50 protein-coding genes and 3 pseudogenes (2 of these 53 cut by a window edge) are annotated in these 57,671 nt (G+C 44.3%); 21 read left to right on the forward strand and 32 right to left on the reverse strand.

What is annotated here, in order from left to right:
- Together KAI36_RS19255 and KAI36_RS19260 are read left to right on the forward strand one after the other, a co-directional pair.
- Nucleotides 1-299, forward strand: the 3' portion of a protein-coding gene (locus tag KAI36_RS19255; protein WP_053325908.1) for a hypothetical protein. The gene continues 211 nt to the left of window position 1, outside the view; 299 of the gene's 510 nt are visible here — the last part of the coding sequence; the start codon falls outside the window, past its left edge; its stop codon occupies nucleotides 297-299.
- A gap of 613 nt (nucleotides 300-912) precedes the next feature.
- Complete coding sequence (locus tag KAI36_RS19260) at nucleotides 913-1,272, forward strand: putative zinc-binding protein (protein WP_028542223.1); 360 nt, start codon at nucleotides 913-915, stop codon at nucleotides 1,270-1,272.
- Between the two features lie 320 nt (nucleotides 1,273-1,592).
- Here KAI36_RS19260 and KAI36_RS27620 read toward each other — a convergent pair whose 3' ends face one another.
- On the reverse strand, nucleotides 1,593-1,823 hold the full coding sequence (locus tag KAI36_RS27620) for a restriction endonuclease (protein ID WP_220028173.1): 231 nt from the start codon (nucleotides 1,821-1,823) through the stop codon (nucleotides 1,593-1,595).
- 69 nt (nucleotides 1,824-1,892) lie between these two features.
- Between KAI36_RS27620 and KAI36_RS19270 the strand changes: the two genes are divergently transcribed.
- Both KAI36_RS19270 and KAI36_RS19275 read left to right on the forward strand, forming a co-directional pair.
- Nucleotides 1,893-3,320, forward strand: coding sequence for a pyridoxal phosphate-dependent decarboxylase family protein (locus KAI36_RS19270; RefSeq protein ID WP_220025759.1), 1,428 nt, complete (start codon nucleotides 1,893-1,895; stop codon nucleotides 3,318-3,320).
- Nucleotides 3,321-3,585: 265 nt separating this feature from the next.
- Nucleotides 3,586-4,458 carry a copper amine oxidase N-terminal domain-containing protein gene (locus KAI36_RS19275; protein ID WP_220025760.1) on the forward strand — a complete coding sequence of 291 codons (873 nt, stop codon included), beginning with the start codon at nucleotides 3,586-3,588 and terminating at the stop codon, nucleotides 4,456-4,458.
- A 322-nt stretch (nucleotides 4,459-4,780) separates the two neighbouring features.
- Here the strand turns inward: KAI36_RS19275 and KAI36_RS19280 are convergent, their stop codons facing one another.
- From KAI36_RS19280 to KAI36_RS19295, 4 genes are all read right to left on the reverse strand, one after another.
- Nucleotides 4,781-4,936 carry a stalk domain-containing protein gene (locus tag KAI36_RS19280; RefSeq protein ID WP_071558401.1) on the reverse strand — a complete coding sequence of 52 codons (156 nt, stop codon included), beginning with the start codon at nucleotides 4,934-4,936 and terminating at the stop codon, nucleotides 4,781-4,783.
- Between the two features lie 88 nt (nucleotides 4,937-5,024).
- Nucleotides 5,025-5,549: a VOC family protein gene (locus KAI36_RS19285; RefSeq protein ID WP_220025761.1), complete on the reverse strand. Its 525-nt coding sequence runs from the start codon at nucleotides 5,547-5,549 to the stop codon at nucleotides 5,025-5,027.
- A gap of 51 nt (nucleotides 5,550-5,600) precedes the next feature.
- Nucleotides 5,601-6,227, reverse strand: a complete 627-nt coding sequence (locus KAI36_RS19290) for a type 1 glutamine amidotransferase family protein (RefSeq protein WP_025721411.1) — start codon at nucleotides 6,225-6,227, stop codon at nucleotides 5,601-5,603.
- A gap of 113 nt (nucleotides 6,228-6,340) precedes the next feature.
- Nucleotides 6,341-7,303 (reverse strand): helix-turn-helix transcriptional regulator, encoded by a 963-nt coding sequence (locus tag KAI36_RS19295; RefSeq protein WP_025721413.1) that lies wholly within the window; start codon nucleotides 7,301-7,303, stop codon nucleotides 6,341-6,343.
- Between the two features lie 278 nt (nucleotides 7,304-7,581).
- Here KAI36_RS19295 and KAI36_RS19300 point away from each other — a divergent pair, with 278 nt between their 5' ends.
- From KAI36_RS19300 to KAI36_RS19340, 9 genes and pseudogenes are all read left to right on the forward strand, one after another.
- A complete protein-coding gene (locus tag KAI36_RS19300; protein ID WP_220025762.1) occupies nucleotides 7,582-9,084 on the forward strand; it encodes a hypothetical protein in 1,503 nt (500 codons plus the stop codon).
- A gap of 14 nt (nucleotides 9,085-9,098) precedes the next feature.
- Complete coding sequence (locus KAI36_RS19305; RefSeq protein ID WP_025723242.1) at nucleotides 9,099-10,202, forward strand: pentapeptide repeat-containing protein; 1,104 nt, start codon at nucleotides 9,099-9,101, stop codon at nucleotides 10,200-10,202.
- A gap of 12 nt (nucleotides 10,203-10,214) precedes the next feature.
- Nucleotides 10,215-10,727, forward strand: coding sequence for an imm11 family protein (locus tag KAI36_RS19310; RefSeq protein ID WP_025723243.1), 513 nt, complete (start codon nucleotides 10,215-10,217; stop codon nucleotides 10,725-10,727).
- 12 nt (nucleotides 10,728-10,739) lie between these two features.
- Nucleotides 10,740-11,369: a hypothetical protein gene (locus tag KAI36_RS19315; protein ID WP_025723244.1), complete on the forward strand. Its 630-nt coding sequence runs from the start codon at nucleotides 10,740-10,742 to the stop codon at nucleotides 11,367-11,369.
- Between the two features lie 31 nt (nucleotides 11,370-11,400).
- The gene (locus KAI36_RS19320) at nucleotides 11,401-11,856 is read left to right on the forward strand and encodes a DUF4280 domain-containing protein (protein ID WP_023989777.1); all 456 of its coding nucleotides are present in this window, start codon (nucleotides 11,401-11,403) and stop codon (nucleotides 11,854-11,856) included.
- Nucleotides 11,857-11,880: 24 nt separating this feature from the next.
- Nucleotides 11,881-14,784 carry a CdiA C-terminal domain-containing protein gene (locus KAI36_RS19325; protein WP_025723245.1) on the forward strand — a complete coding sequence of 968 codons (2,904 nt, stop codon included), beginning with the start codon at nucleotides 11,881-11,883 and terminating at the stop codon, nucleotides 14,782-14,784.
- Nucleotides 14,753-15,259 (forward strand): hypothetical protein, encoded by a 507-nt coding sequence (locus tag KAI36_RS19330; RefSeq protein WP_196233356.1) that lies wholly within the window; start codon nucleotides 14,753-14,755, stop codon nucleotides 15,257-15,259. Before KAI36_RS19325 ends, KAI36_RS19330 begins: the two co-directional genes overlap by 32 nt.
- 870 nt (nucleotides 15,260-16,129) lie before the next feature.
- Nucleotides 16,130-16,634: pseudogene (locus KAI36_RS19335) on the forward strand (SMI1/KNR4 family protein).
- A 286-nt stretch (nucleotides 16,635-16,920) separates the two neighbouring features.
- The gene (locus KAI36_RS19340; protein WP_025723247.1) at nucleotides 16,921-17,454 is read left to right on the forward strand and encodes an SMI1/KNR4 family protein; all 534 of its coding nucleotides are present in this window, start codon (nucleotides 16,921-16,923) and stop codon (nucleotides 17,452-17,454) included.
- Nucleotides 17,455-17,986: 532 nt separating this feature from the next.
- On the opposite strand, the gene KAI36_RS19345 is transcribed toward KAI36_RS19340, so the two are convergent.
- The 14 genes and pseudogenes from KAI36_RS19345 to KAI36_RS19410 all read right to left on the reverse strand — a co-directional run bounded on the left by KAI36_RS19345 (nucleotide 17,987) and on the right by KAI36_RS19410 (nucleotide 33,406).
- Nucleotides 17,987-18,868, reverse strand: a complete 882-nt coding sequence (locus tag KAI36_RS19345; protein WP_025723248.1) for a carbohydrate ABC transporter permease — start codon at nucleotides 18,866-18,868, stop codon at nucleotides 17,987-17,989.
- 55 nt (nucleotides 18,869-18,923) lie between these two features.
- Entirely contained in the window at nucleotides 18,924-19,805 is an 882-nt protein-coding gene (locus KAI36_RS19350) for a carbohydrate ABC transporter permease (RefSeq protein ID WP_025723249.1), read from the reverse strand.
- Nucleotides 19,806-19,831: 26 nt separating this feature from the next.
- On the reverse strand, nucleotides 19,832-21,175 hold the full coding sequence (locus tag KAI36_RS19355; RefSeq protein WP_220025763.1) for an extracellular solute-binding protein: 1,344 nt from the start codon (nucleotides 21,173-21,175) through the stop codon (nucleotides 19,832-19,834).
- 135 nt (nucleotides 21,176-21,310) lie between these two features.
- On the reverse strand, nucleotides 21,311-22,111 hold the full coding sequence (locus KAI36_RS19360) for a response regulator (protein WP_025723251.1): 801 nt from the start codon (nucleotides 22,109-22,111) through the stop codon (nucleotides 21,311-21,313).
- Between the two features lie 2 nt (nucleotides 22,112-22,113).
- On the reverse strand, nucleotides 22,114-23,874 hold the full coding sequence (locus KAI36_RS19365) for a cache domain-containing sensor histidine kinase (protein ID WP_220025764.1): 1,761 nt from the start codon (nucleotides 23,872-23,874) through the stop codon (nucleotides 22,114-22,116).
- 695 nt (nucleotides 23,875-24,569) lie between these two features.
- Nucleotides 24,570-25,271, reverse strand: a complete 702-nt coding sequence (locus tag KAI36_RS19370) for an SDR family NAD(P)-dependent oxidoreductase (protein WP_220025765.1) — start codon at nucleotides 25,269-25,271, stop codon at nucleotides 24,570-24,572.
- A 67-nt stretch (nucleotides 25,272-25,338) separates the two neighbouring features.
- The gene (locus KAI36_RS19375) at nucleotides 25,339-25,821 is read right to left on the reverse strand and encodes a MarR family winged helix-turn-helix transcriptional regulator (protein ID WP_220025766.1); all 483 of its coding nucleotides are present in this window, start codon (nucleotides 25,819-25,821) and stop codon (nucleotides 25,339-25,341) included.
- A 185-nt stretch (nucleotides 25,822-26,006) separates the two neighbouring features.
- Entirely contained in the window at nucleotides 26,007-27,065 is a 1,059-nt protein-coding gene (locus KAI36_RS19380) for an alkene reductase (RefSeq protein ID WP_220025767.1), read from the reverse strand.
- A gap of 387 nt (nucleotides 27,066-27,452) precedes the next feature.
- Nucleotides 27,453-27,981 (reverse strand): annotated as a pseudogene (locus KAI36_RS19385) (MFS transporter); the annotation flags it as partial.
- 438 nt (nucleotides 27,982-28,419) lie between these two features.
- The gene (locus KAI36_RS19390; RefSeq protein WP_220025768.1) at nucleotides 28,420-29,412 is read right to left on the reverse strand and encodes a Gfo/Idh/MocA family protein; all 993 of its coding nucleotides are present in this window, start codon (nucleotides 29,410-29,412) and stop codon (nucleotides 28,420-28,422) included.
- Nucleotides 29,413-29,624: 212 nt separating this feature from the next.
- Complete coding sequence (locus KAI36_RS19395) at nucleotides 29,625-30,068, reverse strand: HEAT repeat domain-containing protein (protein WP_013311410.1); 444 nt, start codon at nucleotides 30,066-30,068, stop codon at nucleotides 29,625-29,627.
- 325 nt (nucleotides 30,069-30,393) lie between these two features.
- The gene (locus KAI36_RS19400) at nucleotides 30,394-30,735 is read right to left on the reverse strand and encodes a cupin domain-containing protein (protein ID WP_023989787.1); all 342 of its coding nucleotides are present in this window, start codon (nucleotides 30,733-30,735) and stop codon (nucleotides 30,394-30,396) included.
- 75 nt (nucleotides 30,736-30,810) lie between these two features.
- Nucleotides 30,811-32,061, reverse strand: a complete 1,251-nt coding sequence (locus tag KAI36_RS19405; RefSeq protein ID WP_220025769.1) for a PTS ascorbate transporter subunit IIC — start codon at nucleotides 32,059-32,061, stop codon at nucleotides 30,811-30,813.
- A 322-nt stretch (nucleotides 32,062-32,383) separates the two neighbouring features.
- Nucleotides 32,384-33,406 (reverse strand): substrate-binding domain-containing protein, encoded by a 1,023-nt coding sequence (locus KAI36_RS19410; protein ID WP_220025770.1) that lies wholly within the window; start codon nucleotides 33,404-33,406, stop codon nucleotides 32,384-32,386.
- A gap of 344 nt (nucleotides 33,407-33,750) precedes the next feature.
- Between KAI36_RS19410 and KAI36_RS19415 the strand changes: the two genes are divergently transcribed.
- Complete coding sequence (locus KAI36_RS19415) at nucleotides 33,751-34,944, forward strand: glycoside hydrolase family 5 protein (protein WP_220025771.1); 1,194 nt, start codon at nucleotides 33,751-33,753, stop codon at nucleotides 34,942-34,944.
- Nucleotides 34,945-35,224: 280 nt separating this feature from the next.
- Complete coding sequence (locus KAI36_RS19420; protein WP_025723257.1) at nucleotides 35,225-35,554, forward strand: hypothetical protein; 330 nt, start codon at nucleotides 35,225-35,227, stop codon at nucleotides 35,552-35,554.
- A gap of 149 nt (nucleotides 35,555-35,703) precedes the next feature.
- Here the strand turns inward: KAI36_RS19420 and KAI36_RS19425 are convergent, their stop codons facing one another.
- Both KAI36_RS19425 and KAI36_RS19430 read right to left on the reverse strand, forming a co-directional pair.
- The gene (locus tag KAI36_RS19425; RefSeq protein WP_025723258.1) at nucleotides 35,704-36,285 is read right to left on the reverse strand and encodes an NAD(P)H-dependent oxidoreductase; all 582 of its coding nucleotides are present in this window, start codon (nucleotides 36,283-36,285) and stop codon (nucleotides 35,704-35,706) included.
- A 74-nt stretch (nucleotides 36,286-36,359) separates the two neighbouring features.
- Nucleotides 36,360-36,944: a TetR/AcrR family transcriptional regulator gene (locus KAI36_RS19430; protein ID WP_025723259.1), complete on the reverse strand. Its 585-nt coding sequence runs from the start codon at nucleotides 36,942-36,944 to the stop codon at nucleotides 36,360-36,362.
- 306 nt (nucleotides 36,945-37,250) lie between these two features.
- Between KAI36_RS19430 and KAI36_RS19435 the strand changes: the two are divergent.
- Nucleotides 37,251-37,657 (forward strand): annotated as a pseudogene (locus KAI36_RS19435) (oxidoreductase).
- Here the strand turns inward: KAI36_RS19435 and KAI36_RS27545 are convergent.
- Nucleotides 37,559-38,182 (reverse strand): DUF4183 domain-containing protein, encoded by a 624-nt coding sequence (locus KAI36_RS27545; RefSeq protein ID WP_220025772.1) that lies wholly within the window; start codon nucleotides 38,180-38,182, stop codon nucleotides 37,559-37,561. The pseudogene KAI36_RS19435 and the gene KAI36_RS27545 sit on opposite strands and share 99 nt — an antisense overlap.
- A gap of 448 nt (nucleotides 38,183-38,630) precedes the next feature.
- Here KAI36_RS27545 and KAI36_RS19445 point away from each other — a divergent pair, with 448 nt between their 5' ends.
- A complete protein-coding gene (locus KAI36_RS19445) occupies nucleotides 38,631-39,044 on the forward strand; it encodes a DUF4183 domain-containing protein (protein WP_220025773.1) in 414 nt (137 codons plus the stop codon).
- 159 nt (nucleotides 39,045-39,203) lie between these two features.
- On the opposite strand, the gene KAI36_RS19450 is transcribed toward KAI36_RS19445, so the two are convergent.
- On the reverse strand, nucleotides 39,204-39,941 hold the full coding sequence (locus KAI36_RS19450) for a cyclase family protein (protein ID WP_023989797.1): 738 nt from the start codon (nucleotides 39,939-39,941) through the stop codon (nucleotides 39,204-39,206).
- 478 nt (nucleotides 39,942-40,419) lie between these two features.
- On the opposite strand from KAI36_RS19450, the gene KAI36_RS19455 reads away from it, so the two are divergent.
- Nucleotides 40,420-41,703, forward strand: a complete 1,284-nt coding sequence (locus tag KAI36_RS19455; protein ID WP_071642335.1) for a pectate lyase family protein — start codon at nucleotides 40,420-40,422, stop codon at nucleotides 41,701-41,703.
- A 148-nt stretch (nucleotides 41,704-41,851) separates the two neighbouring features.
- Here KAI36_RS19455 and KAI36_RS19460 read toward each other — a convergent pair whose 3' ends face one another.
- From KAI36_RS19460 to KAI36_RS19480, 5 genes are all read right to left on the reverse strand, one after another.
- The gene (locus KAI36_RS19460; protein WP_013311421.1) at nucleotides 41,852-42,919 is read right to left on the reverse strand and encodes an ABC transporter ATP-binding protein; all 1,068 of its coding nucleotides are present in this window, start codon (nucleotides 42,917-42,919) and stop codon (nucleotides 41,852-41,854) included.
- Nucleotides 42,920-43,133: 214 nt separating this feature from the next.
- Nucleotides 43,134-44,513: a HAMP domain-containing sensor histidine kinase gene (locus KAI36_RS19465; protein ID WP_076293890.1), complete on the reverse strand. Its 1,380-nt coding sequence runs from the start codon at nucleotides 44,511-44,513 to the stop codon at nucleotides 43,134-43,136.
- A gap of 2 nt (nucleotides 44,514-44,515) precedes the next feature.
- Nucleotides 44,516-45,226 carry a response regulator transcription factor gene (locus KAI36_RS19470; RefSeq protein ID WP_023989808.1) on the reverse strand — a complete coding sequence of 237 codons (711 nt, stop codon included), beginning with the start codon at nucleotides 45,224-45,226 and terminating at the stop codon, nucleotides 44,516-44,518.
- A gap of 168 nt (nucleotides 45,227-45,394) precedes the next feature.
- Nucleotides 45,395-45,901 (reverse strand): hypothetical protein, encoded by a 507-nt coding sequence (locus tag KAI36_RS19475; protein WP_220025774.1) that lies wholly within the window; start codon nucleotides 45,899-45,901, stop codon nucleotides 45,395-45,397.
- Between the two features lie 157 nt (nucleotides 45,902-46,058).
- A complete protein-coding gene (locus KAI36_RS19480; RefSeq protein WP_220025775.1) occupies nucleotides 46,059-52,289 on the reverse strand; it encodes a WIAG-tail domain in 6,231 nt (2,076 codons plus the stop codon).
- A gap of 189 nt (nucleotides 52,290-52,478) precedes the next feature.
- On the opposite strand from KAI36_RS19480, the gene fabV reads away from it, so the two are divergent.
- Together fabV and KAI36_RS19490 are read left to right on the forward strand one after the other, a co-directional pair.
- On the forward strand, nucleotides 52,479-53,666 hold the full coding sequence (fabV, locus tag KAI36_RS19485) for an enoyl-ACP reductase FabV (protein ID WP_025720785.1): 1,188 nt from the start codon (nucleotides 52,479-52,481) through the stop codon (nucleotides 53,664-53,666).
- Between the two features lie 298 nt (nucleotides 53,667-53,964).
- Complete coding sequence (locus tag KAI36_RS19490; RefSeq protein ID WP_023989813.1) at nucleotides 53,965-54,117, forward strand: DUF1540 domain-containing protein; 153 nt, start codon at nucleotides 53,965-53,967, stop codon at nucleotides 54,115-54,117.
- Nucleotides 54,118-54,265: 148 nt separating this feature from the next.
- On the opposite strand, the gene KAI36_RS19495 is transcribed toward KAI36_RS19490, so the two are convergent.
- Both KAI36_RS19495 and KAI36_RS19500 read right to left on the reverse strand, forming a co-directional pair.
- Complete coding sequence (locus KAI36_RS19495; protein WP_220025776.1) at nucleotides 54,266-54,511, reverse strand: hypothetical protein; 246 nt, start codon at nucleotides 54,509-54,511, stop codon at nucleotides 54,266-54,268.
- Between the two features lie 93 nt (nucleotides 54,512-54,604).
- A complete protein-coding gene (locus KAI36_RS19500; protein WP_025720792.1) occupies nucleotides 54,605-54,976 on the reverse strand; it encodes a DUF4190 domain-containing protein in 372 nt (123 codons plus the stop codon).
- Nucleotides 54,977-55,199: 223 nt separating this feature from the next.
- Here KAI36_RS19500 and KAI36_RS19505 point away from each other — a divergent pair, with 223 nt between their 5' ends.
- Nucleotides 55,200-55,787, forward strand: a complete 588-nt coding sequence (locus KAI36_RS19505; protein WP_220025777.1) for a hypothetical protein — start codon at nucleotides 55,200-55,202, stop codon at nucleotides 55,785-55,787.
- 12 nt (nucleotides 55,788-55,799) lie between these two features.
- On the opposite strand, the gene lpdD is transcribed toward KAI36_RS19505, so the two are convergent.
- Nucleotides 55,800-56,147: a prenylated flavin chaperone LpdD gene (lpdD, locus tag KAI36_RS19510; protein ID WP_023989817.1), complete on the reverse strand. Its 348-nt coding sequence runs from the start codon at nucleotides 56,145-56,147 to the stop codon at nucleotides 55,800-55,802.
- A 182-nt stretch (nucleotides 56,148-56,329) separates the two neighbouring features.
- A protein-coding gene (locus KAI36_RS19515; RefSeq protein WP_220025778.1) for a S8 family serine peptidase crosses the window boundary here: on the reverse strand, nucleotides 56,330-57,671 show its 3' portion. It continues 4,157 nt past the right edge of the window; 1,342 of the gene's 5,499 nt are visible here — the last part of the coding sequence; the start codon falls outside the window, past its right edge — the gene reads right to left on this strand; the stop codon is at nucleotides 56,330-56,332.

Raw genomic sequence — 57,671 nt, forward strand, 5'->3', positions numbered from 1 at the left:
GTCATTATGCTTCATACGGATATGGACTTTACTTAAAAGAAGGTGAGGGTGGGCTTTTTACTAGTTCTTCTTTTCATCATCCATTTGTTTACATGCTTAATAAGAACTTAAGAACATTTTTTTTGTTTCAATTAATTAGGCAGGAATTGTCATCGGAAATGAGACAACGAGAGATATATACTTCATACAAATATGCAATTGAACTACGAAAGCTTTATGAACAGATTGACCCAGCTGCATTGAAGGATGTTGAAGGATATTGGTCACATTTGATAGAAGACTATGAAACTGGATTATAAAACCATATAAATAGACCCATGGAAACTATTCAAAAGAGTCTGTAAAAATTTTCATACCGTATGTAAAATTAAACGCCATAATACGTGCTAGCCGCGTGTTGTGGTTTCTTTTTATCCGCTGCAATAAGTTAAACAATACAAAAGTATAAGTTGCGGCTGCTCAAAAAGCCCCCCCAGTGCCGCATGAACCCATCATCCATCCATGAACACATCTAACCCATGTAATATCCGTATAAAGATTTCGACATTTTGATTGTACGTCAGACATTTTTAAATTAAATTATTTATTGATTTTTTACGGTAAAGCTTTAGAGAAATTAGAAAGTTCAACTAAACAGACAATTAAAGATATTTTAATGGTGATTAGGGATGACGATCAGATTTATATTTAGATAAAGCTAATTCTCTATTAGAAAAATTAAGTTAAAAAGAGGGATCTGGCTGAATACACACACAGTTAGCCCTATAATAGATTTTGCAAAATGTTGTCGTGATCACGATCACGGTTTAGACTGTAAATTTAAGTTAAAATACAAACAATTTTAAATTTATTTCAGCTGAAACCAAAGATACTGTGATCGATCACAAAGAAAAAACAAGGAAGTGTACAAAGATGAAAAGAACTGATTTACCTCTTGTCTATTCTTGTTCTGGATGTTCCTCCGCAGCACAAACCGCTAACATGATCGCTATACAAATGGATCGAGAAAAAGTCGCTGAAATGTCCTGCATAGCTGGTGTTGGTGGTGATGTCAAACCACTTGTCAGAACAGCAAAATCGGGACGTGACATCATTGCAATTGACGGCTGTCCCTTGTCCTGTTGCAAGAATTGCTTAGCAAGACATGAGGTTCAACCCAAATACCATTTCCTACTGTCTGACTTCGACGTACCCAAGATAATAGGAGAAGATCCTAACCCCGATCATTATAGGAATGCTTACACACAAATCTTAGAACAAATTGGACAATAATTCTTAGTCAAAATTAAGGTGTGTATCGAAAGATGGCTCACCCATTTTTTTATTCCTTTGAGGTGTTGGTACAATATACAGTAAAAGTATAGTTGGCTCTTATTAACAATATAAGTAAATTAGTTTTTACTGGTGGCTCCTATCGCATCTTTAAGGGGCACCAGTATTTTTTTACTCCCAGTTTAATCCAGAGTCATTTTTTAAATTTTTAAGTAGCTCATTTGCAACATCTGGCAAAGCGTTTTCGAACACTTTTCTTACAAGTACTATACATTTATTCTCTTTTTTTAATTATTTTCAGATAACTAAGGTTCCCCCTCCTATATTACAAGCTCCCCCGCTCCTTGCTGCCTTGTAAAATTACTCGTCGTTACCATCCAAGCAACACAGCAACTATGTACCTGCTTACCAGCCTTGAGTTGGAGTAGTATACCATTCTCAACATCACGTTTCCAGCATTTGCACTGAACGGCGATTTTATAGCTCTCTTTGCCTTTGAGAATTACTTTGCGTAATAGCGAAGAGCCTAAAAGTAAACGTAATGATGAAATTGGTGAATATCACAATATGACAACAGATGTTATATTATACTTGATCGAAGTTGAGCAAAGGAGATGCTTATGATGAATCAAGAACCAAATCAGCAATTAGGTGAGATTATTGAACAGTTCATACATTCATATATTGCAGAAAATAACAATATTCGATCCCGAAAAGTAATCAACACTGCAGATGGGGATACAATAGCTCATTTAAGGGGAATTGGTTTTCCGAAAAAAGGAAGACCGATACAAGAGGTCGTCGATGAAATGAGGAAAAACGTCTATCCTCACCAAACCTTCATGCAACACCCTCGCTTTTTCGCATTGGTTCCTGGTCCAATGTCTCTTTACTCGTGGTTAGGAGATATCATGACCAGCGCTTATAATACCCATGCCGGAAGCTGGATGCTGAGTTCGAGCGCAAGCCTTTTAGAGGGGGAAGTGATCCGGTGGATGTGTGACCAAGCAGGGTATCCCAATACTGCTGGAGGCTTATTTCTGTCGGGCGGATCGCTGTCGAATTTGACCGCTTTAGCGGCTGCACGCAATGCAAGGTTATCCGAGCAGGAATATGCCATTGGAACTGGTTATGTTTCAGATCAAACTCATTCATCGGTCGCCAAAGGGTTACGCATCCTCGGATTCCGTGGTGATCAAATCAGAAAGATTCCAAGTGATAAAAATTTTCGTATGGATGTTTCAGCCTTAGAAAAAAAAGTAATGGATGATCAGGCGGCTGGCATGAAGCCTTTTGCGATCATTGCCACGGCAGGCACAACCAATACGGGAAGCATTGACCCGTTGAACGAAATTGCTGACCTATGTGAAAAACATAACATTTGGTTACACGTGGATGGAGCTTACGGTGCATCGATTTTGGCTTCTTCGAAATATAAGCCCCTTTTGAGCGGGATATCGCGTTCAGATAGCATCACCTGGGATGCACATAAATGGTTAATGCAGACATACTCCTGTAGCGTAGTTTTAGCCAAAGAAAATCAACAGCTTAGAAACTGCTTCAGCACACATCCAGAATATTTGAAAGATGCCGAGACTAATGAAGAATATATTAATTATTGGGATCTGGGCCCTGAATTAACGCGGCCTGCTCGAAGTTTGAAACTATGGGTGACACTACAGGCTTTAGGAACTAATGCTGTCGGTGAAGCCATAGAGCATGGAGTTCAACTCGCAGAATGGGCTGAAGATGAAATCAAAAAACATAATCATTGGGAAATTGTATCCCCCGCACAGTTAGCGATTGTTAATTTTCGATATGCGCCAACTGGATTATCTGAGCAAGAATTAGATTCACTCAATAAAAGGATCTCCCAAGAAATGATGACAAACGGATACGCCTCTGTGCTTACGACACAACTTAATGGAAAAACTGCTCTCCGAATCTGTGCAATTCACCCAGACACTACGGAACATGAGATAAGGAATACAATTCAGCTTTTATCGAATATAGCACGCTCATTGAATGAGACAAAAGCCTTTTTGTGATGAAAAATCTTGAAATGAAATGCTACGCTTTCTGTAAATGAATAAAAATGCTCAACATCACACAAATAAGAGGGGCTCGCCGCCCCTCTTTACTGTTTCCTAAACATCTTCCAAATTATTTGCCATTGTGCAATGCAGTAACAATGAACAGCACTCAATCCTATAACGTATGTACTCCACATGTGTCAAAGAAGGACAAACTATCACTGCTCCAAAGCAAACATGCGACCTAACACAACCTATCTCAATTCACGGAGGGTGAAAAATGAAACGAAAATATTTTTATAGAACGGCTGTATTATCCCTTGCAGTTCTTGTGAGTTCTATATTTGGAACCTCTTCTTATAACGCTAATGCAGCACCGATTAATCACTCTATTCATGTCAATGGAACCTCTTTGCTCAAAGTGAATGATTATGACGTTTTGTACTGCACGCCGATTGGTCCCTACGTTAATGAAGAAAAACGTCTCATGGTTCCGCTTCGTTCCGTTGCCGAGCTTCTTGGCGCAAAAGTTGATTATAACGGTAAACTTCAGGAAGCAAAAATCAGGTGGAGGTCAAATGAAATTGTGTTTCAAAAGGGAGCGAAAACATATAAACTGAACGGTACTCCAGCACAGATGGACACTCAGCCCGAAGTGATTCAGGATGCCTTTGTCATTCCGCTTGGGGTATTAGTGAGAAGTATGAATATCCCGTTTGAGTACATGAACAACAAAGTAATTTTAAAAGATCTTGCTTTTGACCAAAGCAAGATTTTTCAAAAAGTAATAGAACTGGATCGAGGAAGATCCATTGTTGACAATCCTTCTGCACTGGATATTCAAAATTTCAATCTTGTGGAAGAGAAAAACTCAGCAAGCGAAACCAGAGGGAGTATCACAGTGAGTGGGTTAAATCGGACAGGCTCCACGATTAAAAAAGGGAAAGAAGATTTGCACATCATTGGCTTCTTTAATCAAACGGTGGAAATGGATGCAGATTTCGCGTCTGTAGATATCCCGGATCGAAAACGTCCAAAAGTTAATCAGGAAGGTCGCGTGTCTCAAAGTCTGTCGTATCTTAAAATAAATGACCCTTTGCAGTATATACTAGCTGCCGGAAGAACATTACAAACGAAGAATGAACGAAAATAGTAATATTCCATTGGACTGAGGCCTTTTAGTTTTGCCTGCAACCTCATTATTTTAAATAATAGATGTATAGGTTTCAATATCCTTCTTCAGTTCCTCAAAGGTCCACCCTATGCCTTAAATTTTTCATACTTACATTAGGTCTACAATTAAAAGTGATTAAAAGCAAAAACCCGCTCAGTGAGCGGGTTTCAGTATAGAGACGTGGAGAGTTGAACCCCTGTTCAAAACTTTCTCTGCTATTCATTAAAACATTGCTCCTCAAGCCTTATGTACCAGACTTAAGGAGCAATTAGTTTGTTACCCATTCCCAAGCAATCAAGTATTATTTCTTAATGTCAACATGTAATGTTCCATTGATCTTAGTTGTATTTACTGTAGCCCCCAGAACTTCTGAAACAAATCTAAGAGGAACCATAACCCGATTTGGATATGGCGGCATAATGGGAGCACTCGGCATCATCTTTTCTTCATCGTTCATGTATGCAACTTTGTGCCACCAGAATTTCTATTACATCATTTTAGCAGATAGTCACTTTAACACTTTTCATCAAAAAAAGTTATTGCATTTATTTTCCACTAAAGCTTTTAGCCCATTCGGCAACCCTACGACTACTTTCTTCTTCTGACAAATCCTCGATTCTGGTCATAATAGACCATCTTACTCCGCAAGGATCCAATATACTTCCGAATCGATCACCTGAAACAAAGTTTGTAACTGGTTCCCTTACTTTCGCTCCTCTTGCTACCGCATTTTCAATGACCTGATCAGCATTCATGACGTAAATTCCGAAAGAATAACACGCATTCTCTTCATCTGGCGGCAAGACCAATTGATATGCCGGATTCGCTGCTCCCAGCTGCAAAAAACCATTTCCAAAATCTAATTCAGCATGAACAATTATTTTATTGCCATTCTCATCAGGATATTCAGTAATATCCTTAACCCTTGCATTGAAAACCGTTGTATAGAACTCTATTGCTTCCGAAGGATTCTTCACGGTAATAAAAGGGGTAATAGATGTAAAGCCGTTGGGCATCCCCTTCTTTGTATATTTACCTGACACTCCCATATATTCTCTGCTTTCAGTCATTTTGACTCCTCCTTTAAATGATCGTAACAGTTCAATTTAATGCGCATACCTTCATTGGATTGAATTCATCAACTCATAGTAATATTTGGATGCTCGAGTTTTGTTTAGACTATACCAGGCTTCTAATGTTTTAGAAGAAAATACACCCAGAGCTTTCAAAACGTGTACGGAAAATTCCAACGGAGCTGTTCCAGATGCAGTGATCAGTTTTCCATCCGTTACAGCAGACTCCGTTTTGTAATACTTTTCGCCCGTGTAGGTGGGACAGATCATTTTGAGATATTCCAGATCATTGCTTGTATGCCAACGTGAATTCAGCAATCCTATCTGGGCAAGTCCCATGGTAGCACCACAAATCGCCGCAACCCATATACCTTCCTCTAAACACCTCTCAGCGATTTTTAAGATGGGTTGGTGAATGGTTTCTGTCCATGTATCTCCACCGGGTAAAATCAATATATCTGTGCTTTCAATGCTGCACTCATCCAGTGTGATGTCAGGCAGGATTTTCAATCCGCCCATTGTAGTTACAGGAATCTTTTCCATTCCCACGGTAACTATTTTTGATGGGACCAGCCCCTTTTTATAATATCTCCCCGAGTTCAGTTCGGCAGTTAAATAACCTATCTCCCAATCTGCCATGGTGTCAAACACATAAAGATATACTGTATTATTCATTTGCAAATTCTCCTTATTTTATAATTCATCGAGTGATACCAATCATCCTCCGGTAATCAATGATTATCATCATTATAAAAAAGCTTCACTGACATCTGCTGTCAGTGAAGCTTTTAACGTTGATAATATTCCATTAACTCCGACGCAACAGCAACAAGTTTTCCCTTCAAACTCTGTGGTTCGATTACTTGAATGGATTTCCCGTAGGGTAGGAGTAAATAAGGGACATATGTATGAAGTGATTTTTCCTCAAGCAAAAAGATGGCTTGATTGGATGTCCGCTCTTTCAGGTGATGTCCCAAAAACCAATGCAGACATAAGTCATCCAATGCCTCGGACCTGCCTCCGATAGTTAAAGAAATTAAACCGTCCTTACCCACTAAATCAGGTAACAGATTTTGCATAAAAAATTCTCGAGCCGAAAAAGCTTCGGAACGCTTAAATATGATTGGAGTACGCTTGATTTGTAGAATCCGATCTGCCCGAAAGCTACGGATCTCATTTCTTAGGTGACAAAATGCAACAGTATACCATTTATTGTTCCAGTAGACCATTCCATAGGGGTCTATCACCCTATTCTTGGGTTGTTCTTCATGGCTTGTGCGATAATCCATTTCTACAGAGAATTCGTTGGCTACAGCTTGCTCCAATACCGCCAATATCGGCTTAAGAGAAGGGTCTCCCATGCGGTTAATCACTTCAAATCCGGCTAAATGACGGCTAAGTATACTTTCCTGCTCTTGATTCGAATACATTTTCAATTTTGATGTCGCATTGTCTAATGCCTCACTCAAAGGGTATCCAGCCTCTTTTGCAAAAATAGCAGCATGTAGGAGTGCCTTTTTTTCTTCCATATCAAATAGTAGAGGCGCTCTAATAAAATTATTCAGCAAGCTATACCCGCCATTATGACCTGTGTCGGATATTATAGGCACTCCACTGGCACATAGTGCATCAATATACCGATAAACTGTCCTTATATTTATTTCTAACTTTTCGGATATTTGTTTTGCAGTCATTTTTACGCCCGAATTCAGCATCCATAGAATCGCCAGCATATTATCGTTTTTTGGCATAACATGAACCCTCATCTTTCATTTAAGCTCAATCTTATATATATCTTTTTATACTCCCTCTTACCACCTATTATATACTTTTTTCCACCTTATACTTCCCTCTCATATCTTCTAATTCCAGATTTACACATAGTAAATACCACTTCCAATGGTTCATTCTGTAAACTAAATCTCTCTTTTAACCGATAAATACATATGCTGGATTTATCAATAACCACATTACTAGCTGGGAATCTCATAATAACATTTACCAAAAACAACTATAGAAGGAGACACCTATGGAAAACATCGTGACGTACGGTCATATCGAAATCATGCCTTATGAGTTCGTCCGCCTTCATGAACTTAAAATCTTAAAAACAGTCAATGACCATGCCCGAATGATCTGTACAGGTATCATTTCGGAGAAAAAGCGAGAGCTGTACGTACGTGCTTCGGATGAAGAAACCCAGGTCAAAGCTTTTGTTACGGACAAAAATGGCAATCGACAGCCCCTTTTTCGAGGCATTGCCTTGGATGTGGAGGAAAAAGTCGTTCACGGGGTCCATTACCTGACCGTCGAAGCCATATCTCATACCTACGAGTTAGATATTAAGCGGCATCAACGCTCTTTCCAGAATCCTAAGCTTACCTATACGGGTCTGATCGAAAGTATTGTATCTGATTATTCCAAAGCCGAAGCCATGGATGTTGTATCCCATAAGAAGCCCATCGGTACCTTTATCATGCAATATGATGAAACCGATTGGCAATTTCTGAAACGGATGGCTTCGCACTTCTACTCTCCACTCATTCCTGCGGTGGGCTATGGAGTGCCAAAGTTTTATTTTGGCCTGCCTATGGGACTCAGCAAAGGAGAAATTAAATCTACGAATTATAAAGTAACCAAACGAGTAGCTGATTTCCAGACCGCCTCAGAGAATCATATCCCCGGCGTACGTGATGCTGATTTTATCCAATATGAAGTCGAGACGGAGAAATTGCTGGAGCCTGGCTACGAAGTGACCTTTCAAGGCCATAAACTGATCGTAGCTGAGGTGCTAACGGAGATGAAGGATGGGGTGCTGACCCATACCGCCAAGCTGTCACCACGAAGCGGCTTACGTCCGATTAAAGACTACAATCGCTCCATTATCGGCGCTTCCATTCATGGCAAGGTACTGAGCGTTCGTCGGGACAAAGTACGCGCCCAGCTTGACATGGACGATCAGCAAGATCCGAACACGGATTACTGGTTTCCCTACTCTACCATCTATGCATCTGCGGATAACACGGGCTGGTATTGTATGCCTGAAGACGGGGACAGCATCCGTATCTATTTCCCCAGTTATAAGGAAGAAGAGGGTTACGCGATCAGCTCAGTCAAAAGAGAACCACAACCTTCCGGGGGAAAACCTACTGCTACTTCTGGACATGCCACAGCTTCTGCTTCGTCTGCTGGATCAAAGTCTTCTTCGGCACTGTCTGCGGCAGCTCCTGCGCCAGATCGAATGGCTGACCCTGCCATTAAGACGCTGCGAACCAAATACGGCAAAGAAATCATGCTCGCTCCGGATCAAATCGTTATTTCTGGCAATGGCATGTCCATTGTCATTAACGATAAAACAGGCATTGATATTGTAAGCGGAAAAAATGTGAGTATTAGTGCGGCTTCGGATATTGTTATGAGTTCTGGTAACATCCAGCTTTCTGCCGGAAAAATTGAGTTGTCTGGTAAAGGCAATACCATTACGCTGGATGACAAAACGACCTTCTCCGGTACGGAAATCAAGATGAACTAACGGGAGGTTAGTAGATGGATAAACAAGCAGCGTTACAGCATTTTAAGGAACATCATTTTACACCCTTACTGGACATTCAGTTGGACATGCTGGAAGCCATGTTTCATCGCTACCAAGCTCAACTAATCTTCGATTTCAAAGAATCGTTTAGGGATTTGTGTATACACATTTTGAGCATGCAGCAACAAGGTCAAAAAGATCCCATTGGATATATCCACTACTCGTTCTTGCGTACTCAGATGCTGGAGCAATCCTACCTCTATATGATCGAGGCTTATTCTGCTGAATGGTACGAAGATGATTCCGATTGCAAATTAACCTATGACGCTTCATGGGCCTATGCACCGATGAGTACCATGTTGGAAACCTTGGAACAGGAACGAAAAATATATATGGGGACGATTACTTCTGTGGACGTTGAACGAATGATGCTGGAATCCGCTCCTTTTTTCCACCAGTTTGTGAACTCCCTCCTGCGCTTAGGGATCGCAGAAGTGGTTCAAATGCCTGAGTATCTCGCCATTCATAAAGCTGATCGTGTAGCTATACGAACGGGCGAGTACAAGGATATCAGCGAGAATCTATATGTCGAAGATCAGGAAGCACTTCTTGCAGATCATGTGAGAGAGCAATTGATACATTCCAGTGAAGAAGAACCCTATGTTTACGAAAACCTAAAGAGGCTCTCTCTTCCCCTCCTTCACCTAATGCAAAAGGATTTGCGCTATAACGATTTTAGCCACAGTGACTTACGGGAAAGCCAGTTTCACAGCTGCATATTGATCGGAAGCATCTGGCAACGAGCGAATCTGGCAGGAAGCAGCTTTCAGGGATGCCTCCTGACCGACACGGATTTTAGATATAGCGATTTGAGAGGTGCTAACTTCAGCAGTGCCAGCGGACAGCCGCATCGGGAACATGGAGTTCGTGTGCCGGGGCTATGTGGACTTCGTTTTGAACACGCCAACCTGGATGGGGCCGATTTTACAGATGTACATTCGTTTGAACATGTGTGTTTTGAGGGGGCTACAATGCAAGGAACCCTTGTCCCGCGAAAGTACCAACAGCATTGGAAACTAAGCGAAGCACAGCGTCAATCTATTGTATGGACGGAATAAGGAGGAATGTGTATGCGCCATTATTATGTGCTGGTCGATGATCATCGTATTTCCCGAAACATTAAACCGATGAATTTAGACCTTTTTAAAACGCCATTTGTTGGCATGCCTCCGGCTCAGGTTTTAGATGTTCATGCGACAGAAGATGCCGAGTACACGGACTGGCTACCGTTTTCACCCTCACAACCGCTATTTTCCGATCCTATGAAACGGATTCTAGAACTATACAATACACAAGCTCGTTTTAAGCAGTTGTATATCGTGAACCGGGAACCCAGCCGTCAGGAGCTATATTGGATTCCATCTGTTCCCTCCGTGGATGGTATTTCGGAACAGACTGAATTTTATCCGCATGATCAAACCCTGAAACGCCTTGTGCTGGATAGTCAAAAGGTGAATGGACACCATTTTTTCAGACTCTCCAACGTGAGGGAACCTTATTTCATCGTTAGCTTGGAGGCTGCTGAAAGTTTGCTTCGGCGGAGTTTGAGTGGTTTTCGGCTACAGAAGCTAGAACTCGTATAAGGAGGTTCAATCTTGACGGAGCATTGGGATGAATTTTTTTTGAAACTGCATCATCAACAAACGTTGAAAGAGCACCTAAGTACAGCGGAAAACGATGAAAGCTGGATGATGATATCTATTGAAGCAGCGATGGAGGGAATTTTGAAAGGCTCACTAACCCTACCGAATGAACAGGAAATTCGATTTCAAACCCTTTCTGTCTTTGAAAATCAACACACCATTTCCCTGCCTGACTCTCTTATTCCAGAAGTTCGGGCTGGACAGACAGTAGATCCGTCGAAAAGCTTCGTTGTTCAGGACAAACTGGGTGGAATCCTGTTAGGTCTGCACCAAAGCAGGCAAGAACTGGACCCCACGCAAATAGAAATCTATCAACAGCAGATGATTGAGCAAACGAGTCGCGCACAACCAAGTATGAAGCTCGTGGATGAAAAGGCTCTTTCTATTCATGATACCGTCATTGGTTGTTATGAAGCTATTTTTCTAGTTTCCCCCTCTCCCTATTATCAGATTGTCTTTGTGCGTTCCTGGCATGGCAAGGCTGTGATCGGAAGTTGCCAATTTAAGCTGGAGGATGCTCCCCTCTGGGTTCCCTTAACCTATGCCATGCTGCACACCGCAACATGGTCGGAGCTTTCTTGATTCTATACCTTTTATTCAAGGAGGTACTTGTATGTTTTTACCTTTACTTATTAAAGCTCTGGCTCAAGGTGCACTCAGCGGAGAACATTCTTATGTGGTGAGAGGAGCCAAGTTACAGTGCAGTCAAGGCACAGACCCTGGTGTGCTCAATATGATGTACAGCCACGGTGTTTTCATTAAAGATAAACCCGTTCTGAACGTGGACGATGCTATTTGTGGAGCCAATATTAGCAAAATTAATGCTTTTGGACTGTGTAAATTGAAGCAAGGCCTTCCTTGTGAACCTGAGATTGCGTTTGGGTCCAAGTGGACAGGAGGGAAGGAAGACGTATTGATTGAGGGGGCACCTGCCCTACTCAACAATTCTACCTTAATGTGTAGCTGTCAAGGTGTACAAGAGGCGATATCCTCCTTTTTTGGTGCAGACAGCACGGGATCGGGTGGTGGAGGCATTATCTCCATTACAGATGACGGACAAGATGGCTGATTTTAACAGGCAAGGAGATTAAGGATGAACATCGTAGCGAAAGACCGCTTTACCTATCAGCACTTACATGTCACTTGGCCCTATGGCAAGCTGCGTCTTAATAACGTTCATATGAGTCACGAGCTGGGAGAACATGCTAGACTGGTGATCACGGGTAGTCTAGAAGCCGATCAAGCACACACAATCATTACCAAAGCAAGCAGCGACGACAAAGTCGAACTTTGGTATTCCATTGCTAAAGACCAGAAGCATCCCTTATTTATGGGACAACTATACTGCTTAGATGTGGAGCACAGACATCAGGAGATCGTGGTAACTCTCGACGTCATTTCTCATAGTTTCAAACTGGATACGCAGCTCAAAAACCGCTCCTTTCAACACATCAATCAAAAGTATGCGGAGATTGTAGATGCGGTGCTGGCCGATTACAAAGGCTCGGATAAGATTGATGAAGCGTTTGCGAAAAAAGCAACAGGTCAATTCATCATGCAATATCAGGAGACAGATTGGACTTTTTTAAAACGGCTGGCTTCGCATGTGGGAGCCCTTCTCGTCCCTAATATCGTTTCACACCATGCGCAAATTTGGATCGGTATTCCGCAAGCCAGACAGCATATTCATTTGAAAGAGGTTCCATTTACGCTACAACGCAAGATTGCTCCCTATCTGGATCAGGAGGCAAACGGCTGGAGATCTGCCCAGATTGCAGACTACACTCGGTATACCTTTGAGTGGGATCAAATGCTGCAACTGGGAGATGAAGTCGAGCGCAATCACGAAACGTACGTCATCACCAAACGTGAAGGCCAATTGATTCGTGGCTTGATGACCTGGTCGTATGAATGCGCCCTGTTGGCGGGCTTGAAGGTCCCCAAAATATATAATCGGACCATCATTGGCGCGGCTATTGAAGGGAAAATACTAGATGTCAGCCGGAATCAGGTTCGATTGCATCTGGATATAGACGATCAGCAGAATCCCAAGGATGCCCAATGGTTCCCCTATTCTGCTGAAGGTAATCAGGTTTGGTATCTGATGCCGGAAAAAGGTGCGCAGGTGAAGCTGTATTTTCCAAGTGCTGACGAAGACGATGCGATGGTCATACAATCGGTTCGAACGAAACCATCCAGCGTTGCTGTCCCTTCATCTCACGCAGCTCAAGGTGCCGTGGTCGAATCGCCTGCAGTACGCCACCAGCGTAAAACAGCCGATCCCGGGGTCAAATCCTTTGCGAATCCGCAGGGAAAAGAAATTTCCTTAGGGAACTCCGAACTGTCGATGAGTGCTCAGGAAGGATCACTATACATCTCCATGAATACCCATAACGGCGTCAGCCTGAACAGCACCCAACGTGTACAAATTCAAGCCACCGGCAGTCTTAGTCTTTCGGCAGGTAGCATCCTGCTGCAAGGAACCAACGGCTTACACTTAAATACGACAACCGATACACTGGATCTGGAGCAGGAAGTTAACAGCGTGAGTTCAGAAATCCAGCTTAAAGCTTCCCTCCATCAATACTACCCAGAACCGATTTTGTCTGACTTTGAGAAGCAAGTCGCTGAAAACGGAATCCAAAGTGTGCTCGGAGCACGCGTTAAGGAAAACGTAGGCGCCACGCTCAAGGGAGAATGGGATGCGGGTATAGAGTTTTTAAGCGGGGTATGGGACTCAGTTGTCGATATAGCAGATATGGGGACCATGGTAATGACTCCTTTCGTTATGCCGGGAAATTACACTGGTAAAGGTTTTCTGGAGCGCAATGAGACGCTCGAGGGTATTAAGGGCGGTGCGAAGTTTGGCTGGAACTATATTGCCGATTCATTCCAAGGGAAAAAAACAAAGAAAGATGTGGTTCACGACCTTGAAACCGTGTGGGACGGCATAAAAAGCATACCCGATCCGATTGAGCGAAAATTGAATAATTTCTTCCCTAATCCATTGACCGATACCAAACAGGAAAGTTACGATGCAGGATATGACAGTATTAAGGCCGTTGAACGTGGAGCCGACATTTATACAATTGTCAAAGGTGGAGCAAAATTAATTAGGAATCTAGGAAAGCTGGGCAAAGAAGAAGCCTCCTTATCTAAGGGACTCAAGGAAGCTGAAGAAAAGAAAGCCAGTAAAGGAGGAACACCGGGGTTATTCGGAGATTCAGCAAAGGCCGACTCTGCTCTAGCCAAGATTGGAGATGGAAAATTCAAAACGAATGCCATCCGTTTTCCAACCAATTTTGAATCCTTAGGGAGTTACTTGCAAAGTGTAGCTAGAAAGATGAATATTCGTATAACTAGAAGATCACCCATTTTCGAAACTGCTGGAGGTCATTATCGGTTTCATGATCCTGGTCCCGACGTTCCACATCCTAAAGGTTCCGGTGCAAAGATTTCGCCTGAGAGACAAAAACAGATTGATGCGTTAGAATCAGGAGAGTATACGGGTAAGAGTACTAAGGGGACGGGTGAAGTTCCAAAGTTTAAACTTACTGAACCTTCTTTACCAAAGGGTAGCAAACCTAAAGGGAATTATGGAGAAGGAGATTCCCATGGAATAAAGAAGCAAAATGAAACAGCCGATGTTTTGGCCGATAATGGCTATGACATTGAGATGTTAGATGAAATTGATGGTGGAAATGGTCATGGCATTGCAGAAGGGTCGAATCCAGATTTTCTAATCGAAGGAAATGTATTTGATTGTTATGCACCAAAACCAGATGGAAAGGTACAAAGTATAATTAAAGAAATAGCAGGAAAGACGAAGAAACAGTCTGGAAGAATTGTTTTGAACATAGACAACTTTCCAAATGAAAAAGTTACCGAAATTATCGAAACAATTTTAAGAAAAGCAAATCCGAATGGAGATTTAAAAAGACTAGAAGAATTAATTCTAGTGAAGAATGGAAAGATTACAAGAGTGTTTGGAGGTTAGAAGTGAGATGGACTGTACGTTATTCTTAGTCTCAAATTTGGATAAAGAAACACTTAAAAGCACAATTTATGAAATAGTATGCGATACAGTTGAAGATAAAGTAACTAACTACGAAGATTTTTCTCGTCTTAGCTGTAAATACTTCACACTTGATATTGAAACAGAAGATATTATTAGTATTGATTTTTTAAGAGAAGAATATGGAATGAAAATTAATACAGAAATTGGGATTCAATTATTTGGGAAATTATTCGAGGAAGGATTAGAAGTGTTATTTAAAATTTTCGGTAATATTTTAATGGTTTTTAATCCTGACATGGTGTTTGTGGAAAATGGTACAGATCAAATATTCAGAAAAGAAAATGCTACTGTAATCATAAATACAAAGCTAGATCAATACCAGAAAAAGTATCTATCAAACAAGATAATTACTTCACTGCGATTCCCATATATTTTCCAACAGTTATCAAACTGAAAGCAGGCTATAGAATGCTTGTTGGATATGAATCCACTCGAATCATGAATATTTTAAAGGTGGTGGGGCTACCAAATGACGAATGAATCCATCATTCAACCAATAACACATATAAGCCATGTAATACCCGTATAAAGATTTCTCCATTTCGGTTGTACGCACATCAAATGCTTTAATTTTATAACCTAAATAATGCTATTCCGTTACATCTAACAGGTTGATTATGGTCAGATACCACCATAATTGACCTGTTTTTTGTTATTCTTATTACTTAAATAGAATTTTTTACAACATTTAAATTTCAGGTCCAAAAATTTCTTAATGAAAAATATATTTCTAAAGATAATTCAACATCTCACTACACAAAACAATGACTTGCCATTCCTCCCCATCAGAGTTAACATACACACACTTCAACCACGGGAGGGAAATATGCTATGTCAAATTGGCCAGATTGGTTTCTGGAAGCATTACGCCACTATTTTATCGACAACATGATTTAAATGTAGCAGAATGTCTACAAGCTTCACCAATTTCTAACATGTCTATGATTAAAAGCAAAAACCCACTCAATGAGCGGGCTCTCAATGTGAAGACGTGGGGAATCGCCCCTGCTCCAAACTTTTTCTGCTATTCTTTAACTATTTATTGTTCCTCAGGCCCTACATGCCAAGACTTGAAAAGTAATTGGTTTGTTACCTATTCCCAAACTATCAAACCAGGGTGTGGATTACGAAATTCTGGGACTCCCAATATTAAAGGGAAATGATGTGAAATTTAAAATGAAGTTGGATACGGAAATGTTTAAATTATCGGATGAGAAACAATTTAAAGCCTAGGCGGAAATACATTGTGGGGAGATGGTATTAGATGAGCAATGTAAAACGGAGATCACCAGATGAACTTGTCACACGTGAAGAAGTTGAACAAGTGGAAACGGATTTGGGAGTTAAATTTCCTTTAGATTATATAGAATGTGTATTAGAAAATAATGGAGCGCATGTTAATCCTGAATTGTTTGATGTAGAAGGAAAAGAAAAAGTGTTTGGGACTTTAATAACTTATGATAAAGACGATGATGAATTTATTCTAAATGTGTTTAATGATTATAATGATACACTTCCAGAGAAAGTAATACCTTTTGCTTTTGACCCCGCAGGAAATTTAATCTGTTTGATTACAAAGGTCATGAAGAGAATCCAGTGATTTTTTTTGGGGAGCATGAAGGAGCAGCGGAAAAGGTTGTATTGGTAAATAACGAAGGTATGAGTCAAGATCAGGCAGAGGAGACAGCTAGAAAAAGTATTTTTTTGCAGATTCATTTATAGAATTTCTGTATAAATTTTATGAAAGAAAAGATTTAGCAGAAAATTGAGCCTATTGATTAGCTTTTTCAACCTTTTTAATTCAAGGGAGCTTTCCAAATTTGGAAAGCTCCATTTTTTACTCTCATTTTCAAGATTGTAATTCTAAAAATCGTCTAGTAAATTAAAAGATAACAGATTCTAAAAATCGTTTAAATAAAGATTTTTTATCCAGCAGCACCTTCGTTGGACAAGTCCAAGTGCAGTTGAAGGCTATACGTAGCATCACCGTTCTACTATTCCTATCGAACACGCTGTAGCTTTTCTACTCCTAATAATTTAGAAAGGAAAATTACAATGAGTTTCCGGGTAAATTGGTCAGATAATATAAAGTTGGATAAGAAAAAAGTGAAAATTCTCGAGAGCAGATGGAATATCCGTTTTCCCAAAGAGTACGTAGAAATTGTGCTGAATCATGATGGATCGGTACCCTATATAATAGATCAAAATGGTGAAGAGATAGCGGGCGTTGTAGAAGTACCTGGGAAATTAACATGGTCTATACAACTATTATCTCTAATAGAAAAAGAAGTTCTTGGAGAAGTAATTTCTCCAATTGAGCTGGCGTATGATACTTTGAGCGAGGCGTTACCAAAAAATATATTTCCCTTTGCTATTAATGGATCTGGAGATAAATTTTTATTTGATTTTCGGAAAGATAAAAATGAACCCCAAATTTTGTTTCAAAACCATGAAGATTTAATTTTAGAAAGTGAAATAACCGAAGAGGAATTAGAAGAAAAATCACTTGAAGACTGGCAAGACGAAACATTAGATTTTGTATGTGAATCATTCGCAGCTTTTCTTAAATTAATTTCTCCTAGAGACTAAAAGGATTACTCTTTAAAGCTACTGCCCTAAACATAGCTATAAATAAATGAACTTAATTATATAGATTCGGGAGTGAATTATATAGAGAAATCATTACTAAATATATATTAAATTCATTTACTCTTTTATTTAAGATGGGTCACTCTAAAATTTTGAAAGTCCATTCCAATTTGAATCATAAGAGGAATGGACTTTTTTTCAATTTAAAGAAGAAATAAAAAAATAGCAGTCCCACCAATCTCCCTGCACCAAAAACAATAACTTTCCATCCCCCTATCAGAGTTACGAACCACATCATAACCTCCGATGGATTCACGCAATTGGTCGGTTTCATAATTTATCAACACGTTTGCTCACCATTTATTTTCTGAAAAAACTTAAACTTATAGATTTTCTACTTTCATTTATGTATTTCCCATCGACTCAAACTAGACTCGCATAAAAAAGCACCTCCTAGCATTCATCGGACAAACCAAAAGGTTTGTTCCAATGTCTACACTAGGGGGTGCTCTTCTAACCAGGGGAATTTGTTTTACCCCTTAACCGACCCGGCCGCGATCCCTTCCACAATCCGGTCACTCATGATGAGGAACACGAGCAAAATGGGCAAAATGCTGATCATCAACGTAGCTCCGATCGCTCCCCAGTCGGTCGTATATTGTCCAATAAAGTTTTGAACGCCTACAGTCAGTGTTTTGTTTTCGTCCGAGCTGATGAACGTGTTGACGAAAATAAACTCATTCCAGTTATAGATCATGTTAATAATAGATGTCGTTGCCATGACGGGGGTTGTCATGGGCAGTATGATCCGAAAGAACATCCGGTTGACGGAGCAGCCGTCCATAACGGCCGCTTCTTCCACTTCACGGGGCAAGGCGTAATAGAAGCCCAGCAAGATCATCATCGTTGTCGGCAGATTAAAAGCAACATACGACAGGATGATAGAGAGTGAAGTGTCTGTTAAATGCAGTTTTAGAAACATACTGAACAACGGAATTAAGGTGGCATGTACTGGAATCATCATTCCAACCATAAAGAGCCCGAGAACTAACTTGCTTCCTTTCCACCGCATACGTGTAATGGCAAACGTTACAAAGCTGGCTAGCAGCACCGTCAGCGCCACGGATATGACCGTAATCCACACACTATTGAAAAAGTACCTCCCTATATTGCCGCTGGTCCACACATTCATATAGTTCTCCCAATGCGGCTGGGACGGGAGTGCAAACGGCGGAAGGTTAAACACTTCCTGATTATTTTTAAGTGAGAACAGCATCAGCCACACCAGCGGTAAAAGCTGCGTCACCGCCAAGATGATTAAAATGATATACAAAGCGGCATAACCGACCCGAGTTAACATTTTGCCGCGGGTAGCGACTCCAAGCGGATAGTTGGCGGCTGCCTGGGTTTTCATATCCGTTCCTCCCTCTTCCTGTCCATTGTTACCCTCATCTATTAGCAAGACTGCATTATGAATACTGGATGGTGTCACTAGTAGCCGTAACCTTGCGGATCAGCCACGTAGCGATCAGACAGATGAGCAGCAGGGCAAAGGCTGTGGCGCTGCCGTATCCAAAATCAAAGCTGCGGAATGCCTGGTGGTACATGTAAGAGGCCATCACTTCACTGGCTCCATTCGGTCCACCATCCGTCATGACGTAGATGAGGTCAAAATATTTGAGCGAGCCGACAATGGACAATATGATCGTAACGTTAATCACCTCGCGCAGCAGGGGCAATTTGATACGAGTCGCAATCTGCCAGGGGCTGGCCCCGTCAATCCGGGCAGCCTCCATCAAGGTTTCGGGAATGTTTTTCAGCCCTGCATAGTAGATCAGGATATAAAAACCTGCATATTGCCAAATAATCGGAATAAACAAGGCAATCAACACCAGAGACGGATTAGCTAACCATTCAGGCGGGTTGTGAACTCCGACCGACACCAGTAAGGAATTGAGCACTCCGTTCGTTGGATGATATATTTTGAGCCACAGCTGTGCGATTGCTACAGAAGACAGCAGCATGGGAATCAGATAAATTTTCCGCAGCAGATTCGCTCCCTTGATTTTCCCTGACAAAATCATCGCAATGACCAGATAACCGATCAGACTAATGCCTGAAAACAAGGCCAGCAGCAGCGAATGCCATGCACTTTGCCAGAACGCTTTGTCTGTAAACAGATGTTGATAATTGTCCAGCCCCACAAAAGTCATAGAGCCAATTCCATTCCACTGATTCAAGCCGTAATAGCCAGTCAGTACGATGGGTACATATATAATAGCGAATAGCAATAGTAGAGAAGGCAATACATATAGAGCAATAACGAGCTTATTCGACATGACCTTTTCCACGGTCGGACCTCCTTAGGTGGTCAATTTCAATTCCCTTTCTCGATGGCAGCCTTATGCTGGTCGGCAAATTGTTGCGGTGTCACCGCTTTGCCGAACAACGCCTGAATCATGTTCAAATGCACCTGTGCTGCATTCGGCTTCATCTGTACATCAGCGAACAATGTAATGCTGCTGGCCTGGTTCAGCCCGTTCAGCAAATCAACATACAGCTGGGGCAGTTTTTCTTTAGAGGTGTCCACTTTCGTCGCTGGAATAACGCCTGCCTGTGTGACCGATTGTTCTCCCCATTTGACTACAAAGTATTCAACGAACGCTTTGGCCTCTTCTTTCACCTTGGAATTCTCCGAAACAAACAAACCTACTCCCGGACCTCCTACCCAACTGTTCTCGTTGCCCTTGCCGCCTGCAACCATCGGGAATTTAAAGAAGCCAATTTGATCTTTAAATTCTTGTGGGATTGCGGGATTGGTCGTAAAATTCGGCAATTCCCAAGTAGCCATCAAATACATAGCTGCCTTATTGTTCATAAACTCGGATTTTCCCTCATCATTGGACAAGCCATTAAATCCTTTGTTAAAGGCATTCATATCCACAAGTGTCTGGACTTCAGAGGCTGCTTTAATTAAACCAGGGTCATCGAACGATCCTGAGCCGTCAATCGCTTTTTTCAGCGTGTCATTACCTGCTATGCGCTCTGCCAGATACATGTACCAGAGTGAGCCGGTCCAGCGATCTTTATTGCCCAGTGCAATCGGTGCAACTCCATGATCCGTAAGAGTTTTCACAACCTGCTTAAATTCGTCAAATGTCGTAGGTACCTTCAAATTGTATTTTTGGAATATAGCTTTGTTGTAATAAATAGGTGTTATGTTCAATTCAATCGGAAGCGCATACGTTTTGCCATTCAGCGCATAAGCTTCGGTCGTTCCCGGTACGAATTTGTCCTTCAGCTTGGAACCATTCAACAGGTCATCCATCGGCGTAAATAATCCACCTTTAACGTAAGGCTCCATAAAGCCCGCTGCCCAGGTAATGCCGACATCCGGTAATTCATTGGAAGCCGACAGCACTTTGAGTTTGTTTTTATATTGTTCATTTTCCAGCACTTCCTGCTGAATGACGACATTCGGATGATCCTTTTGGTATTGATCTATAATCTGAGTCACAAGCTTGCTCTGCTGTGCCGAGCTTCCCTCTGGCCACAGGTGCATCATTTTAAGTGTAACCTTTCCCCCTTCTCCACTGGAACCGCCCTGACCATCCTTACCAGCACCGCAACCGGATAGCACCAGCATAAATGACAGCAGCAGGGTCAACCCAGCAAACCATTTCTGATGTGAGCGCTTACGTAAACCATACTCGTTGGACATCGTTAGACCTCCGTTTGTTGTAATTATATTTTTTGTAACCGTTATCATTTGTAAGTTTAGCACTCCATTCCTGCTTCCAACAGGGTACACTCATTGGGTATAATTCCACTTTTATTGGGTTTGATCTGCCTACTGTCAGTCAATATTCTCTGGTCCTGTACGCATCTGCTGCCTGTAGCGGCTAGGACTTATCCCCTCGGTCGCTTTGAATACTTTAATAAAATATTTATCTGTTCGGTAGCCTGATCGCTCGCCGATTTGGGCAATCGTCAACTGGGTATGCAGCAGCAGCTCCTTAGCCCGCTGGATCCGCAGCCGATGCAGATATTCGCTGAAGGACAAACCACTTTGCTCCTTGAACAAAACACTAAAATAGCTGGCATTCAGGTGTGAATGTGCGGCAGTCTGCGCCATCGTAATGGATTCGTGAAGATGCTCCGCCATATAAGTGAAGGCACGTCGTACCGGATCACTAAGAGTAGCCGCCTGGAGATCAAGCTCTAGCAGAACAGGGTCAGCCAGCTTGTCCAGCTTTTCGTACCGCTGCCGCTCCTCTTCCAGCCGAAGCGCTTCATTGACCGCATTCAGTAGCTCCTGCTTATCAATCGGTTTGAGCAAATAATTGACGGCTCCCAGACGAAGAGCCTGCTGGACATAATCAAACTCCGCATAACCCGAGATGACAATGATCGCTGGTCGTCGTGAATCCCGTTCCAGAGAGCGGATTAAATCCAGCCCACTGAATTCCGGCAACCGGACATCCGTAATCAACAGATGAACTGTCTCCGCTCGCAGTATATTTAATGCTTCCAAACCATTATCGAATGTTACAATCCGGTATTTCCCGGCGGCCCATTGCTCCAATGTCTGGTGTATCCCCTGACGTGTTCGCTGTTCATCGTCTACAATGACAATGGTTTTGGATGAAACACTCATTCCTACCGCCCTCCATATTCATCAGGAATTTCAAAAGCGACCACAGTTCCTTCCTGCTCAGCACTATGTATCAGCACACCATCCGTTGGATAAGATGCGCTGTCATAATAGAGAGCAAGCCTGCGCTGCACATTCACTAGTCCCATACCGGTTCCCTTGCTCTGGCAGGCTGCTCCCCCCATCAACGCTGTACGCACAGCTGCAAGTTCTTCCAGTGTCATTCCAGGTCCGTTATCTATGACCGCGATCTTGGTCCAACCCGATCTGGTCGAAGGAGTGACACTGATTTCAACACGGCCGTTGCCGATGCGATTTTCGACACCATGCAAAATGGCATTCTCTAGAATAGGCTGGATCAACAGTTTAGGAAGCGGAATTCTGGCTGCCTCCGAAGGCATATGAATTTGCCAGCTCAGACGTTCGCCCAGACGCATCTCCATCAGTTCCAGATAACGACGGATTTGCGCCATTTCTTCCCCGAGTGTCACCCAAGAGTCATGGTGAGCCGGTTCGATAACATAACGAAACAGCCGCGACATGGACACCATCAGCCCGGCAAGCTCCTCTTCTCCCTTCTCCTGTAGCGACCAGTTGAAAGCATCCAGCGTATTAAAAAGAAAATGCGGATTGATCTGCGCCTGCAGAGCTTTAAGCTCGGTCTGGCTTTGTAAAACCTCCTTCTCGCAAATAACACGGATCAATTCATTAATATCGACAATCATTGTGTTGTACTCTGCGTTCAATTCTCGCAGCTCGACCGCTGCTGCCGGTTCTGGATTCAGGGCCAATGCCCCTTCCCGTGAACGACGCATCGCCTGAATCAAGTGACCTATCGGTCTTGTAATCAACGTAGACAACATAAAGGACATGAACAGGAATAGCACGGCACCAAGAGACGCGGAAATGATAAGTGTAGTCCGTAAAACCGTAATTCCGTCTGTGACGACACTAACCGGAATCAGGATCAGCAGCGACCAGCCCGTCCGCTCCGACTGCTGAACTGCCTTCACATATTCCCGTTCCCCAATATGAACCGTCTGTGTCTTGCTATGCAGTACACCTGACAAATCCGTCTGGTTCATTGGTTCACCCGACAGCAGCTGACCTTGACGATCTACAAGCAGCATGGTTTCATCCGCTTCCTCATTGACCGCTGACGCACCATTCAGTCCAAAATAGCTTCGCTCCATACGGGTAATCAAGTACCCTCCGCGCGAGAACCAGCGATCCACCAGGCTCACCTGCCGAATTGCCAGCAGTGACCGGGGATCTTCGGGATCAATGCCGATCCAGACCAGTCTTCCTTTCATCTGATTCGCTTCCCGGATGTCTGCCTGTCCGATACGTTCCTCCAGACTGCCCTCTCTAATCGGAAACAACATCTTCCCTTCGGCGGTATACAGCTCCAGCGAGCCGACACTCGGCATATATGCCTGATAGCTATGCATCACTTGCAGTAGTGATTGACGCTGTCCGAAATTTACCTTGCCCCCGTTACGCTCCTCCAGCAAAATATGCTGAACAGACGGGTGATTCGCGACCTGCTCCGTCAAGCTGTCCATCTGGCCGATTAATGCATCCAGCCTACCGCTTGCTTGTACGGCGGTCTGACCAATATGTCGCTCGGCACTGTCTTTTAACAGGTGAGACACATTGAGATAAATGAACGCCCCCGCCACACTCATCATAATGAGCATCACCAGTATAAATCCGATAAAAATCTGATTACGCAACGTGTTTAATGGTTGGAACCTTGAACGCATATGCCTTCTCCCCCTGACCATCGCAGAAAATAGGTGATGATAACGCTTTCTTTTCCTATTCTATCGCATCGTTCTTCTTTGTTGGCATATTTTTCAACAGAGATTTATTCATTATCAAGACTATAATTAGAAGAGGACTTTAACGTATTTCACGTTACTATTGCCCTTCATTACTTTCATCACATGCGAATTATGTATATCCGGGTAAAGTAAGTATTTAACGTATGGATCGTATAGGAGGAGTGCAAATGAATCAAGTGATTAAAATACCGTATGAAGGAGGATATCGTTAGATTGTAGTGGATGAACATCAACAAATGATTAAACCGATTATGAAGTATATTAAGTATCTAGATCAGATGGGACGGGCAGCCAATACGTTAAAATCGTATGTTTATCAATTAAAGGTATATTGGGACTTTCTACTTTAATACGGTGGCTTCCCCACTCCGGTGTGTCCAAAGCTTTTTTATATGGACATGCAAGCTTGGGACAATTATTGCAATATGACGCTGTCACAAAAAAAATTACGATTCGACAGTTACTCGCCAAAGTCATATGGGACAACTTACCCGATATTCTCTGTATCCAAAATGTATTACGAAAAAACAAGAATAGCCCTCTCTCTAGTAGAGAAAGGGCTATAATAGAAGTGGAAGTAAATCAGAAGTTATGCGTAAATCCTTTTATTTAAATTAGTATGTTGCTAGAGTGCCGTCGTAATTAATCACCTGTCCATTGTGATTTTCATCATCCAAAACAAAGTTGACAATTAATTCCGCAGCTTGAGCAGGTGTTTTTACAAAATCTCCTGTTATACGCCCATTCAAATCCGTCGAAACCGCTCCTGGCATCACTGCAAAAATCTCCACAGGTATACTTTCCTTCTCAAAACTCATTCCCCAAGACTTTGTCATGACATTTAAAGGAGCCTTAGCTGTTTGGTAGGCAAATGTATTAAAGAAAGGTATCGGTTCAATGGGTATACTGATGTTTTCAATCGTGCCTTTATTGGCAATCAATAGGGGTAGTAAGCCTTTTGAAAGTGCAAAAGGACCAATAAAGTTAACTTGATGAGTTGCCTGTAGATCTTCAACCGCAAACTCCCATCCAGGTTTATGCATGTCGCCTGGAATACCGGCATTGTTTACCAAGAGCGTCAACTCCGGGTAATTCTGCTTAATCGTTGTCACTGCATTATCAATACTCTCTAAGTCAGCAACGTCCAACAGTACCAAATGTGCATCACCAAATTCTCGGAGCGCAGTTACTGCCGTTTCTCCTCGCTCCTGATTGCGTGCTCCCACTAAAACACGATACCCCACTTCTAACAACTGTTTCGCAATCTCAAATCCAATACCTTTATTTGCACCAGTTACTAACGCAGTCTTTGTCATCTTTTATTCTCCTTTTTTTCTACATACTTCTGATAATGAGCAAGCTTTAGTTCGACGCACGACGGCATTACATTTTACTTTCCATATTAGCTGAAATCTTTTGCGATAAAGAGATTAACAGCTCTTTTTCTTGTTCCGTAAGCCCTTTTGATGTTATTTTTTCCATTTCTGTCCAAACGGAAATGGACTTGGCTACAAACTCGCGGCCAGCTTCTGTTAGCTTCACAAGTGTAACACGCCCATCTTTTGGTGAGCGTGAACGAGTGACTAATCCCGCATTCTCTAAGCGTCGAACAGATTTGGCTACTGTTGAATGATCCAGTCGCATGGTGAAGCCTAGACTTTGTTGCGACTGCTCATCTTTCTCCCATAACTGCATAAGCATAATTTCCTGACCAGCGTACAAGCCTACGTCCCGTAGTAAATGCGCAGCCAAACCCCGGTGCGATCTAGCTAGTGAAAAAACAGCAAAATTTATTGGAAAACGTTGAATTGCTTGCATGTCTTCTTTAAACAATCCTTCGCTTAAATCATTTTTAATTCCATCCATGTTTAACTTAACCTCCTACAGTTACTTTGCGTTCAAAGGTAGTGGATAACCCCATGATTGTAAAGATGCAGTTGCTTCACATGGTCTGCCTTTAGCTTGCTTTGACGATTGAAAAAATTCACGCTACACCATAGCAATTCGCTTATGAAATGCCGAAGGTAATATACTTCCATTTATATCTGAATTCAATTCATTGTAGGGTAATCTGTATAGCCGTGTTGGTCACCACCATAAAAGGTAGACGGATCTGCTTCGTTCAGCGGAGCACCTGCTTTCAAACGTTCTACAAAGTCAGGATTGGCAAGCGCCCAAGTACCTACCGATACAATATCTGCAAGTCCTGCATTAACATCTCGATCGATTTCCTCTAGAGGGCGGCTCGGACGATTAACTACAAGCACAGTCGGCCAAGCTGAGCGAATTTCACGAAGCGTTTCTTCATTACCGCCATGCAAGACATGAAGATAAGCGAGGTTAAGTTTGGCAAGTTCTGAAATCAAGTATTTATATACCTCAGGCCCTTTATCACCCTCAACCAGGTCTCCCATTGGAATATCAGGAGAGATACGTAAGCCTGTACGCTCAGCTCCAATTTCTTCTGCCACGGCTGTTGCTACTTCAATGGCAAAACGTGCGCGATCTTCAATCGAGCCTCCATACTGGTCTGTTCGTACATTTGCATTTTCTGAAATAAATTGATGAATTAAATATCCGTTTGCCCCATGAATCTCTACACCATCTGCTCCAGCCTGAATAGCAGCAGCAGCTGCCTTGCGGAAATCTTCAACAGTCGCTTTAACATCTTCAAGGCTTAACTCACGCGGAACGGGAATATCCTGCATTCCGGTTGCAGTAAACATCTGCGCTTTCGGTGCAATGGCAGACGGAGCAACCGGCTGGCGATGATGCGGTGTGTTTTCTGGATGCGACATACGCCCCGCATGCATCAATTGAATAAATAAATATCCGCCAGCTTGGTGAACTTGGTCAGCTACCTTTTTCCAGCCTGCTATATGTGCATCGCTATAGATACCTGGTGTATACAAATAACCTTGGCCATCTTCTGAAGGTTGCGCACCTTCGCTGATAAGAAGGCCTAGTGAAGCGCGTTGTTTATAATATAGTGGACTAAGTTCTCCTGGTGTCCCGTCATGAAATGCACGAGATCTAGTCATAGGAGCTAAAGCCATACGATGTTGCAAGTTTAAGTTTCCGACTTTTATTGTATTCCATAACTTTTTCATTTTCAAACCTTCTTTACTTTATATAGTTGACGACCACATAAATATAGCAAAGTATTATGTGGTCGTCAACACATTTTGCATAAGTTCCAATAATGATTAGAAATTTAGTACAGTTACTTGATGAAAACAGGTACTCTTTTAAAATCGAGGTGTGAATTAAAACATCTAAGTAGAATCATGATGATATATTTATAGTGAATAATAGAAGTAAAACCAAAAATCTAGTGTCTTTCTATCAGATTTATACTGCTCCGGTTGATTCATAGCATTATAGCTATAGGTACTTCTCATATAACCGCAGCCTACTATCATTGCCTGACAACAACAAGGATCTTTTACACCTACAAGTAAATTCCCAGAGTTTTATTTTATTACTTTTGGACGTTTCTAAAACAAAATTGGAATGAGTAACAAAGCAATAACACCGCCACTATAAGATAACGTGGCATAGCTTGAATTAGCTACAACTATTCCCGAAAGAGCACCATCAGATTCTCTAGCTAAAGCAATCATTACATCAACAGTACCTTGCACTTTAGCGCGATTATTTGTTGTTGTAGAATCTACAATCAAAGCTTTAACCTAAAAAAGCCAAAATTCCGTCCTAGGTCAAGCAATGAAAGAGCAACAAGTAACATCACCATAGAATCAGCAGGTGCAGTAGCAGCTATAACCACTGAAAGCAAAAAAATTATGGTAGCCGCTATTGCCATTACGATCCGCCCTACCTTATCCACTAATATCCCGGTAATTAAAGATGGTAAATACATAGCACCAATATGAAATCCTATAACTAGCCCCACTTCTGCTAAGCCATGACCATGATGTCCCATATGTATTGGAGTCATTGTCATAATAGAAACCATTACGATTTGGGTTAGAATTATATTAGCGCACCAAGTGTAATTCCTCTTTTTACGTTCATGCGTTAGCTCTTCTGATGTAGCATTCATTGTTTGCTTCCTAACATTAATTAGAAAGCGCTTATATTAATAATCAATCGATATCATGATCATGAAAAAATATTTAACTAGAATAATAGATTTTCACATTGACCTTACAAAATATATGCTTGCACAAGCGTACTTTTTAATTTTTACTAACGTTTTTATCTATGTCTATATATAATTAAAGATATTCTTCTTTTTCTCAAAGGAATATCTAAAATTGAGTCTTGATAATCGAATAAAATGGGCAGGAATGCTATGAAACAGAAAGGTCGTAGGGTAAACGAAAAAAATGACTCCCGACAAATGCAGGAGCCATCTACTGACCAGTTATACCGAAGCTTCTTTCAAATCACCCAAACTAAGGTACCGTCCAGGCTCCAAAGCTTGTATATGAAATGGGTATCCTATTGGAGCGTAGCCAAAATACGGTCGCACAGCTCCATCGTTTTCACGTTATCCCATCCACTTGAATCAGGCGTCCGTCCTTCTTGGCAGCAGTTCATGAAATGTGCGATTTCACCAACAAAACCGCGCAAGTACAAATCACGGTATCCGCCCGACATCGCGGAGGCTGACGGTGTCAGAACCGTATCGTTTTCCGCAAGGGATTTCCAAGGAAGCTCTGTATGACTCTCCGACTTGTGAATGATCAGTGTATTCACTTCATCCGCGTTCGCAAAACCGTGATCAAAGGTTACCGTGAACCCTTCACTCTCGCGTGTCCATGCTGTCATACCTGCGAAGTATAGGCTACCCACTACACCATTTTCAAATTTCAGGGCAATCGTATGGGAAACAAACTCGCCGTTATCGTTCGCAAATCCGGTAACCTGCACCACTTCTCCAAACAAATAACGTACCAGATCGACCATATGAACCGCCGCCAGCTTCATGAAATCTTCGCCGGTTTTACAAAACAGGGTACTGTCCACGAGAAATTTTGCCTGAAATGAGCGTGCGGCTCCAAGCGAGCCACCCTCAATCAATTCTTTTAATTTTATGTATACAGGCGCGTAACGCTTCATGAAACCGACCATCAGTACGACACCCGCTGCTTCTGCCGCATCTGCAATTTGGGCCGCTTCCTCGGCATTCCAGCCCAGTGGCTTCTCTACAAAAACATGTTTTCCAGCCTTAATGCAGTCCAGTACGAGCGAAGGATGATCTGCCGCTTGTGCAATCACGACAACTCCATCACAGTCTTCCTGCTCCAGCATAGCCTTGTAATTGTCATAAGGTGTGCCGCTGCTTCCAAACCGCTGAAGTGCTGTCTTCGATCTGCTTAGATCTCTAGTCGCAATCGCCTGAATTTCAGCACCTGCCCCAATGACAGCAGGATATATATTCGTTGAAGCGTGAAAGCCAGCCCCGATAAAACACAGCCTCGCCTTGCTCATGTTAGTCCCTCCCATCTACACACTAAAATAATCCGATCCCATCGTACCATATTGCCAAAGTATATATACAGTGGCATAAAGATAAAGGACATGATTCTTAAGGAGAACAAGATAAAAAACCTTAACAAAGATAATCCCTTATCCTTGTTAAGGCTCTGTCTGTATCACCAGCAACAATCTTTAAAAATACATTCAATTACAGGGTTCAGACATTATCTTGTGGATAACGAAGCCCATTTTTGCTCCAGCCACTGATCAAATTCAGCACCCTTGTCACCTTCATAGATGTCATAAATATCGACTCTCATCTTGTGCAGCTTCTCGCGAAAATCGTTATAGGTATGGTCGGCTGGCAGGCTTTTTTTAATCCGCACCAGAATCTTCGTCAGGCCCTTAACAAGCTCACCCTCTTTGCGCACAGGCGGCTGTACATTCTCGCCCCATTCCTGAAGTCTGCGGTAAGCGGCTTCCTGAACGGCATATACCGTATCATTATTCAAACGGTGTGTCAGCAAGTCAATCGTCTGCTGGTTCTTCCATGCACCCAGATCATTTACCGCGGCTAGGCGTGTTTTCCAATCGGAGGTTCGGTTTGCAGCTACTTTAAGCTGCTCATATACTTCTGCAAATTCCTGCTGAGTTTCGTTGTTTTCCAAAATAATCTCATCCTTTTCTAAAAATCACTATATTACTGTTCATCACGATTACCGTTTGTTAAATATAACATACTTGCAGGTCTTCTTCTAAAAAAAGATAAAAAGAAATGTATCGGACCCAAAGCAACTCATATGAACAAAAAAGAACCTGAGGTTTACCTCAGGCTCACTGGTGCAGATTAACAACTGAAAACCTGCGTTTGTACCGTTTTTTTACATCGGACATGGCCAGAAGGCGTTCATTCGCCTCGGTTATCTGCCGCTGAAAAGCATCGTGAATTTCTCCAGATATCTGGGTAGATAAACCGTATTTTGAAAGGGGAATTTACAGAAAATCTGCACGTGCTGGTGTAAATGCATCTAACAGAATACCGCCATCCTCCAGTGGGATACAGCCATGAAGAGTATCGGATGGAAAATGGATGCTGTCTCCTTCTTTTACAGTCTGCACTTCCTTTGTTTCGCCATTATCGATCATAAACTTAAAACTTCCCTTTATTACATAAGTGACTTGTTCATGGACATGCTTATGCAACAGGATCTCCCCTGTTTGAGCTTTAGCAAACATCACTTTGACATACATAAGCTGGTCACTGTGGGCCAGCACTTTCCGGGTGGTATTACTGTCAACGATATCAATTTGAATATCTTGATCGTTAAAAAACATGGATAATTCCTCCTCTTTTTAAGGCGCAAATAATTTAGATAAGTTATTTTGAAAAAATTCATAAATCGATTTAGTTTAAAACCAGCGAAAAATAAGCCAAAGTACACCAGAAAGAGTAGTAAAGTCGGGATCGGCGAACGTTACCCCTTCGGCGCCCAAAAAAGAAAAGAGCGGCAAGGTGAGAGCCGGCAGCAGACAGAGCAAGAATCCATTAAGACAACTGGAAATAACAGCCCCTCTGAAACCACCGCTGGAATTGCCGAATATCGCGGCTGCACCACCAGCGAGGAAGCAGGCCATGATCCCTGGCACAATGACAGGCAATCCGATAAACGGGAAAAGAAAGACGCAGGCAACGCCTGTGAAGAAGCTAACCAAGAAGCCTACCAACGCGGAATTGGGTGATTTGTCGAACAGTACCAGAACATCCACACCAGGGATTGCTCCAGGTGCGAACACTTGGGAGAAACCTTTGAAAGCGGGTACAATTTCAGTTGTGAACAGCTTAACACCTGCTTTTGCGATATACAAGCCGCCAGCAAAAATAGCTGACTGTTCGAGGATGAAGACGATATATTCTTTGCCATCCGATAATTTGCTGACATAATCAGAACCAGCAACCAGTCCAGATACCAGTAAAAGCACAAGCATCGTCAAGGTCGTTGCAACATTGGGGTCGCGCAAAAAACTGATGCGGTCATTAATTTTCACATTTTCGGTGTCATTTTCACGGTTGCCAAAAACTTTCCCTAAATAGGTACCTAGAATGTAAGAGGTCATGGAAGCATGAGCAATCGTATATTCATCCGATTTAATAATGTTTTTGCTGGCATTCCGGAGTAGGTAAGGAAACACCGCCATATAGCTCCCAATTACCAAAGAACCGACGATGATCGTAGTTAGCGAACTGAGACCCAGCCCTTTCATAACGGCTGTAGCGGCAAAGCTCATAAACAAAATCAAGTGAAGAGACAAATAAATGTACTTGAACTTGGTCAGGCGTGCAAGCACGATGTTAAGGATCATGGAAAAGAGCAAAATGAGCGCAGCATCCGCCCCGATCTGATCAATGGTCAGTGCCATAATGGCTTCATTGCTTGGTACGACACCTTTAAGGTTGAACGCATAAGAAAAAATTTGGCTGAAGTTAGTGAGAACGCCACCTAAAATTCCGCCGCCGACCTTGATCATGGTGAAGCCCATAAAAGAAAGGGTAGTTCCCGTAATGATCTCTGATACTTTCTTCCTCTGGAATATAAGGCCGAGTAAAGTCACAATCGCGATAATGATGGATGGCTCCCTGATAATGCTCATAAACATTTCCATAGTGATCTCCGACTTTCTTTTATTTATTTTCCATTCTTACTAAATCGATTTAGTAATACTCGAAAAAAATTTCCCTCTCGGGAATGTAAAAAGAAGCAGAATCATTTTTTGTGAATCAATTCACAACTTACTCCATACATTATTCGTTTAAGCTTCACTCCTCCCCTCTCTTCAATCGCAATCATCACTAAAATCAGGACATACATAAATGAAAGGGTATTCATGACTCGAATCATAAGATCATTATAGCTCTTTATTTTCTTTTTACAATAGAATTTATAAAAACGTTTTCAAAAAGATGAAAAGGACTTAATCAAATCATTCAGTTCAGTTTTTGGACAGATTCTCTGTGGTTAATGACCGGATTCATTCGTATGATTTCTGACAGCTCCTCATGATCCTGTTCTTTTTGATCAATTTTCTCCAGCAGTAGCCTCGCACTTCTTTTCCCCATTTCAAAACTCGGCTGGGAAACGGTGGTGATCGGCGGATTATAAAAAGATGCAAAGGATACATCATCTATGCCAATCAAGGAAAAGTCATTAGGTATGGCCAGATGATTATTTTTTGCATAAATCAGCACCTGCTCCAAAATCATGTCATTCGTAGCAATGATTGCGGTGGGCGGATGCTCCATATGGAATAGTTGTCTAATCAGATTAGGCATTTCATCCAACCTGCCGCTTTTGATATAGTTTTCATTCACTGATATGCCATGTTTGCCCAACGTATTTCGATAACCTGACAGCCGCTCACTTCGTGTAGTGATCGCTTTTTTGCCTAAGGGGAACGTGATGATCCCAATGTTGTTATGACCATGCTCAATGAGTGCTTCAACCGCAAGCTCGCTGGCCTTTTCATTATTCAACAGCACTGTGTCTACGCTGATTTCATCGATTTTTCGGTCCACAAACACGAAAGGATAGCCATTTTTGACAAGGGAAACATATAATTTCTTGTTCTCTTCCGTCGGGAAAATAATAAGTCCATCCACTTGCCGAGCAATCATCGACTGAACATACTTTTTCTCTTTGAGCGAATCATCATCGGTATTGCAGACAATGACCTGGACATTTTCCAGTTGGCATTCATCTTCAATTGCACGCACGACTTCTGTTGTAAATCTCGATAAAATGGTTGAAGAAATAACCCCCACAATAAAGGTCTTCTTCTGCTTGAGACTACGTGCCACCTCATTAGGTATATAACTGAGATCCTCAATCGCTTGCTCGATCTTCTTCTTGGTGTTTTCACTCATATAGTTGTATCTCTTTTGTAGAAACTGCGAAACTGTACTCTTCGACACACCGGCACGTTCTGCAACTTCCTTCATCGTTGTTACCATAATTACCCTCCTTTCCTTTCCTTTTCTGCATGTAAGGCGTGTTAATTTTCAAATATATATATTCTGCAACTTGTATGTAAAGTGAATTTCACTTTATTATATACCTTCTTTTACAGCAGGAAAATATAATAAATGAGGAGTTAGAGCGTGTCCTCCAGCCCCTAAACAACCGCTCCCACAAAAGCTGGACACTTAGCTTAACCATACGTTGTTACGAATCTATTGAATTCGAACGAAATCTTAGAAATATACGAATTTTATGAACTTGTTTGATGGAAGATTTGAACATAAAATGAGAATGTAATTGGTTACAATTTCTTTTAAATAAAGGAGGAAGCAGAATTATGAAGAAAAAAGGACTGAAAAAAACATTTTTCGTCATTACCTCCCTCGTTATGGGCTTCACACTGTATGGCTATACTCCCGCTTCAGCAGATGCAGCCAGTGTGAAAGGATATTATCACACCCAAGGAAACAAGATTGTAGACGAATCAGGGAAAGAAGCGGCATTTAACGGCCTGAACTGGTTCGGTCTGGAAACTCCTAATTACACCTTGCATGGACTGTGGAGCCGCTCAATGGACGACATGCTAGATCAGGTGAAGAAAGAAGGCTACAATCTGATTCGTCTGCCTTACAGCAATCAGTTATTCGATTCCAGTTCCCGTCCAGACAGTATTGATTACCACAAAAACCCTGATCTTGTCGGATTAACTCCGATTCAAATTATGGACAAGCTGATCGAAAAAGCTGGACAACGCGGTATTCAGATTATCCTTGACCGTCACCGTCCAGGCTCAGGTGGGCAATCCGAGCTGTGGTACACATCCCAGTATCCTGAGTCTCGCTGGATTAGTGACTGGAAAATGTTAGCTGACCGTTATAAAAACAACCCCACCGTCATTGGTGCGGATTTGCACAACGAGCCACACGGGCAAGCAAGCTGGGGTACAGGCAATGCCTCCACAGACTGGCGTCTGGCGGCACAACGTGCAGGGAATGCGATTCTGTCCGTGAATCCGAATTGGCTGATTCTCGTAGAAGGTGTAGACCACAATGTACAAGGCAACAATAGCCAATACTGGTGGGGTGGCAACCTGACAGGTGTAGCCAACTATCCTGTCGTTCTGGACGTACCGAATCGTGTCGTATATTCTCCACATGATTACGGCCCTGGTGTGTCTTCGCAGCCATGGTTCAACGACCCGGCCTTCCCGTCCAACCTGCCAGCGATCTGGGATCAAACCTGGGGCTACATCAGCAAGCAAAACATAGCTCCGGTACTGGTCGGTGAATTCGGCGGTCGTAACGTTGATTTGTCTACTACTGAGGGGAAATGGCAAAATGCACTCGTAGACTATATTGGTGCCAACAACCTGTACTTTACGTACTGGTCCCTGAATCCGAATAGCGGCGACACAGGCGGTCTGCTACTGGATGACTGGGTTACCTGGAATCGTCCGAAGCAGGATATGCTGAGCCGGATTATGAAACCTGTTATTTTTGTAGCGGAACAAGCGAAAGCAACCGCCGAATAGGCACAGGGCTTCACTTCACTTATTGAAAAAGCCGATTTTCCTCCTTCAGGCCAGATTATGCTGGGCTATGAAGATGTGGAGAAACGGCTTTTTTTGTGGTACCTGCAAACCTCCAGGATTATACTCCACGTGTGTACATGCTTTCCTCCCCTTCTTGACGCCTTCTATCCAGTTTTATACATTGTAAATTCCCCATTGTATGGGTCATTTTGTAAACTAAATCTCTCTTTTAACCGATAAATACATATGTTGGATTTGAACTCAGGAAGGAAGATTTCATGTGATTGTTTGGAAGGGTTTTGGTATTTTAAACATCGTTGTTCCAGGGATTTTATTTTTTATAGTTGGGAGTTTAGTATCCGCTCTAGGGCTTGACTCCATAGATTCCCGGCTACCAATGGCTTTTGTGTTCATTGTGTCGGGGGTTATTATCTGGTACTTGGGAAAAGCGCTTAACGCCGACTCGGACAAAGTGCTAGTTGATATGGAAACTGGGCAACGCTATCGAATGGGAACCCAACACAGTCTGTTTTTTATCCCTATGCATTATTGGGGCCCTGCCGGTCTAGCGATCGGATTTATTTTAATCGTTGCATCGATATTTATATAACGTTGATTGCAAACATGAGCTATTCCGAACACCACAATGCGAGCCAGTTGCTCCCATTGTGGTCTTTTTCCTTTTCGCAGGTCAATTATGATCAGATACCACCATGATTTACCTGTAGGCCAATGAATTTGGGGCAGGCAGGTGAAAACCTAGCTCATGTTTCGCCCCAGCTGCTCCACCTTGCTCAGCCAATCGTTGCGCTGCTGATCCGATAATTTATTCATGAGATCAATCGCAGTAGAATGCACCGGTTTGACACCACATAGATGCAGCGTTGAATCCTTCATCATCCGATGTCCAGGCTGTCCCTGGAAAAATCGGTAATACCAATGCGGACCGTCCATCGTTGTAATGAGGCGGGCCGTTCTTCCTTTTAGAAGCTTGTCAGGCAAGGGTTTTCCTTTTTGATACTTAAACGCAAATCCCGGCATAAAGGTACGGTCAATGAATCCTTTCATTAATGCAGGCAAGCTGCCCCACCAGATCGGAAAGACAAAAACGAGATGTTCTGCCCATTTAATCGACTCCTGTGCTTGGATCAAATCAGGTTCCAGCGGTAATTTATTACGATATCCACCTAATAGATTTGGATTAAAGTCCAACGCGGATAGCTGCAACAAACGAACCTCTGCCCCTGCAGCCTTCGCTCCTTTTACATAGGATTGAGCCAGCGCTTCCCCATAACTGCCAGCGACCGGATTCCCTTGAATCACCAATATTTTTTTAGACATATAAACCACTTCCTACCTTCATATTATGATTTTAGTTAGAAGACACTAACTTTATATTTAAAAAGAAAAGGTCACTACTGACCTTTACTTAATAAAGCAGTTAAACGTTGTTTGACCTCTGCTGCAAATGGAACCAACTGCTGTGGAAGTTCACCTTCCAGGCTGGACACGGACAAGCGTGTAATGGCTCCAATGATGAGCACACCGGATAGCAGAGCATCCTGCTTCGGCAGTTCACCTTGTTGAATCCCCTGTTCGATGAATTCAGTCAACGCCTCCAGCGGCTGACGCACATTCTGGCTCTGGCTTGCTTCAACATACAGCTCATGATGCTGTGATAGTAGAAGCAAACCATACTGGTCCTCATCATGCATATTCAGCACTTCATCCACCAGTTGATGGAAACGACTAACGAAATTCCCACTCTGCTTGCGATAGAAGTCAATTAATGTGGTGTAGCTATTACAATACTGCCCGAATACTTCCAAGGCCATCGCATCTTTACTCTTAAAATGCTTATAAATCGCGGCATCCGTCACACCAGCAGCCTCTCCAATTTCTTTGACCGAAATCCCGTCAATTCCTTTGGTTGCAAATAAGCACATTGCTGCCTGCAGAATATCTTTCTTTTTGCTGTCTACATGTGTTTTCTTATTCATAAGCTTATAGTAAGCGATAACTAACTAAAATGCAAATTATATTTATGCAGGCTCATTCGGTCTTCATACCTCCATTTAAAATATATTGAATCCAACCTAAAATGCCATGTTTTTGAAAACAAATGATCATGAACACCTTAAATAATACGTTTATCACCACATTTTATTCATATAAAATAGATATGTAACCGAATAAAATCGGGTGTTCTGAACCGTAAATAAAGAGGAGTGAACCCAATGAGCTTACTGTTTCAACCCCTTCAAATACGCGATGTAGAGCTAAAAAACCGGGTTATGATGTCTCCAATGGGTACCGTCTCAGCTGCAGAAGACGGAAAAGCAACCGATTGGCATACGCTGCATTATGGCGCTCGGGGGCTAGGACAGGTGGGACTCATTATGCTGAGGTGCATGCAGTCACCCAGCAGGGAAAAGACTCAGGCAGTCTTGGCATATGGAGCGACGAGCACATTTCCCCGCTGCAAAAAGTCGTGCAAGCCATCCATGACCAAGGCTCCAAAGATGGTCTACAGCTTTGGCATGTCGGACGCAAAGGCTCCGTTGCCCCAAGAAACAGCTATATCTGCCTCCGGGTTGCCTCACCGCAAACAGTATCATCCACTGGATCGCACACTAAATTGGACAATTTCCACAATAATAGGTGTGCCGGAGAGAATTGCCTCTCCTTCGTTAAGGCGAATCGTCAGCGATGAAGGTGTTAAGCTATACAATGTGCTTTCTTGTATCATTCCATTAATGTATAGATTGGCATAACTGTTGCTTCCGACATTAAAACGCTGAAAGGCCTCCTGTACACCATCTACAGAAAATTGATCCGCCATAATCGTGATTGAAGATTCAATTGTAGCAGGTGCAAAATAAAAATACCGCTCAGCTATGGGTATAATTTCAATATTTGAAATGTCAGCTGCCGGACCGGTTGGGCCTGTTATACCTTGGGCTCCAGTAGGGCCCGCTATGCCCTGTGCTCCAGTAGGGCCAGGTGCACCTGTTGCACCTGAACTACCTTGGACTCCAGCCGGACCTGGCACTCCTGGCGCTCCCCGTGTTCCTGCTGGACCCTGTATTCCTGGTATTCCTTGGACTCCCGGTGTTCCCGCAGTTCCCGGGATGCCTTGGGCTCCTGCTAAACCTGGAATACCTTGTACCCCTGTCAAACCGGGAATGCCTTGTGCTCCTGCCGAACCCGGTGCAGCTCGCTTTCCCGTCTTGCTCATGCCCCTTCTCCGCTTGCTAGGAGTATTTCTACACCGCCGTTGCATGATTAGCTTTGGATGCTTTTTGGCATGGAACCCCGTTTTTGTTTTATCTTTGAATGAATAACTTGTTTTACACTTTTTACATTTGTTGATCTTGCAATGTACGGTTCTCTTTCCTAGCCTTCTTAGTGATGAATCGCGTCTCCTCATACCAGCCGTATACACCTCCTTCTCACATGCTTATTTATGTATTGTATGCACATCCCCCTTTAGGGTTTTAGGCATCTGTAGCATGCCTATTCCAAGTATTCGCTTCCATCTATATTTGTAGCAAAATAGGGCCTTCTTTATTTACCCTATTATTAATAGAAAGGTTAATATGCCGTTTCCGAATAGGTTGAAAAATCATTTATTGATTAAGAGCCAGCGAATGGCTCATTACCAGTAAAGAAAGGAGATGAGAACTATGCCAATCGTAAAACCTGTGTTCACAGCAGTGGCTACTGCTCCAGTGTCAACAGGTGGTGCTATAACCACGACCGTAACCCCAACCACCACTCGTTTTTTCGCAACGATTACAGCCGGGATGATCGGAGCAACAGAAACAACCATTCCTGCTGCAAGCTTTGTAGATGACGCCAATGCTCCGGTTGTTAATTTACCGACATTAACGGCTACTGATACTTCTAATTATTCTGTTAATGGACTTGTTCAGCAAAGCTCCTTATTCACCCTAAGCACAGCAAGTCTGGTCATTGACTCCACTGATATTTCAGTAGGTGTCCCAGTTATTATCGAAATATCAAATTTTAGCGGCACAGCCTCTACCATCTCAACCCAGCCTACCATCTCTGCTCCTACCATTACTATTACCAGTTGAGACGTTTCACATTTTAAGTCTGACGGATTGAACATTCAAGCCCGCTGTACATTACCCCGTATAAGCTAGAAAAGACCGATTCAGATGTCAATATCTGAATCGGTCTTTTAAGTTCAAGATGATTATATAATCGTTTTCAAATGACTGGGTACTGTATGGTTAAGGTAAAATAGCAAAGGAACGCACCGGAAATCCGGGGGAATCTTGAATGCTGGGAACGATATTATATATGACCGCGCCCGTCGGGGGCAGCTTGTCCAAATTCGTCAGCACCTCAACTTGATACCGATCCTGCTCCAATATGTAATATTCCCCTACCAGCTTGCCAGCTTTGCGATAAGCTACAGAGGAATCGGTATCTAGTGTTTCATGTCCAATGGCAGCCACATTCCGTTCTTCTACCAAAAAGCGTAGCGCCTCCAGCGACCAGCCCGGACAGTGTGCATCTCCGGCGTCGTCCTTGTTCGAGAAGGCATCTGAATCAGGCCAACGTTTGCTCCAATCACTGCGAAAAGCGACAAAGGACTGATCAGCAATGCGTCCATGCTCTTTCTCAAAGTCCAAAATATCCGCAACCGTAAGTTCATAGTCAGAATTGGCTGCAACGGCTGCTGAACGGTCAATGACAACTAGCGGCAAAACCAGCTCCTTCAACGAAAGTTCATGCAAGTACCGTTTGCCCTTCACAAAATGAACGGGTGCGTCAATATGAGTCCCATACTGACCGGGAAAGCAGTATTGTTTTACAAAAAAGCCATCATCGTGGGTAAATAGGGTATCCACCTGAACATTATCGAATACTGGAAAATGAGGGATTTCAGGATAAAAAGCGTGGGACAAATCCACCCACTCTTTTTGCTTCAACAACTTCAAGATATCTGCTAAATGCTCTGCCATGATGCCCATTCCTCCTCAGCTTTATTACAAGCCATTTTACCTGAGGATTCTTCAAAAATCTATAAATCGATCTGCTATTCTAATATAGACAGAAATCTATTTTGTGCGACGGTATGGACGAAGAAGCTGCCATCCCGTCTACGATAAAATGAGCGATTTCTTAACATTGGATATCCCTCCTTTTAGAATGAAATCGTTAACATTCTGATAAAAACATAAAAACAATTCCATATATTCATATATACATTTCCTATTCTGTGTGATTGTTAACGTTTTCATTATTACATATACGTCTTGATTGGAAAAAGAAGGGGGCTATTGAATTATATAAAAAATTCGACAAAAATTTTAGTATGTAACTTTTATTATATTAACAAATACTGGAACACAAAGTATGATAGAAAATGTAGAAACCACAGGAGCACCCGGGACTCCCTTCGTTCGTCTACTCCATTAATCCAATATACGGAGGTATTTTATGAAAAAGAGATTTTCACTCGGAATCGCGGCAGCTCTGCTGTTCACTACCCTGTCCCCTCTTGGTGCACCTGCTCATGCAGCCAGCGATATTGGTAAAGAAACGCTTGGCAGCAAAAACGGATGGGCAGCCTTTTCTACAGGCACAACGGGCGGAGCTGCAGCCTCTTCTTCCAATATTTTTACCGTAACGAATCGCAAACAACTTGTCGATGCCTTAGGCAAAAGCAGCAACACAACACCTAAAATTATTTATGTCAAAGGCACGATCAATGCCAACGTCGATGACAATAATAAACCGTTAGGATTGAACGACTACAAGGACTCTAAATATGAGTTTGACGCCTACCTCAAAGCGTATGACCCGTCCACATGGGGTAAAAAGGCCCCGTCTGGCACATTGGAAAAGGCACGTGAGGCTTCACAAAAAAATCAGGCCAGTCGTGTCGTCATTGAAATTCCGTCCAATACTACGATTGTCGGTCTGGGAAGCGACGCGGTCATTAATGGCGCAAACTTCCAACTAAAAAAAGGGACAGACAACGTTATTATCCGTAATATCGAATTCCAGGATGCCTACGATTATTTTCCTCAATGGGACCCAACGGACGGCAGTACAGGCAATTGGAATTCGGAATATGACAGCATTACAGTTAACGGCGCCACACATGTATGGGTAGACCACAATACCTTCAATGATGGGTCTCACCCCGATAGCCAAAATGGCACCTTTTACGGCCAAGAATACCAGCATCATGATGGACTTCTCGATGTGATTAACCAAGGCGATCTGGTTACAGTGTCTTACAATCATTTTTACGATCATGATAAATCATCAATTATTGGCAACAGCGACAGTAAAACAGCAGATGAAGGGACTTTACGTGTAACCCTGCATCACAATTATTATGAAAACACGGTACAACGCACACCACGCGTACGGTATGGACAAGTCCATCTGTACAACAATTACTATACAGGTGATGTAAAACGCTCCGAATATCCTTCACTGTATATATGGGGCGCAGGTAAATCCTCCAAAATCTTCGCCGAAAACAATGTCATTGACGTTGCCGGTTTATCTGCAGCTAAAATCGTGACTGTCTTTGGAGGAACTGCCCTGTCAGATACGGGCACAATCCTGAATGGACAAGCTGTTAATGCAGGCTCCAGCGCGGGTCTTAGCTCCTCTGTAGGCTGGAAACCATCGCTGAATGATAAAATTTCCCCATCCGCCAGTGTGAAGGCAGAAGTCACTTCCCAAGCCGGCTCCGGTAAGCTGTAAACACTGCCCGCTAACACAAATAACCACAGGCGCATACAACCTGCGATTTTATACCAAAAAGGCTGTTTCCTCCGTAGAATGATTCCACACGGAGAGAACAGCCCTTTTTTTTATTTTTCATTTGTTTAATTACAAATTATAACACGTCTTAACTGCCGTATTGTTCTACCAAAACCGGCTTTTCAAATGCGTTATCCAGCTTGCGAAGTTTAGCCTTAACCGCTTCTGGTGGCTCAACCGCAGGCGCATCTGGATGCAGCAACCATGATTTCACAAAATGCGTATCGGATAATTGAAAGAGTGGAGGCTCTTTCTCAAAGTCGATTTTCATAGCATAAGAACTACGGGCTGCAAAAGCATCCCCTACAGGTGGGTGAAGCAGATCTGGAGGTGTTCCCGGGATAGCTGCCAGCTTCTGACCATGGCTGTCCAAACTTGGCATAGAAGCGAGAAGGCCCCATGTATATGGATGTTTCGGGTTGTAGAAAATTTCATTAACCGTACCTGTTTCCACGATTTGTCCTGCGTACATAACGGCAACGCGATCAGCCATCTTCGCCACAACACCGAGGTCATGAGTAATAAAGATGATGGAAGTATCGATCTTTTTCTGAAGATCCTTCATCAGCTCCAAAATTTGAGCTTGAATCGTTACGTCCAACGCAGTCGTCGGCTCATCGGCAATCAGAAGTTTCGGATTAGCAGCCAATGCCATCGCAATAACGACACGTTGACGCATACCGCCACTAAATTCATGCGGATATTGGTTAAAACGCTGTTCAGGATGTGGAATACCTACCAGATTCAGCAACTCAATACCCCGCTTGCGAGCAGCATCCTTGGATATTTTTTCATGCTTGAAAAGCACTTCCGTGATCTGCTTGCCCACTTTCATCGTCGGGTTAAGCGAAGTCATTGGGTCTTGAGAAATCAGGCCAATTTCCTTACCACGAATTTTTTGCATCTGCTTTTCCGTTTTATTAATCAGCTCTTGTCCGTCAAACATAATTTGACCCTTTTGATAAATGCCTGGAGGGGTCGGAATCAACTTCATAACAGCTTGTGAGGTTACGCTTTTGCCTGAGCCGGATTCACCCACAATCGCCAGCGTCTCTCCTTTATTGACATGAAAGTTTACGCCACGAATGGCCTGCACTAGTCCCTGGCGGGTCTTGAAAGATATCGTTAAGTCCTTCACTTCCAAAAGGCGGTTCATCTCATCACTCTTTCATTTATTATTCATCACTATTATTGACCACTATCTAAAAAAACGACGTCCATGAGTCAAGGTATATACGATTAATTTTACTCAGTTTAGTACCTACCAGTCAAGCTATATCTAAAATATCATCAAAAACCTCTCATATCATGTTACATAAATGGAATGTTTGTCCGAAAAAACGATCATTTTTAACCATTTCTGTACTCATTTATAACATGCGCTGGATGTAGCTGAAGCGTGCTCCACCCAATGGCGAACGTGTGCAGAGTAGTTCTCCATTCAATCGGGTAGCAATTTGACGACAAATAGCCAATCCAAGACCTGTGGCACCATTCGAGCCCGCATAGAATCTTCCAAATACCTCGGCTGCCTCTTGTTCGGTCAGCCCTTCCCCATCATCATCCACGTGCATAACCCATACAACCTCCGGTGTTGTCCCTGTCTCCAAATGAATGACAACCTCCGTAGAGGTGTGCCGAACTGCATTTTGCAACAAATTCAATATCATACGGAACAATTGCTCGGCCGGAACGGCCACATGCAGGCCCTCTCCCTCCACTCGAAGCGAGATAGAACGTTCAGCAGCCACTGGCATCAATAGATGAACAGCATCCTCCGCCATGCTTCTAAGATCAACCAGAGAGACAGGCCATTCTTCATTCAGCGCCTCAAGCCTCGATAGCTGCAGCAGCTTTTCCACCATATCAATTAACCGCTGGGACTGCACTTTGATGATACTCAGCCCCTCGTCCTGGGATACCACTTGATCCTGAATGGCATATACATAGCCTTGAATGGACATTAACGGTGTCCTTAGCTCGTGAGATACATTTTGCAGAAATTCAATTTGACCGTGGTGGTGGTGCTGAATACGGGCGGACATGGAATGAAAGGTGCTGATCAGCTCGCCAATCTCACTTTTATCCGCCTGCGGAAAATCACTATCCTGCGGCTGATTCGGCTCATAGTTGCCTACCGCCTCCATCAATCGTTTGAGCGGACGCACCAGACGTGAGACAACCATCAGACCAATGACGAGAATCACCAAAAAACCCGCGATGATAGATAGTAATGTGGTTCTCATTAACGGTACATACAGTGCTCGCAAAGAAGATAAGGGTGAGTATACAAAAATACGAAAAGGTTGTCCGGGCAATTCTTCATTCGTAAACAGTACCTTTTTACCTTGAAGCACAGCCACCCCTTCATGTGTAGCGGTCAGATCCTGGGCAGACGGATGAACCGATGCAAAAAATCCTTGTCGGATCAAAAGCAAACGCTCGATCTTTTTGCCTTCCATTCCAGAGACGCTTGAGTCGATGATGCGGTTATCCGTGCTTAAAATAAAGTAATCGGCAGATAAAAGCACGCCCTTGATAACATAGTTAAATTCAGCATTATCCAGTCGATCAAAGCCTCCGTCACTCATAATATGGACGGCTTTGCGTGCCTGCTCATGAAGCTTGGATTTGGCCTGATTCACCAGAATGTCGTCGATAAGCCTGATGAATAAGACCACCGTAATACAGACGGTAATAAGCATGGCGATGGTTAGGGAAAGCAGTATTTTAGCTCTCATCGTACGCATGGCTACAACTCCTGAACTGTTGCTTTATATCCGAAGCCCCATACGGTGTTAATGACGAGCGTAGAGTGGTACTCAGCTAACTTTTTACGAATCCGTTTGACCAGATCATCCACGACTCTCACATCACCTATAAAATCATAGCTCCACACCTGCTGAATCAGATGTTCCCTGCCGAAAGGTCTTTCCAGATGATTCGCAAGAAACAACAGCAGGTCGAATTCACGTGAGGTCAAATTTAGCTCTTGTCCGTCCACTGTGACTTTACGAAAGTCAGCAAAAATACACAGATTGCCCGCATGGCATATATCTGCGCTTTCTGCCGCTTGCCTATCGTCTGATGCAGACATTCCGGCCTTGCTCAGTCGCAGCATCGCTTTGACCCTTCCTACCAACTCCCTTGGATTAAAGGGCTTGGTCAAAAAATCGCTGCATCCCAGCTCCAGCCCGTGAATACGGTCGTTTTCTTCTCCACGGGCAGAGATCATAATGATCGGCATTTCCGTAAACTCGCGAAGCTGAGTCAATAGAGAAAGTCCATCAATGCCAGGCATCATAATATCAAGAACGAGACAATCCGGACGGTTCGTACGGATATGCTCTACCAGTGTTTTACCACTGGAAAAGGAAGTGACCTCGTAGGATTCTTTTTTCAAATATTCAGATATTAATTGCAGAATGAACACATCGTCATCCACTACTACTATTTTTGTCATGACCTTAACCCCTTGCCGTTGTTCTGGATGCTTCCATCCTCTCTTTAAGCTTAACAGAAGCCCAGCAGAATAGACAAAAGACGGGTATACCGTTCCCGGTCCCGTCTTTCTTATCATGAATCGCTGCTATATATGCCAGGCGAGCTGAATGCTAACTGCATATCAATCTTATTTCTTGGTTGTTACTGTTTTTGGAGCTGTTTTGACTGTTTTTGAAGCTATTTTGGCTGGGACTGCTTTTTTAACTGGAGCTTTGTGGGTCACTTTTTTAGCTACGACATGATGTGCACGAGTTTTATGAGTTGTTGCTTTGTGTTTAACAACATTATGTTTTTTTGCATGATGTTTAACTGTACGGTACTGCACTTTCACTGCTTTTGTTTTGTGGCTTGCCACTTTTTTCGCAACGGATTTTTTGGCAGGGGCTTTCTTCGCTTTGGTTGTTGTTTTATGAGCTGTTGTAGCTTTTTTAACGGGTGCTTTCACCACAGGTGTTTTCGTCACAGGTGCTTTTGCCGGTGTTTTGGTAGCCGGAGTTGTAACCGCAGGAGCTTTAATTGCTGGTGCAGTGCTCGCTGGAGTCGTTGTTGCTGTAGCGGCGAATGCGCTGCTTGCTCCTCCCAGTACACTTACTACGGTCAATACGGCTGCTGCATTTTTAGTCCATTTTTTCATGATTGAATCACCTCTCCTTTAAAGTATCTTTAGCTTATCAGGAGAATTCGGGATAATTGTGGAGCAAATGTGTGAAAAGTATATGAAAAAGCGTGCAGCCCTGTATTTAGAAAATACATGAGTCTGCACGCTATGAGTTTTACAATAACCATCTTCACTAACCAATGGCGATCCAGGAAATAATACCGTAGTTATGCGCGGTTTCGTTCCACTTGGTTACGACGATCACTGCTCCATGCGGCGTCTGGGATTTCAGCGTCGCATGAAAGAGAGGGTGGTTCGTCATCGCTACCAACGTGTAGTCCGGGTTTACAAAAGGCTCCCCGAATACAATGGTTACTTCTGTCTCTCCTTCACTGCCCTTCAAAAGAAACGGCGCTCTGCCGAACTGCTGCAATGCGGGCTGATTCGCACAAGTACGGACCGGAGTGATGCTCAAATGCTCCGGCTTCACTGCGTTCAGCTCCAGCTCACGTGAGCCTACCGAGCCTTCCACCAGATGATGACCTTCAATGCTCCGCTCTGCCACATGATGGCTTTGTACCGAAGCGGCCTGCAGATGCTCTGGTCCCACAGCTTCCGGGCTCAGCACCTCGCTGTCGACGGTCTGAGCTTGCAGATGGCTGCGAGATACACTGTTTGCCTGAAGTCTGTCGCCACTGACACCTTCCTCCGGCAAAAGTCCCGAGAGATGAATATCTGTGGACAGCTGAGCCAGTGTCACCGAGCCCGGTTTTAGGTGATGCGAATCAATAACTTCCTCTCCAATGTGGTGGCTTTCAATAGCCTCCTCAGCCACATGGCGAGACTGTACCGTTCCATCTGCCAGCTTGCTGGACGTCACCGCTCCTTCCTGTATAGCATCCTCAGCCACCGCCTGCCAGCCTACATGCTGTGGCTGAATAGCCCCTGCTTGCAGATGCTCCGACTGGACTGAATCCAGCGCGATATGCCTGGACTGCACCACGCCCTCTGCCAGTGCGGACCCTTGGATCGCCCCGTCGGCCAAATGCTGAGCGTGTACGGCATGCTCCGTCAAATGGACGGAGTTTACGCTGGCTTCTGCCAGATTCGAAGCACGCACCGCCCGAAGCGCAAGCTTCTCAGCGTTCACGCTGCCTGCCTGGAGCGCGTGAACCGATACACTCCCGGGCGCAATATGCCGGGTCATCACTGCCGAAGCCTGCAAATGATCAGAGGTGACGGATTCAGGAGCCAGATGGCTCGACTGGACGGCCTCTTCTGCCAAATGATTGGCTTGCACCGCTTCGTCCGTAATATGCCACGGCTGGACAGAATGAGGAGATATTTTGGCAGCAGTCACGCCATCATCCGCCAGTTTGCCGGACGTAACCGACTCATCCTGCAAAGCATCAGTTGATATTGCTTGGGATGCGATATGCACACCCTGAATGGTTCCAAGGTGTAGATGGTGCGGCTGAATGGACTCTGGTGCGATATGCACGGACTTCACTGCCCCCTCTGCCAGCGCCCTGTCCTGTACTGCGCCAGGTGCCAAATGCCGGGGGTGTACGGCATGCTCAGACAACTGTGAAGGACCGACGCTTCCTTCCGCGAGATTCGTCGCTTGCACCGAGCGTGCCGCCAGCTTTTCCGAGGTGATGCTTTCTGCTTGAAGCGCACGACCTGACACACTGTCAACGGCCAGATGTCTCGCAAACACCGAGGAAGCCTGTAAATGATCAGAGGTGACGGATTCCGGGGCCAAATGGTTCGACTGGATGGCCTCTTCTGCCAAATGATTGGCTTGCACCGCTTCGTCTGTAATGTGCCACGGCTGGACCGAGTGGGCAGACAGCTTGGCGGCAGTCACGCTCTCATCCGCCAATTTGTCGGACGTAACAGATTCATTCTGCAAAGCATCGGTCGATATCGCCTGTGAGGCGATATGCACACCCTGAATACTTCCCATTTGCAAATGATGGGACTGGATGGACTCCGGTGCGATATGCACGGACTTCACTACCCCCTCTGCCAGCGCCCTGTCCTGTACTGCGCCAGGTGCCAAATGCCGGGGGTGTACGGCATGCTCAGACAACTGTGAAGGACCGACGCTTCCTTCCGCGAGATTCGTCGCTTGCACCGAGCGTGCCGCCAGCTTTTCCGAGGTGATGCTTTCTGCTTGAAGCGCACGACCTGACACACTGTCCTGGGCCAGATGTCTCGCAAACACCGAGGAAGCCTGTAAATGATTAGAGGTGACAGATTCCGGGGCCAAATGGTTCGACTGGATGGACTCTTCTGCCAAATGATTGGCTTGCACCGCTTCGTCTGTAATGTGCCACGGCTGGACCGAGTGGGCAGACAGCTTGGCGGCAGTCACGCCCTTATCCGCCAATTTGTCGGACGTAACGGACTCATCCTGCAAAGCATCGGTCGATATCGCCTGTGAGGCGATATGCACACCCTGAATGGTCCCCGTTTGCAGATGATGCGACTGGATGGACTCCGGTGCGATATGCACAGACTTTACTGCCCCTTCTGCCAGCGCTCTGTCCTGTACTGCGCCGGGTGCCAAATGCCGGGGGTGTATCGCCTGCGTGGACAGATGTGAAGGGCCGACGCTTCCTTCCGCGAGATTTAACGCTCGCACCGAGTGTGTCGCCAGCTTTTCCGAGGTGACGCTTTCTGTTTGAAGCGCACTACTGGATACGCTATCCGAGGCCAGATGGCTCGCAAGCACCGCCGAAGCCTGCAAATGGACAGAGCTGACGGATTCCCGGGCCAAATGGTTGGACTGGACAGCCTCTTCTGCCAAATGATTGGCTTGCACCGCTTCGTCTGTAATGTGGCACGACTGGACTGAGTGGGCAGACAGTTTGGCGGCAGTCACGCCTTCATCTGCCAATTTGTCGGACGTAACGGACTCATTCTGCAAAGCATCAGTCGATATCGCCTGTGAGGCGATATGCACATCCTGAATGGTTCCCGTTTGCAGATGATGCGACTGGATGGACTCCGGTGCGATATGCACGGATTTCACTGCCCCTTCTGCAAGCGCTCTGTCCTGTACTGCACCCGTTGCCAAGTGCCGGGTGTGTATCGCTTGCGTGGACAGATGTGGAGGGCCGACGCTACCTTCCGCGAGATTCGTCGCTTGCACCGAGTGTGCCGCCAGCTTTTCTGAGGTGATGCTTTCTGCTTGAAGCGCACTACTGGATACGCTATCCGGGGCCAGATGGCTCGCAAGCACCGCTGAAGCCTGCAAATGGGCAGAGGTGACCGATTCCTGGGCCAGATGATTGGACTGAACGGCTTCTTCTGCCAAATGTTTGGCTTGCACCGCTTCGTCTGTAATGTGCCACGGCTGGACCGAGTGGGCAGACAGCTTGGCGGCAGTCACGCCCTTATCCGCCAGTTTGTCGGACGTAACGGACTCATCCTGCAAAGCATCGGTCGATATGGACTGTGATGAGATGTGCTCTCCCTGAATGGTTCCCATTTGCAGATGATGTGGCTGGATAGATTCAGGTGCGATGTGCACGGACTTCACTGCACCCTCTGCCAGTGCTCTATCCTGTACTGCTCCAGCTGCCAGATGCCGAGTGTGCACCGACTGCGCAGAAAGATGTGAAGGGCCTATGCTTCCTTCCGCGAGGTTCATTCCTTGTACCGAGCGCGCTGCCAGCTTTTCCGAGGTGACGCTTTCCGCTTGAAGCGCACGACCGGACACACTATCCGGGGCCAAATGTCTCGTGAGCACCGAGGAAGCCTGTAGATGCACCGAGGTGACCGCTCCTGCAGCCAGATGTGCCGAATCCACGGCCGCCACAGCCAAATGGTTGCTTTGTACAGCTTCATCCATAATATGTCCGGACTGCACGGCATGGGCAGACAGTTTGGTGGGAGTTACGCTTCCCTCCGACAGTTTGGCAGAGGTGACCGATTCATCCTGTAAGGCCGGAGTCGCTATAGCCTGCAATGCGATATGCTCTCCCTGAATGACCCCGCTTTGCAAGTGCTCCGATTGGATGGATTCGGGCGCAAGATGTGCAGACTTCACAGCGTTCTGGGCTAATTCCGTCTCCTGTACTGCTCCTGCTGCCAAATGCCGAGTGTGTACGGCTTGCGCAGCCAAATGTCCGGGACCCACGCTATTTTCCGCCAGATTGGGAGCCTGCACAGCACGGGCCGCTAGCTTCTCAGAGGTGACACTTTCCGACTGAAGCGCATGACCGGATACACTGTCGGGGGCGAGGTGTTTGGTTTGGACCGATGCAGATTGCAAATGATTAGAGGTGACGGATTCCGGAGCGAGATGATTCGCCTCCACCGCTTCAACAGCCAGATGGTTACTCTGCACCGCTTTATCCGTAATATGCCACGGCTGCACGGAACGAGCAGACAGCTTAGAGGAAGTAACACTACCCTCAGCTAACTTAGGAGCCGTAATCGCCAAATCATTGATTTTATCCGTGGCCACACTCTCCGGCGATAGTTTCAGCGAAGTAACAGCATGATCCTGCAAATGATGGGAGTACACCGCTCCGCTGGCCAAATGCGCGGTTTGAACAGCGCCTTCACCTAGTATGTCCGCGGTAACGGACTGTTCTTGCAAAGCCGAGGTTCCAACACTGTCTTCCCCAAGATGTTTGCTCAGCACAGAACTCTGGGCCAGATGGGTCGAATCGACGGATTGAGCCTGCAATGCCTTTCCACCCACACTGTTGTCGGCAAGGTGGTTTTCACGAATTCCCCCCGTTGCAATGTGTACGTGTGTAATGGCTTGAGAGGCAATCTTATTTCCGGTTACCGCCCCTGTGCCAATTTTAGGTTCTGTCACTGCTTCATCAGCGATTTTGTCAGACTTAATCGCGCTCGAAGCAATGTGATTTTCCTTGACAGCCTGATTCGCCACATGGTGTTCCAGAACTGCTCCCTTCCCTAATTTATCGCTCGTCACAGCCCCGGAATGCAAATGTTGCTCCGTAACCGCCTCCGATGCAATATGATCCTTTCGAATGATTTCGGACTGGAGATGCAAGGAAGAAACTGCCTCTGGAGAAATTTGTGGACCTTGTATGGCTGCTGTAGCAATATGTCTGGTAAGTACCGCCTCATCGGCAATTTTGTGTGGTAATATGCTCTGATCCGATATCTTGGATGAAGTGACGGATTGATCGACAATTTGCAATGAGCCTACAGACTGATCTGCCAGTTTATTGGACTGAATACTCCGATCCGCCAGGTGGCGGGCTGTTACTTGGCCCGTTCCAAGCTGCTCTTCCCCAATGGAGCCTGGACTCAGATGCTTTCTTTCAATCGCTCCAGCCTGAATGTGCGAACTGGTAACTGCCTCCGACTCCAGATGACGCCCGCTGACAACACCTTCCTCCAATTGTTCCTTGCCCACAATTCCATTGGATAGCTGCTTGCGATTAATCGAACCGGGGGCCAGATGCCTTGCATGAACGGCATGCTCGGTCAGGTGTGCACTCTCAATGCTGCCAGCTTGGATTTTAGCCGCATCCACAGCCCCATCCCGCAGTTTGGAAGTGGTCACAGATTGATCGCCCAACTTGGAGCTATCGACAGCTTCATTAGCCAAATTGTTCGATTGAATCGTACCACTGCGAATTTTATCAGAGGTAACCGCCTGATCTTGAAGCATATCTGAAGACACGATCCATTGCTTGAAGTGACGGCTCTCAATGGAGCCATTCGCAATATGATCGCCGCTGATAATCTTATCAGCCAGCTTTTCTGGAGTGATGCTGCCATCTCGAAGTTTTTCACCACCGATGGAGCGATCTTGCAATTTACTGCCTGCCACCGATGCGTCCGACAGATGTTCCACCGTAATGGAGTCCGGGGCAATCTTCGAAGAAGTCACAGCACCGTCGGCTATCTTAATCGTTTGAACGGCATAATCCGCCAGAGATTCCGTGTGGATACTCTCTTGCTTCAGCTTGCTGGAATCTATGGAAGCGGGAGCGATCTTCTCACCCGTTACAGCGAGATCGCTCAAATCGTCTGTATAAATGAAAGCGTTGTTTACATGCGGAGCCTTCTTATTGCTCAAAATTTCCTCCACATCAATTGGATCAGGTTCTGGTTCTGGCTCTGGCTCCGGCTCTGCTTCTAGCTCTGGGGGTTCCTCCATCGACACTTGAGTCTCCTCTGCATCCGCAAATTCAACCTCCGTCTCATGCGAAGCCTCGACTTCAGGTTCGACAACAGTCTGTAGCTCCGGCTCCTCTTTGGTTGGGGGAGGCGGAGAAGCAACTTGATGAAGTCTTGCTTCTGTCTCCCTCTCCGCAGGCTGTGGCTTCACGCGATGTATCATACTTAATTCATTCATATCCGGGTCAATTACACTATAGAGCGGCTTTTTGTTTCTTATGGTTTTGCGGCTCTTATTCTTCAAGCAACTCTCTCCCTTCTCATATTTATCGTTACAGCATCATATGCAGGCACTTAGGCACTTGCCACCCCGTGCAAGGATACACTTTTGGGTAAAATGGATACTTACTAAAATCCACGTTTGAAAAAAAATAGTTAAAAGTTAAAATAGTAAGGGTGAAGATCGCTACAAGAAGAGAGGAATTACAATAACATGATTATCAAACCAAGAACACGTGGCTTTATCTGCACCACTGCTCATCCGGTGGGCTGTGCCCAACATGTTCAGGAGCAAATTGACTATGTACAGGCCCGTCCTGCTATCCAGGGACCCCGTAATGTACTTGTGATCGGGGCATCTGCCGGATATGGTTTGGCTTCTCGCATTACTGCCGCCTTCGGTGCGCGTGCCAATACAATTGGTGTATATCGCCCTAGTAATGCTACCGCCACACGTACAGCATCGGCAGGCTGGTACAATTCTGCTGCATTTGAAAAAGCTGCTCAGGAAGCTGGGCTTAAATCCTTAAGCGTAACGGGAGATGCCTTCTCAGATGAGGTCAAAGCCAAAACGGTGGAAGCCATTCGCGAAGAACTGGGACAAGTCGATCTGGTGGTTTACAGTGTCGCTTCAGGTCGCCGTACAAATCCCCGCACAGGCGAAACGTTTAATTCCGTGCTCAAACCTATTGGTAAGCCTTACACAAACAAGACCGTTAACTTCCACACCGGGGAAGTCAGTAGCGTGACGCTCGAACCCGCAACAAAAGAAGAAGTACAAGGAACTGTAGAGGTTATGGGCGGTGAGGACTGGAAATTGTGGATTGACGCCTTGCGAGCTGGCGGTGTACTCGCCGATACTGCAACTACCTTCTCTTTTTCGTACATCGGTTCAGATATTACACAAGCCATCTACAGAGAGGGCAGTATCGGAAGTGCAAAGGATCATCTGGAGGAGACAGCACGTCAGCTGAACGATCAGCTGAAAGTTACAGGCGGACGCGCCTTCGTCGCAGTCACTAAAGGACTCGTTACCCAATCTAGCTCCGCTATCCCTGTCGTTCCTCTGTATATTTCTGCTTTATATAAGGTAATGAAGGAAAAAGGGCTGCATGAAGGGTGCGTAGAACAGAGCTACCGTCTGTTTGCTGAGCGTCTGTATGCACCAGAAATCCCTGTAGATGAAGAAGGACGTATTCGCATTGATGATTGGGAACTGCGCGAAGACGTACAGGCAGAGGTTGAGAAAATATGGGAGGCGCTGACAACCAACAATATCTACGAATTGTCAGATCTTGAAGGATATCGTCACGAATTTTTCCAACTGTTCGGCTTTGAGTTCGAGGGTGTAGACTATGATGCTGACATTGATCCCATCGTAAATATTCCCAACGTGCGCTAAGTCTTTAATACCGTCATTATGTCAGAAAAACAAAAAAAGCTGTTCTCCAGCAGAGAAACATTTCGTTCTGCTTGGAGGACAGCTTTTGTTTTTTAATTAAAAGGGACACTTGTGTCCGCTCTGAACTGCAAAATGAAGCAAACATTGCAATTTTAAAATTCATTTGATATTGTACAAGTAGGCATAGCAAAGTCCCTCTTCCTAACAAGAGGGTAAACACAGTTGGACAAGTCCTACCTTGACTGACCGTGATTATATTTGCTGAGCCCACCACATCCATATAAAGGAGGTGTACAACATGGCAAAAGACGTTCTGTGTGAAGTCAATTCATGTACGCACTGGGCCCAAGAGAATAAATGCAGCGCTAGCTCCATTTACATCGTAAGCAACAGACCTGAAGACACTCACAAGTCTGAAGAAACAGACTGCAAAACCTTCGAAGCCAAGTAAATCTTTGATTTCAAGCCTAGTTTTATAATGAAGGAGCCCATGCCCGGGTTCCTTCTTTCTTATGATATTCTAACAAGAATGATAATTATTATCAAGTCCTTTTTCGGTACAGAAAAACGCTATTCGCTTGTATACAATCATTTCTCTGCTACTTTATAAATCCAAGCCGAAAAGGACACTGCTGTTCTCGATAAAGACAAAAAAAAGAAGCGTCGCTCTGAACGATTCGCTTCTTGTGCTTGACCTTTTGTAATTGTTCTTGCTTGGTCGGCTTCACTCGTATGTGCTGTGAAATCTCGCCATAATGGTCATTCGTTTTGCGGCTTTGTGCCGCGCAATAGATTCCAGCGCGTTTTGCCTTGCTCAGCGCTTTTTGTGTTTGAGTACGTGCCATACGGCTTCACTCTCCTTCATTGGACTCCTTTTATCATAGCATCCAATAGTCAAATCGTGAATGGTTTGTCTGACTCAAGCATTCTTCAATTGATTAAATGTCTGAAAAAATATCCGGATCGCCACTGGAGGCCGCTACAATAAAAACAATAACTATAAAAATGATGATCAGTGTATAAATCAGTGTACCGATAATACTACATACCAATCCAGCAATGGCCATACCTCTGCCTTGCTCGCCATGACGGTTAATTTCCTTCAGGGAAAGACTGGACAAAATAATACCCACAATTCCGATAATCAACCCGATATAGGGAATGACCACAGATAAAATCCCGAGCACCATCGAGGCAACAGCTTTACTATTTGTAGGTGGAACTACTGGGGGTGGGTTAAATGGGGCGTTATAATCGTTCGTCTCCTGAAAAGGATCGGAAGATCGAGGCTCCTTGTACAAATCACTCATCTGTTAAATTCAACTCCAATAAGTAAAATAGCAATTATATAAGTTCTAGGGTACCACAATCTTACAAATCAGGACAGTACTTATTTCGATTTTCTTAATTAGAACGTTAAAAAGAAGAAACATAGCGATATTAGCACTTTTTGAGGTAACTGGGCATACAGTATTTTACCTGTTACAGATCAATTGTGCTCCATGAGAGCATCCTGCCAAGGAGGTCGGAGCTATGTTATATCGTTCAACATCCCACAGAAAGCGCTCGCCTCACAAACGTTTAAATGCAAACACACTTAGGATAATATCCACTGCCATGCTGCCATTTTACAAAGCTATTGCAACTCGCCGTGCGTTTGCAGTTCAATGGTCACGAGCTGTCGTTCAGGGCAATTTGGATCGGATGAAATCCCTTCTCTGCTCAGTAGCGCCATTTGCCGCCAAACAAGGCTTAGGCACGAATGGCATCGGCTACTTTATTTCCTTTTTAGCTCAGCCACCGATGCTCTATTATACGAATGGAACGACGATTCCACCGGGGACTGTGCAGTTTACGTTTGAGCCGAGAGTTCATCGCGCCATTGCAAAAGCCGTTTTTCCGCTGTATCGCGAATTGGCACGTAATTCATGTTTTGCTTCTGCCTTAGCCAAAGCGATCAACAGACAAGACCAGCGTGCAGTTCATGTCATGATTCGTAGTTTGATTCCATCCTCTGCGCTGAAATCCGTACAAATTGAGGATGATGGCTTTGCATTGCTTTTTAAGTATCCCTTTAGTAAGTACCCATATCGCAATCTGCTCTTTCGGGAATTCAATTAAGAAGGTATGCTACTAGCGTGCTTGCTTGAGTTCTCCAATGAGCTCTTTTCCCAATTGTATAGCCATATCTGTCAGCACTCGGATTTCGTCCTTGGTTGCATGATCTAAATGTGCCCCGCAGCAAATGGCAAAATTGCCTGCAAACTCTTTTCGCAAGCGAACTGCAATTTCTTCGGTAATATAAAACTCCTTGTGATTTTGCAATTGCACAGTTTGAATCGGCTCGAGTCTGGCCCCTGCTGTAATCGTTCCCAAATGAGGCTGATCACCGCCTGAAATGAGTACAATGATATCTTCCCCCATAAAATAGGCATCCAGCACAAGACGGATACGTCCGCTTTCTTTTTGCAAATGAATCAATAGGATCCTCTCCTGCTAAAAAATATTATTGTGAAACGATTCACTTTTTAGAGTTCTACTCATTGTACCGCTTCTTGAACGGCTCGACAATTAAAAATGGCCCACAGCAGCCTCTATAAACCGGGGCTTGCTGTGGGCCTTCATTGTTATTCTAAAAGAAGCATTTCCTTTCCTACTGGCTGTTAACGGATCGTGATCGTATGCACAGTCTTACCACTTGCGCCGTCATTATCCGTTACCGTTAGCTCTACGGTATATGTTCCAGCTGTGGTGAATTTATGCTTCACCTTGGAACCGACCGCCGTATCGCCATCGCCAAAATTCCAGCTGTAACTGACGATCTCACCGTCTACATCACGGGAAGCTTTGGCGTTAAATTGTACATTTTTGTTCTTCTTGGCTGATTCGTTAGCCTGAATAATGGCTACCGGCTTCTCATTGGATGGATTCGGATCAGGGTTCTGTCCTCCACCATTGGTTACATACAATCTTCCCGGTGCCTCCGTCTCCACTTCATTTCCCGCTGCATCCCTTACCCGGATCACGATGACTCCGCCTTCCAGGTTCAGAGAAGATGAAGTGAAATAAGTACCTTCATAGTGGCCTGACGAAGTTTCATTTAATGGAATATCGTTGCGGCCCAAAGTGGACAGGTTGAAAGGCAGCTCCACATGGAAGGACGCCTCCAAACCGGATGCACTGTCAAAGGATACTTGTACCGGCTGCCCTGGAGTAATACGCACATCCTCAGCAGGGCTAATGTTTTCAAGCTTCGGCAGAGCTGTATCGACATACACCGAGCGCGTAACGCTTGTTTCGTTTTCGGCAAGATCCTTGGCCGTCACCGTAATTTGATTTTCACCTTCGTTGATAAGCAACCGCTTGTTAAAGCTGCCGTCACTTCCAAATTCAGCGGGCTCACCATTAATCGTCAATTCGGTGAGGAACTCGTCATACACGGTACCGACTACACTGACTACACCCGCGTTTGTACGCGCCCCTTCATCAGGCGATGTCAGGATCAGACCCGGTTTAGTCTGATCGAGCGTCACAACCACCGTTTCGGAACGATCCGTTAATTTGCCGTATACCGCTGCTTGAACACTTAGCGGATTAGTACCTGGTTGAAGATCAACCGACAAACTGAACTGGCGATCCTTCACTTTCGTTGTGCCAGCCAGCTCCTTACCGTTAAAGAGCTGAATATCGGCTCCTTCTGCCGGGGAAGTTCCTGTTACGGTAATCGACTCTTCCTGCGTATACGTAGCCTTCGTAGGAGTCGTAATCGTTGGAGCATTCACCGGATATCTGACGATAGCCCGGATCATGTAGTTCCCTTCCTCCTCAGGTGATTGGCTCCATGCGCCACTTACACCTTGCCAGCTGCGAAGTGCATTCGGGCCACTCTCATCTGTAGCAAGACCCGGCGACTGTGTGCCTACAGCAGACTGTGTATATACGATGTAGAAGTCACCTTGAACCGTCACCGGCTCTGGAAGCTGCACTGTCGTCCATTGTGACTCA

The organism is Paenibacillus sp. S02 (genome assembly GCF_019454065.1).
GTDB lineage: Bacteria > Bacillota > Bacilli > Paenibacillales > Paenibacillaceae > Paenibacillus > Paenibacillus polymyxa_B.

Coding starts and splice junctions, on each gene's coding strand:
- KAI36_RS19260 (WP_028542223.1), top strand. CDS start 913: ATGAAAAGAACTGATTTACCTCTTGTCTATTCTTGTTCTGGATGTTCC.
- KAI36_RS19270 (WP_220025759.1), top strand. CDS start 1,893: ATGATGAATCAAGAACCAAATCAGCAATTAGGTGAGATTATTGAACAG.
- KAI36_RS19275 (WP_220025760.1), top strand. CDS start 3,586: ATGAAACGAAAATATTTTTATAGAACGGCTGTATTATCCCTTGCAGTT.
- KAI36_RS19280 (WP_071558401.1), bottom strand. CDS start 4,936: ATGAACGATGAAGAAAAGATGATGCCGAGTGCTCCCATTATGCCGCCA.
- KAI36_RS19285 (WP_220025761.1), bottom strand. CDS start 5,549: ATGACTGAAAGCAGAGAATATATGGGAGTGTCAGGTAAATATACAAAG.
- KAI36_RS19290 (WP_025721411.1), bottom strand. CDS start 6,227: ATGAATAATACAGTATATCTTTATGTGTTTGACACCATGGCAGATTGG.
- KAI36_RS19295 (WP_025721413.1), bottom strand. CDS start 7,303: ATGCCAAAAAACGATAATATGCTGGCGATTCTATGGATGCTGAATTCG.
- KAI36_RS19300 (WP_220025762.1), top strand. CDS start 7,582: ATGGAAAACATCGTGACGTACGGTCATATCGAAATCATGCCTTATGAG.
- KAI36_RS19305 (WP_025723242.1), top strand. CDS start 9,099: ATGGATAAACAAGCAGCGTTACAGCATTTTAAGGAACATCATTTTACA.
- KAI36_RS19310 (WP_025723243.1), top strand. CDS start 10,215: ATGCGCCATTATTATGTGCTGGTCGATGATCATCGTATTTCCCGAAAC.
- KAI36_RS19320 (WP_023989777.1), top strand. CDS start 11,401: ATGTTTTTACCTTTACTTATTAAAGCTCTGGCTCAAGGTGCACTCAGC.
- KAI36_RS19325 (WP_025723245.1), top strand. CDS start 11,881: ATGAACATCGTAGCGAAAGACCGCTTTACCTATCAGCACTTACATGTC.
- KAI36_RS19330 (WP_196233356.1), top strand. CDS start 14,753: ATGGAAAGATTACAAGAGTGTTTGGAGGTTAGAAGTGAGATGGACTGT.
- KAI36_RS19340 (WP_025723247.1), top strand. CDS start 16,921: ATGAGTTTCCGGGTAAATTGGTCAGATAATATAAAGTTGGATAAGAAA.
- KAI36_RS19345 (WP_025723248.1), bottom strand. CDS start 18,868: ATGAAAACCCAGGCAGCCGCCAACTATCCGCTTGGAGTCGCTACCCGC.
- KAI36_RS19355 (WP_220025763.1), bottom strand. CDS start 21,175: ATGTCCAACGAGTATGGTTTACGTAAGCGCTCACATCAGAAATGGTTT.
- KAI36_RS19360 (WP_025723251.1), bottom strand. CDS start 22,111: ATGAGTGTTTCATCCAAAACCATTGTCATTGTAGACGATGAACAGCGA.
- KAI36_RS19365 (WP_220025764.1), bottom strand. CDS start 23,874: ATGCGTTCAAGGTTCCAACCATTAAACACGTTGCGTAATCAGATTTTT.
- KAI36_RS19370 (WP_220025765.1), bottom strand. CDS start 25,271: ATGACAAAGACTGCGTTAGTAACTGGTGCAAATAAAGGTATTGGATTT.
- KAI36_RS19375 (WP_220025766.1), bottom strand. CDS start 25,821: ATGGATGGAATTAAAAATGATTTAAGCGAAGGATTGTTTAAAGAAGAC.
- KAI36_RS19380 (WP_220025767.1), bottom strand. CDS start 27,065: ATGAAAAAGTTATGGAATACAATAAAAGTCGGAAACTTAAACTTGCAA.
- KAI36_RS19390 (WP_220025768.1), bottom strand. CDS start 29,412: ATGAGCAAGGCGAGGCTGTGTTTTATCGGGGCTGGCTTTCACGCTTCA.
- KAI36_RS19400 (WP_023989787.1), bottom strand. CDS start 30,735: ATGTTTTTTAACGATCAAGATATTCAAATTGATATCGTTGACAGTAAT.
- KAI36_RS19405 (WP_220025769.1), bottom strand. CDS start 32,061: ATGGAAATGTTTATGAGCATTATCAGGGAGCCATCCATCATTATCGCG.
- KAI36_RS19410 (WP_220025770.1), bottom strand. CDS start 33,406: ATGGTAACAACGATGAAGGAAGTTGCAGAACGTGCCGGTGTGTCGAAG.
- KAI36_RS19415 (WP_220025771.1), top strand. CDS start 33,751: ATGAAGAAAAAAGGACTGAAAAAAACATTTTTCGTCATTACCTCCCTC.
- KAI36_RS19425 (WP_025723258.1), bottom strand. CDS start 36,285: ATGTCTAAAAAAATATTGGTGATTCAAGGGAATCCGGTCGCTGGCAGT.
- KAI36_RS19430 (WP_025723259.1), bottom strand. CDS start 36,944: ATGAATAAGAAAACACATGTAGACAGCAAAAAGAAAGATATTCTGCAG.
- KAI36_RS27545 (WP_220025772.1), bottom strand. CDS start 38,182: ATGAGCAAGACGGGAAAGCGAGCTGCACCGGGTTCGGCAGGAGCACAA.
- KAI36_RS19445 (WP_220025773.1), top strand. CDS start 38,631: ATGCCAATCGTAAAACCTGTGTTCACAGCAGTGGCTACTGCTCCAGTG.
- KAI36_RS19450 (WP_023989797.1), bottom strand. CDS start 39,941: ATGGCAGAGCATTTAGCAGATATCTTGAAGTTGTTGAAGCAAAAAGAG.
- KAI36_RS19455 (WP_071642335.1), top strand. CDS start 40,420: ATGAAAAAGAGATTTTCACTCGGAATCGCGGCAGCTCTGCTGTTCACT.
- KAI36_RS19460 (WP_013311421.1), bottom strand. CDS start 42,919: ATGAACCGCCTTTTGGAAGTGAAGGACTTAACGATATCTTTCAAGACC.
- KAI36_RS19465 (WP_076293890.1), bottom strand. CDS start 44,513: ATGCGTACGATGAGAGCTAAAATACTGCTTTCCCTAACCATCGCCATG.
- KAI36_RS19470 (WP_023989808.1), bottom strand. CDS start 45,226: ATGACAAAAATAGTAGTAGTGGATGACGATGTGTTCATTCTGCAATTA.
- KAI36_RS19475 (WP_220025774.1), bottom strand. CDS start 45,901: ATGAAAAAATGGACTAAAAATGCAGCAGCCGTATTGACCGTAGTAAGT.
- fabV (WP_025720785.1), top strand. CDS start 52,479: ATGATTATCAAACCAAGAACACGTGGCTTTATCTGCACCACTGCTCAT.
- KAI36_RS19490 (WP_023989813.1), top strand. CDS start 53,965: ATGGCAAAAGACGTTCTGTGTGAAGTCAATTCATGTACGCACTGGGCC.
- KAI36_RS19495 (WP_220025776.1), bottom strand. CDS start 54,511: ATGGCACGTACTCAAACACAAAAAGCGCTGAGCAAGGCAAAACGCGCT.
- KAI36_RS19500 (WP_025720792.1), bottom strand. CDS start 54,976: ATGAGTGATTTGTACAAGGAGCCTCGATCTTCCGATCCTTTTCAGGAG.
- KAI36_RS19505 (WP_220025777.1), top strand. CDS start 55,200: ATGTTATATCGTTCAACATCCCACAGAAAGCGCTCGCCTCACAAACGT.